This window comes from Brachybacterium atlanticum (genome assembly GCF_025669985.1).
In the GTDB taxonomy this organism is placed as follows: Bacteria; Actinomycetota; Actinomycetes; order Actinomycetales; family Dermabacteraceae; genus Brachybacterium; species Brachybacterium conglomeratum.
The window spans coordinates 57,363-111,206 of sequence record NZ_JAKJJW010000006.1 but is presented as its reverse complement, the minus strand read 5'-3'; the positions used below and the strand labels follow the sequence as shown (position 1 = coordinate 111,206).

Here is a 53,844-nt window from a genome sequence, read left to right as displayed (position 1 = left end):
GAGCGCGGCCACGCCGAGCACCACGGCCACCAGGCCCAGCACGCCGCGCACCCCGAGCCCGCGGGCGACGGCGGGCGGCTGCGGGCGCAGCGCCTGCAGCGGCGCGACCCGGGTGGCGGAGCGCATCGGGGCGAGGCTCGCGAGCACGGTGATCGCGACGCCCGCCAGCAGCGGAAGCAGCACCGACCACAGGCTCACCGGCACCGGGGCGACGCCGTTCAGCCAGCCGAGCCCGGCGGCGCCCGCGAGCGCGGCCTGGACCAGCAGGTGCCCGGCGACCACGCCGACCGCCGCGCCGAGCAGCCCGACCAGCAGCGACTCGCGCAGCACCACGGAGCGGACCTGGGCGCGGGTCGCGCCGAGGGTGCGCAGCAGTGCGAGGGAGCGGGTGCGCTGCGCGAGCGTGACCGCGAAGGTGTTCGCGATGACGACGGCACTGGTGAACAGCGCGATCACCACGAACACGCCGAGGATCATCCCGAGCGCTCCGAAGCCCTGCATGAAGTCGCCGGCGGCCTCCTCCTCGGCCTCCTCGACGCCGCGCACGGTGATGCCCTCGGCGGCGGAGGCCGAGGCGGCCTCGGCCACCGCGGCGGGGTCCTCGCCGTCGGGGACCGTGGCGAGCCAGGTGTCGGTGGTCGTCCCGGCGGTCGGTCCGAGCAGGGCGGCGGCGTTGACGTCCTGGAGCATCAGGCGCGGGGTGCCGCCGAAGACGGCGCCGGCGGGGTCGGCGGCGATGCCGGAGACGGTGAGCGTCCGCTCCGCCTCCTGCGCGGGGTCCTCGCCCGTGGCCGGGCCGGAGCCCTGCACGGTGATCGGGTCTCCGACCCCCGCCTCGAGGTCGTCGGCGGCGGAGCGGGAGAGCACGATCTCGGACTCGGTGCCGGCGGCGGAGCCCTCCTCGAGGGCGTCCTCCTGGTCGGGCGGGAGCATCGTGGCCTCGAAGAAGCCGCTGCCGGTGGTCGAGCTCGCCTCGAGATAGCTGCGGGGCGCGGGCCACACGGCCTCGGCGCCCTCGACCTCGGGGGCCGGAAGCGGCTCCTCGGAGGCCCAGTCCTCGTCGGACAGCTGGCGCTGGATCTCCAGGTCCGCGCCCTCGTACATCTGGGAGGCCTGGGAGCGCAGGGAGGCCTGCATCAGGTTCCCGGCCAGCACCATGATCGCGACGAAGGCGCAGGACAGGGCGATGGTGACGACCGCCGCGAGGGGGCGGCGCACCGGGGTCAGCTTCACGGTGGAGCGGGCCATCAGCGCTGCTCCTGCCCCTGAGGCGCGGTGCGCGCGGTCCGCGTCGCGCGCAGGTCCTCGTCGGAGGCGATCCGGCCGTCGGCGAGGGTGAGGATCCGGCCGGCGCGCGCGGCGGCGTCGCGCTCGTGGGTTACCATCACGACGGTCTGGCCGAACTCGTCCACCGAGAGGCGCAGGAAGTCCAGCACCTCCTCGGTGGTGCGGGAGTCGAGGTTGCCGGTCGGCTCGTCGGCGAAGACCACGGCCGGGGAGGTGACCAGCGCACGGGAGATCGCCACGCGCTGGATCTGTCCGCCGGAGAGCTGGGAGGGCAGGTGGTCGAGCCGGTCCGCGATGCCGAAGGCGGAGGTGAGGGTGTCCAGCCAGGCGCGGTCCACGCGGGTCCCGGCGAGCTCGAGGGGGAGCAGGATGTTCTGCTCCGCGGTCAGCATCGGCAGCAGGTTGAACGACTGGAACACGAAGCCGATCCGCTCGCGGCGCAGGCGGGTCAGGGCGTCGTCGCGCAGCGAGGTGATCTCGGTGCCCTCGAGCTCGATCGAGCCGGAGGTGACCTCGTCGAGGCCCGCGAGCACGTGCAGCAGCGTCGACTTGCCCGAGCCGGAGGGGCCCATGATCGCGGTGAAGGCGCCGCGGGCGATGTCGAGGTCCACGGCGTCCAGCGCCGTGACGGTCCCGGCGCCGCTGCCGTAGGTGCGGGTCACGGCGCGGGCGCGCAGCGCGACGGGGTCACCGGAGGTGTCGGCGGAGGGCGGGGGAGCGGCCTGGGCGGCGGTGGTCATCGGGAAGTCCTTCGCGACGGGGTCATGATGTCGATCCCGATGCTTCCCGAGCGCGGGCCCTGCGGTCGTCAGCCCCCGGTCGCGGCCTCGCGGACCGGGGGAGACCGAGGGAGGGGAGGCCGTCATACCCAGGGATGACGCGGCCGCGACCGCCGGCCGTGCGGCGCGCGAGGGAGGGCACCGCGAGCCGGGGCCCGGCGATGCCTGCGGCTCACTGCTCGCCGGGGGTGACCAGCCCGGTCTCGAAGGCGATGATCACGGCCTGGACCCGGTCGCGGGCGCCGAGCTTTGCGAGGACCCGCCCCACATGGGTCTTCACCGTCGCCTCGGCGACGAACAGCTGTGCGCCGATCTCGCGGTTCGAGCGGCCCCGTCCCATCAGGGTGAGCACCTCGCGCTCGCGCTCGGTGAGGTCCTCGAGCACGGAGGTGTCCTGCTCGGCGGGCTCGGGGGTGGAGACCACCCGCTCCAGGAGCCGGCGGGTGGCCGACGGGGCGATCACCGCATCGCCGCGGTGGACCGTGCGGATCGCGCCGAGGAGGTCCTCGGGCTGGGCGTCCTTGAGCAGGAAGCCGCTGGCCCCGGCGCGGATCGCGGCGACCACGTACTCGTCGAGGTCGAAGGTGGTCAGCACGATGATCTTCGGGGCCCGCTCGACGGGCAGCCGCTCCAGCAGCGTCGAGGTCGCCTCGATCCCGTCCATCCTCGGCATCCGCACGTCCATCAGCACCACGTCGACGCTGCGGGCGGACAGCTCGCGCACGGCCTCGGCGCCGTCCGTCGCCTGCAGCACGACCTCCATGTCGTCCTGGGAGTCGATGACCATGGCGAAGCCGGTGCGCACCAGCGGCTGGTCGTCCACCAGCGCGACGCGCAGGGGGCGGTCGGCGGTCTCGGTCATGGGGTCTCTCCTCGAAGGTCGTCGGCCGCGGGGCCGGGGGACGTGCCGGGGTCGGTGGTGGTGTAGGGGGAGGCGGGGCCGTCGGCCTCGGCGGGGCTGCCGTGGTCGGCGGGCAGCGGCACGGTCGCCCGCACACGGTAGCCCCGGGAGGGCAGCGGCCCGGCCTGCAGCGTCCCGCCGAGCACGCTCATCCGCTCCCGCATCCCGGTCAAGCCGTGGCCGAGGCCGTCGGACGTCGGATCGGTGCCCTGGCCGTCGTCGACGACCTCGATGACGAGGCCCTCGGCGCCTCGGACCAGGCGCACGGAGGCGCTCGCGCCGGGCCCGGCGTGCTTGAGCACGTTGGTCAGCGCCTCCTGCACCAGGCGGAACACGGACATGCCGACCGACGAGGGGAGCTGGTCGAGGGAGCCCTCGGACTCGAGGTCGACCTCGAGGCCCGCGGCGCGGACGCGCTCGAGCAGCTCGGGCAGCTGCTCGGGGCCTGGCTGCGGACCGAAGCTGGTCTCGTCCTGCTGGCGCAGCACGCCCAGCAGGGAGCGCATGTCCGCGAGCGCGGCGCGGCCGGTCTCACCGATCGTGCCGAGCACCTCCACGGCCTTCTCCGGCTTCTGGGAGGCGACGAAGCGACCGCCGTCGGCCTGCGCGATGATCACGGAGAGGGAGTGGGCGACGACGTCGTGCATCTCGCGGGCGATGCGGGCGCGCTCGTCGGCGACGGCGAGCGCGGTGCGCTGCTCCCGCTCGCGCACCGCCTGCTCGGCCCGGTCGCGGGTCAGGGCGAGCTGACGCACGCGGGCCCGCTGCAGGTTGGCGAGGGCCCAGATCGCGATGATCGTGATGGTGCCGATGATGCCCAGGCCCACGAAGGTGATCGCCGCCTGGCCGACGCCGCCGTACTCGCCGAACAGCGCGACGATCCCGAACCAGCTCGCCTGGACGAGCACCCCGAGCATCCCGGCGGCCACGCCGATCAGGTGCACGGCCGTGCTGCCGTAGGCGACGGCGCAGAACATCGCATAGAAGGTCATCGCGTCGCCCGCGACGACGGGGATGCCGACCAGCACGTGGGAGACGGCGAGCACGCCGATCACGATCACTCCCAGCAGGGGGCGGGTGCGGCAGACCGCCCCCGCGAGCACCATCGGGACCGAGAACAGCACCCACCAGCCGATGGCCCCGGCGCCGAGACCGAAGAGCAGCATGAGCGCAGCGGCCGTCCCGAAGCCGATCAGGTCGACGGTGCCGGGGTTCTCGATGATCCAGCGGAACGGGTCGCGGACGCCGCGGCCAGTCCGGCCGCGCTGCGAGGCCGAACCGGCGCTGTGCGGTCCCGCGGGAGCGTCGGGGGAGCGGCCGGTGGTCATGTCCACGAGAGTACGGGCGGGGCGGCGCCGCGGCGTCAGACCGCAGTCGGACGAAGGGGCCGTGTGCCTGCGGGACCCGTCACACGTGCGGCTCTCGCCTCCGGGCGATCCTGGCCCCGTGACGCTGCGGTCACAGCAGGCGCTGCGGCCCTTCGAGCAGCTCGGGGCCGTCGTTGCCCACCTTCCCGACGGCCGGGTCGACCTCGCGCACCGCGAGCGTTGCGTCGTCGAGCAGGTGCGTGTCGTCGAGGATCCATTCCTGGGCGGCGTGGCGGTCGTCCATCGCGGTGTCGAGCCAGGGGTCGACCTCCTCGCGGCGCAGCATCACCGGGGTGCGGTCGTGGATGCCTGCGAGATCGCCGGTGGCCGCGCGGGTGATGATCGTGGTCGAGAGCAGGAAGGCGCCGTCCTCGCTCGCGGCCGGGCCCTCGTGGCCGCCCGGCCCTTTCCACCAGGAGACCAGCGCCGCCATGTAGAGCGGCGAGCCGTCGGCCGGGGCGATGAAGTACGGCTGCTTGCGCTTGCCCTTCTCATCGCGCACCCATTCGTAGTAGCCGTCCATCGGGACGATCGCCCGGTACCGGCCGAGGCTGCCGCGGAAGCTGGGCTTCTCGCCGAGGGTCTCGCGGCGGGCGTTGAAGGTGCGCGAGGAGAAGGACTCGTCCTTCGCGAAGGGCGGCAGCAGACCCCAGCGGGCGACCCGCAGCGCGCGGAGCACCTCACCGGTCTCCTTGTCGATCGACTCGGTGACCACGTGGATCGGGGCGGTCGGCGGGATGTTCCAGCGCGAGCGCAGGCGTGGGTCCGCGAGATCGACGGCCCCCAGGTCGTCCAGCAGCGGATCGATCTCCTGGAAGAAGGCGAAGCGCCCGCACATCTCAGGAGTCCTTCCCGGAGGGCTTCCCCTCGGACTCCGTCTCGTCGTCGACGACGGGCACGCCGTGGCGCGGGGTGAGGCGGGCGTCCTCGCCGGTGTAGGCGTCGGAGTCGTGGTGGAGGTTGCGCAGGCGGATGTCGCGGCCCTCGTCGACGATCGCCTCCCGCTTCTCCTCGGCCTTCTCCGCCCCGGAGCTCTCCCGCATCGGCAGGGCCAGGGAGTCTTCGGCGGGCTTGCCGGCCTCGAGCTCGCGGGCCCGCTCGTACTCGGCGTCGACCTCGGCGCCGAGGATGATCACGATGTTGATGATCCACAGCGCGAAGAGCACGGCCATGATGCCGCCGATCGCGCCGTAGCTGGAGTAGCCGGCGACGGTGCCCATGTAGATCGACAGCGCCACCGCCGCGACCGCGATGCCGACGATCGCGAAGACGCCGCCGGGGGAGATGAAGCGGAAGGGCTTGTCGATGTTCGGCGCGCCCCAGTACAGCAGCGAGATCAGCGCGAAGGCGATCACGAGGATCACGGGCCACTTCGCGAACGCCCAGATCGGCAGGAAGGAGTCCAGCAGGAAGGTGAGCACGCCCTGGGCGCCGATGCTCGAGGCGATCGGGCCCAGCAGCCCCTCGACGAGGGACGCGTTCAGCAGTACCGAGACCATCACCAGCAGGATCCCGAGGATCATCGCGAGGGTCAGCAGCAGCATCGTGCCGTTCATGCGGATCGGGCCGCGGCCCTCGGGGACCTCGTAGATCTGGTTGGCGACCCGTCCGTAGGCCTTCACATAGGCCGACGCCGACCACAGGGCCGTGCCGATACCGATGATCAGGGCGATCGTGCCTCCGGTCGCGGAGCCGAGGAGGGAGTTCACGGTGTCGCGCACCGGGCCCTCGATCTCCATGTCACTGCCGCCGGCAGCCTGTCCGATGAGGTTCACCAGCAGGTCAGCGATCTCGTCCTTGATCCCGGCGAGCAGCAGGGTCGCGAGCGAGAACAGCGCCAGCAGCGTCGGCGCGATGGAGAGGACCATGAAGTAGGTGAGCTTCGCGGCCTGGTCGGTGCCGCCGTCGTGCGTGAACTCGGCGATCACGCGCTTGGCCATGTACTTCAGGGTGGGGCGGGACAGCTTCGGGGCATCCTCGCCCGTGCTGGTGGTCTCGGCCATGGGAAGCTCCTCGGTGAGAGTCTGCTCGCGGACTGCTGTCATCCTGCCATGGGAGCGGGCGGGGAGAGTTGTCCACATTCCCTGGAGGCAGGGGGCGGCGAGGGCGGATCCGCCCTAGAGTGGCTCGCGTGCCGCGATCTGCGTCACATCGCCGCCGGTCGGAGGGACCGGGCGGTAGGGGCAGGGCAGGGGAGCCTGTGGACGCCGCCACCATCATCGAGGCCGAGTCGCGGGAGCTGATCAGGCGCCGTGGCCTGGACGTGCACGCCGATCAGCTGGAGCCGCTGATCCGGGAGGTCGTCGCCGACTACGACCGTCGTTCGTCCTCGGGCGAGGTGCCCGTGCTGCACGACGACGACACCATGGTCGCGCAGGTCGCCGCGAGGATCGGCGGCTTCGGCCCGCTGCAGGAGATGCTGGATGACCCGGGCGTGGAGGAGATCTGGCTGAACTCGCCCTCCCAGGTGTTCGTCGCGAGGAACGGGCGCAGCGAGCTGACCACCATCGTGCTGACCGACGACGAGGTCCGCGGGATCGTCGAGCGGATGCTCGTCTCCAGCGGACGCCGCCTGGACATGTCCAGCCCCTTCGTCGACGCGCTGCTGCCGGACGGCTCACGCCTGCACGTCGTCATCCCCTCGGTCACCCGCACCCACTGGGCGATCAACATCCGCAAGTTCGTCGCCCGCGCGCACGACCTGCAGGGCATGGTCGCCCTCGGCTCCCTCAGCCAGCAGGCCGCGGATTTCCTCGACGCCGCGATCGCCTCCGGCCTGAACGTCATCACGAGCGGCGCGACCGGGGCGGGGAAGACGACCTTCCTGCGCTGCCTCGCCCAGTCGATGGGCGCCCGCGAACGGGTCGTGACGATCGAGGAGGTCTTCGAGCTGAACCTCGCCCTGCGGGACGTGGTCGCGATGCAGACCCGCCAGGCGAACCTCGAGGGGACCGGCGAGATCTCGATGCGCCGCCTCGTGAAGGAGGCTCTGCGCATGAGGCCCAGCCGCATCATCGTCGGCGAGGTGCGCGAGGCCGAGTCGCTCGACATGCTGATCGCTCTGAACAGCGGATTGCCCGGCCTCGCTTCGATCCATGCCAACTCTGCGCGGGACGCCGTCACCAAGCTGTGCACGCTGCCGCTCCTGGCGGGGGAGAACGTCTCCAGCCGCTTCGTCGTCCCCACCGTCGCCAGCGCCATCGACCTCGTCGTCCACCTCGACATCCTCCCCGACGGGCGACGGCGCGTGCGCGAGATCGTCGGCCTCAGCGGACGGGTCGAGGAGGAGGTCATCGAGGTGACCGACGTCTTCTCCCTGCGCGGGGACCGGCTGGTCCGCGGCGACGGTCATCCTCCGCACGCCGAGCGCTTCGCCCGGGCGGGCCACGACCTCGCCGAGCTGCTCGGGGGGAGGAGCGCGGCATGACCGACGGAGCGTTCCTCGGCCTCGTCGCCGGGCTCGGACTGCTGTCGATCTGGTGGTCGCTGTGGGAGCAGGAAGGGGCGGTGCCGCGACCCGGCCGCCTCTCGCGCTGGATGGAGCGCCTTCGCGACGACCTGATCAAGGTGGGGCTGGACTCGGTGCCTCCTGCTGCCGTGCCGGCTCTCAGCGCCGGGCTGGGGCTCGTGGTCGCCGCCGCGCTGTGGGCGATCTCCAGCGCGCTCGTCCCCGCGCTGACGATCGGACTGCTGTGCTCGGTCCTGCCGGTGCTCGTGCTGCGCTCGGCGGCGCGACGTCGCACCACCGCGATGCGCGAGGTGTGGCCCGAGGCGGTCGACCACATCAACTCCGCCATCCGCGCCGGACTCTCGCTGCCTGAGGCGCTCGTGCAGCTGAGCCGGAAGGGACCCGAGGAGCTGCGGCCCGCGTTCTCCGAGTTCGCCCTGGACTACCAGGCCAGCGGCGACTTCGCCGCCTGCCTCGACAGGCTCAAGGTGCGCCTCGCCGATCCCGTCGGCGACCGGATCGTGGAGGCGCTGCGGATCACCCGGGACGTCGGCGGCACGGACCTCGGCTCGCTCCTGCGCACCCTCTCGGCGTTCCTGCGGGAGGACTCCCGCACCCGCGCCGAGCTCGAGGCCCGCCAGTCCTGGACCGTGAACGCCGCCCGACTCGCGCTCGTCGCGCCCTGGATCGTGCTGGCGCTGATGTCGACCCGTCCCGAGGCGGCGCAGGCCTACGACTCCGCGGCCGGGATGATCCTGGTGGTCATCGGCGGCGTGGTCTCCCTGATCGCCTACCGGGTGATGCTGATGATCGCGCAGCTGCCGCAGGACGAGAGGGTGCTGCGATGAGCATGTCCCTGCTCGCCGGGATCCTGCTGGGCCTCATGCTCGGCACCGGCCTCTACCTGCTCGCCACGCAGCTTCCCTGGCTGCGCCCCCGGGACCTCGGCCGACGCATCGACCCGTACCTGCGCCGCTCGCGGACCTCCTCCCTGTTCGCGGCGCCGACCAGCAGGAGCCGTGCCCGCACCGTCGTGGAGAACCTCTTCGGCCCGGTCGCGACGCGCGGACTGGGACTGCTCGAACGGCTCACCGGCGGCGCCGAGCAGCTCGAGAGGCGACTGCGTCTGGCGGGCCGACGCACCTCCACCGACTCCTTCCGCATCGAGCAGGTCGTCTTCGGGGCCGTCGGCCTCGTGCTCGGGATCGTCCTCGCCGTCGCCGCGATCGTGCTGCGGGACGCGAGCGCGGTACTGGGGCTGTTCATCGTCGCTCTCGGCGCGCTGCTGGGCGTGCTCTTGCGCGACTACCTGCTGGGAGTCGAGATCAAGCGCCGCGCCTCCCGCATGGCGCGCGAGTTCCCGACGGTCGCTGACCTGCTCGCCCTCGCCGTCGCCGCGGGCGAGAGCCCGATCGCCGCGATGGAGCGCGTCGCCCGGACCTCCACGGGCGCGCTGCCCGAGGAGTTCGCCGCGACGATCGCCGACATCCGCTCCGGCTCGAGCGTCTCGCAGGCCCTCGCCTCGCTCGGGGCGCGCACCCCGCTGGAGTCCCTCAGCCGGTTCGGCGAGGGCGTCTCGATCGCGATCGAGCGGGGCACACCGCTCGCCGAGGTGCTCCGCGCCCAGGCGCAGGACGCCCGCGAGAACGCCAAGCGCGACCTCATGGAGATGGCCGGACAGCGGGAAATAGCAATGCTCGTCCCGGTGGTGTTCTTCGTGCTGCCGTTGGTGATCCTCTTCGCGATCTTCCCCGGCCTCTCAGTGCTGGAGATCTCCCTGTGAGCGCGCGCCCGACCCCGAACCCGATGCCGACATCGCCCGCGACGGCGACATCGTCGCGGTCCCCGCCCCCGTCCGTCATCGCCCAGCCCTCCGTCCCTCCGACCCCGACCGCTCCGATCCGCACCCGCCCGGGCCCTGCCCCGGACCCGCCCGCCGAGGAGGCCGACATGACCGTCCACCGCACCCGACTCCACACCCGCACGCGCCCGCGTCACCGCCCCGCCCGGCCCGGCCCGGCGGGACCCTCCCGGCAGCGCGCGGGGCTGCGCAGCCGCCTCCTGGCCCGTCTGGCCTCCGAACAGGGCGACGTCCCCGGCTGGGTGCTGATCACCCTCATGACCGCAGGAATCGTCGTCGCGCTCTGGGCTGTGGCCTCCGACCAGATCGTGCAGATCTTCGAGAACGCGATGGCGCCCTTCCTCGGCGGCAGCCTCTGACCACGTCCGTTCACCGCGAACCGTCCTGCTGATGCGCCGCCCGGCCCCGCCCCGTCCCGTCGCCCCCGCTCCCGCGGCGGTGAAGGCGATCGACCTGCCCTGCCGCGATCGGCCGAGGAGTCGGCGCGGAGGGGAACGGCATCTCGCGGCGCGGCTGCGGGAGGACGACGGGGCGGCCGTGGCCGAGTTCCCGATGGTCGCGGTGCTGATCGTGATGATCGCGCTGCTGATCATCCAGGCGGCGCTCATCGTCCACACCCGCAACACCCTCGTCGACGCCGCCGTGCAGGGAGCGCACCATGCCGCGCTCGCCGGATCGACCCCGCAGGACGGCGCCCAGCGGGCGCAGCAGCTCGTCGACGAGCGCTTCGGGCGAGGGCTCGAGGCCGAGGCCACCGGCGTGCAGGAGGACGACGGGACCATCCGCGTGCAGGTCGACGCGACGCTCCCGCTCGTCGGGCTGATCGGACCCGCCGGCGCGCTGAGCGTCGAGGGCAGGGCCGTGGACGAGGAGGCGTGGTGAGAGGGCTCCGTCGCCTCCTGCTCCCCGCCGCTCCGGGCGGGCTCCGACACCGGCTCGAAGACGAGCAGGGCAACGCCCTGGTCGAGTTCGTGGTGCTGGCCGCGGCGCTGCTGATCCCGACCCTCTACCTCGTGCTCACCCTCGGCAACGTGCAGGCCGCCGCCTTCGCCGCCGACACGATCGCCCGCGACGCCGCGCGCATCCACGCGACCGAGCCCGACCCCGACCGCGCCGCCGCCCGCGCCTCCCGCCACATGGAGCTGGTCCTCGAGGACCACGGCCTCCCGCCGGGCGACGTCGTCGAGCTCAGCTGCAGCGAGGACCCCTGCGCGACCGCGGGAGGAGTCGTCACCGCACGGGTGCGGATCCCCGTCCCCGTGCCGGGGCTGGGACCGATCCTCGGGGAGACCGGCCCCGTCGTGGTGGGCGCCTCCCATGCGGTGCCCGTCGACCAGTACCGGGCGGACCTGTGAGACCGGGCACTGCACAGGAGCGGCGGCGCCGCCCCTTCCTGCTCCGCGCGGTCGCCACCCCGCTCGCCGCGGGTGTCGGTCGGCCGGTCGCGACCCTGCGGGAGCGGTGGGCGGACGCGCGCGGCTCGATGACGATCCTGACCACCGGGGTGCTCGTCGTGATCCTCATGGTGATCGCCGTCGGCACCTCGATCACCGGGGTGCAGCTGGAGCGCAACGGCCTCCAGCACGCCGCCGACAGTGCCGCCCTCGCCGCCTCCCAGGCCGTGGATCCCGCCCGGATCTACTCAGACGGGGACGGCCCCGCGATCCACATCGGCTCCGCCCGCGACGCCGCCGAGGAACACCTGCGCTCCTATCCCTACGACACCACCAGCACCGAGGACATCCACATCCAGGAGGTCACGGTCGACGCCGATGGCACGGCCCACGTGGTCCTCGCCGCCCGCACGAATCCGCCGCTGGTCGGCTGGTTCACCCGCGGCACCGGCACCTCGATCCCGCTGACCGTGCTGGGTGAGGCCCGGGCGCGGTGAGCCGCCTCCGCCCGGTCCGCACCGGCCTCTCGACCGTGCCGCCGGTCCGGCCATGCCGTCGGCTCGCCCAGGTCATCGGGAGTCCGAGTCGCGGGCAGGGGAGCAGCAACCACTTCACGTCCGTAGGATCCGAGCCAGCGCCATGACGTCCGCCACCGCTGCACGAGCCTTCGCCATGTCCCACCCATCGCTCACTGTCGAGCAGATCGCGAGCACCGCATGACCCGCCTCCTCCTCGCCCCCGACAAGTTCAAGGGATCCCTCACCGCCGCCGAGGTCGTCGCCGCCCTCACCCGCGGAATCGTCGCCACCGCCCCGGACGCCGAGATCACCTCCTGCCCCATCGCCGACGGCGGCGACGGCACGGTCGACGCGGCCCTCGCCGCCGGAGCGACCGCGCAGCGCGCGACCATCACCGGCCCCACCGGAACACCGCGCGAGACGGTCTGGGCGCTCGAGGACACCACCGCCGTGCTCGAGCTCGCCGACGCCGTCGGCCTGAAGGCACTGCCCGGCGAGGAGCTCGCCCCGCGCGATGCCTCCTCCCGCGGGCTCGGCGAGCTGATCCTCGCCGCCGTCCGCGCCGGAGCCAGCGAGATCGTCGTCGGCCTCGGCGGCAGCGCCTCCACCGACGCCGGCGCCGGACTCCTGCAGGCCCTCGGCGCGCGCCTGCTCACCGCCGACGGCGACGACATCGCCCCCGGCCTCGCTGGCCTCGAGACTCTGACGAGCGCCGACCTCTCCCCGGCCCTCGCCGCCCTCGAGGGCGCCTCGCTGATCGCCGCGAACGACGTCGCCAACCCGCTGCTCGGCGCCGACGGGGCGGCCGCGGTCTACGGCCCGCAGAAGGGACTCGCACCGGAGGCCGTGACCGCCGCCGATCGCACCCTCGCCGCCGCCGCGACACTCCTCGACCCGAGTGGTGAGGCGGCCCGCGCCGAGGGAGCCGGGGCCGCCGGCGGCGTCGGCTTCGCCCTGCTGCTGCTCGGGGCGACACAGCGCTCCGGCGCCGATGTCGTGCTCGAGCTCGCCGACTTCGACGCACGCCTGGAGCACACGGACCTCGTGGTGACGGGGGAGGGGAAGCTCGACGCCCAGACCCTCCAGGGCAAGGGCCCCGCAGAGGTCGCCCGCCGCGCGGCCGCGGCCGGTCTGCCCGTCCTCGCCGTCGCCGGCGCCGTCACCCTCGACGCGGAGGAACTCGCCTCCGCCGGGATCGAGGAGGCCTTCGACCTCGTCTCCCGCGCCGCCGACGTGTCCGATGCGATCGCGCGCGTCGAGGCGCTGCTGGAGGAGGTGGGCCGTGAGATGGGACGCGCCCTGCCCGCTCTCCTCCGCGACTCCCGGGCCGCATCGAGCCCTCTGCCGTAGACTCCCCGATCGTGGCTTCCATCGACTTCTCCGAAGAGATCCCCCGGCTCCGTTCGACCCTGTCCTCGATCGAGCAGGTGACGGACGTCGACGCCCTCGATAAGAAGATCGCGGACCTGGAGAAGCAGGCCTCCGTCCAGGACCTTTGGGACGACGTCGAGAACGCCCAGAAGGTCTCCTCCGCGCTCTCCCACGCCCAGTCCGAGCGGCGCCGCATCTCCGAGCTCGCCTCCCGCATCGAGGACCTCGAGGTGATGGTCGAGCTCGCCGCCGAGGAGGACGACCCCGACACCCTCGCCGAGGCCGAGGCCGAGGTGACCAGCATCCACAAGACCCTCGACGAGCTCGAGGTGCGCACGCTGCTGTCGGGCGAGTACGACGAGCGCGACGCCGTGATCACCATCCGCGCGGGCGCCGGCGGCGTGGACGCGGCGGACTTCGCCGAGATGCTCATGCGCATGTACCTGCGCTGGGCCGAGAACAACGGCTACTCCACCAAGGTCATGGACACCTCCTACGCCGAGGAGGCGGGGCTGAAGTCGGTGACCTTCGAGGTCGCCGGCCCCTTCGCCTACGGCACTCTCTCCGTCGAGGGCGGCACCCACCGCCTGGTGCGCATCAGCCCCTTCGACAACCAGGGCCGCCGCCAGACCTCCTTCGCCGCGGTCGAAGTGATCCCGCTGATCGAGTCGACCGACCACATCGAGATCCCCGAGAACGACCTGAAGATCGACGTCTTCCGCTCCTCCGGTCCGGGCGGCCAGTCGGTGAACACCACCGACTCCGCAGTGCGCATGACCCACCTGCCCACCGGCACCGTCGTGTCGATGCAGGACGAGAAGTCCCAGATCCAGAACCGCGCCGCGGCGCTGCGCGTCATGCAGTCCCGCCTGCTGCTGCTGAAGAAGGCAGAGGAGGCCGCCGAGCGCAAGGAGCTCGCCGGCGACGTCAAGGCGTCCTGGGGCGACCAGATGCGCTCCTACGTGCTGAACCCGTACCAGATGGTGAAGGACCTGCGCACCGAGTATCAGGAGGGCAATCCCTCCTCGGTGTTCGACGGCGAGATCAGCGGCTTCATCGACGCCGGCATCCGCTGGCGCGCCGAGCAGGGCAAGAACCAGGACTGATCGACGTACTGGCGAGGGACGAGCCGGTAGGAGATCGGTCAGGACGGCGCAGGACTGAGTGACCGGTCCCACCCCGGGTTTGACCAGGTTTTGACCCGACCCCTGTCCACAGCGCCGTGGAAACACGACCGTGCGCCCCTACGCTGGGAGCGCCAGACTTTCCCCCTGATGTGACAGGCAGCAGTGATCCGTTTCGACGACGTCACCAAGACGTACATGCGTGGCCAGCACCCCGCGGTGGAGAACCTCGACATCGAGTTCACCCGCGGGGAGTTCGTGTTCCTGGTCGGCGCCTCCGGCTCGGGCAAGTCGACCCTGATGAGGATGGTGCTCAAGGAGGTCACCCCCACCCGCGGCACCGTCTACGTCGCCGGCAGGGACCTCTCCCGGATCCCGTCCTGGAAGGTGCCGGCGCTGCGCCGCGACATCGGCATGGTGTTCCAGGACTTCCGCCTGCTGCCCTCGAAGACCGCCTACCAGAACATCGAGTTCGCGCTCGCGGTGATCGGCACGCCCCGCAAGGTGGTGCGCCGTCTGGTCCCCGAGATGCTTGAGATGGTGGGCCTGGAGGACAAGGGCAAGCGGCTCCCGCACGAGCTCTCCGGCGGTGAGCAGCAGCGCGTCGCGATCGCCCGCGCCTACGTCAACCGCCCCTCGATCCTGCTGGCCGACGAGCCCACCGGCAACCTCGACCCGGCCACCGCCGAGGGCATCCTGGACCTGCTCGCCGAGATCAACGAGCGCGGCACCACCGTCGTGATGGCCACCCATGATCGCGCCGCCGTGGACCGGATGCGCCGCCGCGTCGTGGAGATGGTCGGCGGCAAGGTGGTGCGCGACGAGGAGCAGGGCGGCTACGAGACCCCCGCCCCGGTCAGCGTGATCTCCGGGAACCTGCCCGACGACTCCACCCACCGCGAGGAGCACCCCCTGGACGACGAGGAGCTCGTCGCCGACTGGGACGGGGCGCCCGAGCCGGCGGCCGACGAGCGCGAGACGGCCGAGGATCATGCCGGTGCCGCCGGGGCAGACCGCTCCGGCGAGGCCGACGGGCCCGTTCGGGCCGACGCCGGCACCGATCCGTCCGGCACCGACGCGTCGGACGCCGACCCGTCGGCCGAGGACCGCACGGTCCCGCGGGACGTGCTGGAGGAGGACCTGATCGACGAGCGCGAGGCCCGCCGGGTGCGCGAGGACGAGGACTTCACCGGCGACTTCGACCAGGACCAGGAGGAGCTGCGATGAGGGCCCGCTACATCCTCGGCGAGATCCTCACCGGCCTGTGGCGGAACATCGCCATGGTCATCTCCGTCGTGATCGTCACCGCCGTGTCGCTGACCTTCGTGGGCACCGGCGTGCTGATGCAGAAGCAGATCATCGACATGAAGTCGACCCTGGTCGAGCAGTCCCAGGTGACGATCTTCCTGTGCTCCCCGCACTCGACGGCATCCTCTTGCGCGGGCGGCGCCGCGACCGACGCGCAGATCGACTCGGTCCGCGAGGCGCTCGAGGGCGAGGTCCTCTCCCCGTACATCGCCTCCGTCGAGGAGCGCGACCAGGAGGAGGCGCTCGCGATCTACCAGGAGCAGTTCGCCGGCGAGTCCTTCGTCTCGAACTTCACCGCCGAGGACATGCCGGTCTCCTTCCACATCACCCTCAGCGACGCCGACGACTCCGCCGCCGTGGTCGAGTTCTTCCAGGGTCGCGACGGCGTGGACGAGGTCACGGACCTGCTGAGCACCTTCGCCCCCTTCATCGACGTGCTGAACCAGTCCACGCTCTTCGCGCTCGGGCTCGCGGTGCTGATGCTGGTGGCCGCGGTGCTGCTGGTCGCCACCACGATCCGCATGTCGGTCGCGGGCCGGCGCCGCGAGATCGCGATCATGCGCCTGGTGGGCGCCTCGAACCTCTTCATCCGCCTGCCCTTCCTGCTCGAGGGGGCGGTCGCCGCGATCATCGGCGGCCTGATCGCCTCGGGGATGCTGTGGCTGGGCCTGCACCATCTCGTCCAGGGCTGGCTCGCACCGACCCTCGGCGAGCAGCTGATCACGGTCTCCACCGCGGACCTCGTCTGGGCCGCACCCCTGCTGGTCGTGCTCGGCGCCGTGCTGTCGATCGCCTCGTCGGTGGTCTCCCTCAACCGCTACCTGAAGGTGTGAGCATGTCCTCCAGAAGTCTGCGCCGCCCCCTGAGCCTCCTCGCCGCCGCCGCGATCCTGGCCGCGGGCATGCTCACCGGTCCTCTCTCCCCGGCCTCCGCCGAGGGCAGCAAGGACGACAAGATCGCGGAGCGCGCGGAGGTCGACCAGCAGCTCGAGGACCTCCGCATCGAGCTGAACGACGTCAACGACGATCTCGCCGACACCTATCTCGCGCTCGCGGAGACCGAGCTGCTGATCCCGCAGGCCCAGCAGGACCTCGAGGACGCGCGGGTCGCGCTCGGCGAGGCGCAGGAGGAGGACCGGAAGGTCGGCGAGCGCCTCACCGAGGCTGAGGAGGAGGAGCGTCGCCTCTCGAGCGAGGTCGAGACCGGCCAGGAGGAGGTCGACCGCAGCGACGACGAGCTCGCCACGGTCGCGCTGTCGGCCTACAAGGGCGGCGGGATGCCCAACCCCTCGTCCGTGTACGTCGGCAACAGCTCCCCGCAGGACGCGGTGGACCGCTCGATGAACTACCGCCTCACGATGGCTTCCCAGGGCACCCGCCTGGACACGCTGCGCACGGACCAGTCCATCACCGAGAACTCCGCCGAGCGCCTGTCGGCCGTGCGCGAGGAGATCAAGCAGCTCAAGATCGATGCGGAGGAGGCGCTCGAGCGCACCCGTGTCGCCGAGGAGGAGGCGACCGAGGCGAAGAACGAGCTCGACGCGCTGTACGAGACGCAGAAGACCCAGCGCGACGACCTCGAGGCGAAGAAGACGAAGTACGAGGGCGACCAGAAGTCCCTCGAGACCCGCAGCAGCACCCTCGACGACGAGATCGAGGAGCTCGCCGAGCAGGAGCGCGAGCGCGAGGAGAAGCTGAAGGCCCAGCAGCAGCAGAAGAGCAGCGGCGGAAGCGCCCCGGTGGCTGGCTCCGCGAACACCGGCGGCGGCTGGGTCTACCCCGTCAACGCACGGCTGAACTCGAACTTCGGCTGGCGCGTGCACCCCATCTACGGCACGAAGAAGCTGCACGCCGGGGTGGACTTCCCCGTCGCCTGCGGCGTGCCCGTCGGCGCCGCGCACTCCGGCCGGGTCATCGCCCGCACCTACAACAGCGGCGCGGGCAATAAGCTCATCGTCAGCCACGGCATCATGAACGGTCGCCTGGTCACGACCTCCTACCACCACCTGCAGGGCTTCGCGAAGCCGGTCGGGGCGCAGGTCTCGGCGGGGGAGACCGTCGGCTACGTGGGCACCACCGGGTCCTCGACCGGCTGCCACCTCCACTTCGAGACCCATGAGGACGGCAACGCGGTCAACCCCGCGAAGTTCCTCTGACCGCCGCCCTGCCGGGCCGTCCGGGTGTGCGCCCGCGGAGAAACCGGTCGCGATCCTGCGCGGCCACGTCGTAGGCTGGGACGTCCGATCGCGGCCGCGATCACCAGTGCAGCATCCGGAGACGGAGAGAAGGAGGACCCATGTCCGCGAAGAAGGCCGACAAGAAGCAGGCCGCCGCGAACGAGGGACCCCAGAAGAAGCTCATCGCCTCGAACAAGCGGGCGCTGCACGACTACTTCATCGACCAGACCTGGGAGGCAGGCATCGTCCTGACCGGCACCGAGGTGAAGTCGCTGCGCGACCGGGGTGCGTCCCTGATCGACGGCTACTGCTACGTCGACGCCGGCGAGGTGTGGATGGACAACGCCCACATCGCCCCGTACGTCAAGGGCACATGGACCAATCACGCCGCCCGCCGCAAGCGCAAGCTGCTCATGCACAAGCAGGAGATCGAGAAGCTCGCCAGCAAGTCCCGCGAGAAGGGCTTCACGATCGTGCCGCTGGAGATGTACTTCCTCGGCTCCCACGCGAAGGTCAAGATCGGCCTGGCTCGCGGCAAGAAGGAATGGGACAAGCGCCAGACCCTGCGCGAGAAGCAGGATCTGCGCGAGGCGCAGCGCGCCATGCGCCACCGCGAGCTCGCCTGAGCCCCGCCCTCACCGCCTGAGCGGCCATCGTCCCCGCGAGGGGGACGACCCGATCGGTCGGTCCGTCAGTCGGTGGCCGGTCAGCCGGCTACATCACGCCGTTCCAGGCGGCGCACCGTCTGCCGACTGGACTCGATGACGTCCTCGGCGGCGACGCCGAGCCGCTCCCGCATGTACAGCGCCCGCTGCGCATCCTCGAGCGCCGCCTCCCACAGCCTCCCCGCCGCCCGGGGCCGTTGGTCGCGCTGCTCGGCGAGGGCGTGCTCGAACCTGCACTTCGCCCGGTGCTGGAACACGGAGGCGAGCGCTGAGAGGGACGAGGGGGAGGTGGGATCCTCCAGGCCCGTCTCCTCGGCGGCGAGGTCCAGCTGCTCCTCCGCCGCGACGAAGGCGCCCTGCCACTGCAGCACGTGCGCGTACCGAGTGCGACGGACGGCCCGCATCACGGGGGAGAGCCCCGGCGCCTCGAGCGCCTGCCTGCCCGCGATCGCCGCCTCGTCCAGCCTCCCCAGCATCCGCAGGAACGCCACGGCTCGAGGATCGGTGGGGTGCGCCGCGCACCACTCGGACAGCGCCGCGGGGTCAAGCACGATCTCGCGCAGGGTCTCGGGATCGATGATGATGCGCGTGCCGGCGGCCTCGAAGCTGCTCATCGTCCCATCCTCCCCGCCGGTGCGGCCCGTGGTCCAGCTCCGTGGCGCACGCGCCAGGAAGAGGCAGGAGCGGTCCTGGCGGGGAGCGGACTTCGCCGTGAGCTGAGAGATATCCGCTTCAGATCGTCGAACGCTCGCGGTAGACTCGATCCACAGCGTTCCTCCCGAGGGGCGCACGTGGGTGTTTGACAACCGAAGAGTGAGTGCGACGACGGCCAGAGCGCCGTCACGATAGTCATGCCTTCCCACGCCAGGGGCCGATCGGTTTCGACGGTAGTTGTCCAGCAAGGGGAAGCGGGCCGAGAATCCAGAGTCATCTCGTTAACGTCCTCTGGAAACCAATAAGTGCCGAACCCAAGCGCACTGACTTCGCTCTCGCTGCCTGATCAGCGTTAGCAGTCTGGAACCCCGGGGGTGCTCCTGACCCGGATCGTTCCATCATCTAAGGAGCCACTGCTGCCGACCCTGGTCACCGGGGAAGGATGAACATCTCAGAGTGACTGAGTCCGTCGACGACGTGTCCGTGGGATCGTCGGGACTGAGAAAACGCCAACACGGACTGCGCCCGGAGAAGCCCTGGCTCCGCACTATCGGACGCGGGTTCGATTCCCGCCGGCTCCACCATCGCACTCACCGACGAAGGCCCCCTCACCTGCGCAGACGCGCGGGGGAGGGGGACTTCGTCATGCCCGGGGTCCTCGCTCGGCGGCGCCCCGCCCACCGCGGACCCGCAACGGACCGCAGGCGAGGCGCCGGGCGAGGCATCAGCGCACCGACGGGGCGGCGGCGCGGCTCTCCCGCGCCGCCCCGCTCGGCTCACCAGCTCAGGCCGTGCCCCAGCTGGCAGCGGTTCCCGTCGGTGTCGACGTGCACGTACGCCCGGCCGTCCATGTGCTGCTCCTTCGCGTAGCCGTGCACGTCGTTCCGGGAGGCGCAGCGCCAGTCCTCGTCCACGGCGGTCGCGCCCGCGTCGTCCGGGAAGGTGATCGGCAGCTTTCCCGTCGGCGCGAACTCGCCGAGCGCCGCGTCGACCAGCGCGCCGCGGTCGGTGTCGACGCCGACCAGGAGCGCGTCGGCCAGCGGCTCCACGTCGTCCAGCAGCCAGGGGCACTTCGCATCCGCCGCCACGGGCGACGTCGGAGAACGCCCGTCCCGGCGAGGCCTTGCCCGGTACGGTGGGCGGATGACCGGCACGCCGGATATCGCCCCCGTCCTCCCTCCTGCCGACCTGCCCGTGGACCTGCGCCGCGTGGAGCTGCTCTGCGCGTGGCTGCGGCCCGAGGAGGGCGTCGAGCTCGAGCGGATCAGCTGGGCGATCGGGAAGCGTCCCCGCGGTGAGGGCTGGGACAACGTGCTGTGGCCGATCGGGACCTTCGACGGCGCGCCTCTCGTGCTGCGGATCGCGCGACGCCGCATCTCCCGGGAGCTGCTCGGTCGGGAGGTGACGGTGCTGCGCCGCCTGCGGGGGCTCGGCACCACCCTCCCGATGGACCTGCCGCGCGTGATCGCGACGGCCGAGGACGCCGTCGCGGTCGAGTGGATCGACGGGGTGACGGCCGCGGAGTCCGACGTCGCGAGGCAGGAGGAGGTCGCCGAGGACCTGGCCCGGATGCTGGCGACGATCCATTCCGGACCCGCCCCCGAGGTGGGAAGGAACCCGGTGCGCGGCGTGCCGCTCGCGACCCGGGCCGAGCACTTCGCGGCCGATCTCGAGCGGGCAGGTCTCGACGAGGACGCCGCGAGCCGCGCCGCTCGGACATGGCAGGCGGGCATCGACGCCGAGGGATGGCGGGGCCGCGAGCTGCTGCTGCACGGTGACCCGCATCCGGGCAACGTCGTGGTCCCGTCGCCGACCTCCCCGGGCGCGGTGACCCTCATCGACTGGGGCGACACCACCCGCGGCGACCCGGCGAGCGATCTGGGCGGCCTGTTGCTCCACCCCTCCCGGTCAGCGACCGAGCTGCTCGGTGCATATCGGACCTCCGCGGCCTGGACCGGCATCGAGGACGACGCGATCTGGGAGGCGCTGCAGGCACGTGCTCGGGCCTGGGCCGTGCGCATGGCGCTCGCACTCGTGCTCGTCTACCCCGAGGGGCACCCGCTCGGACGCATCGGGCGGCGGCTGCTCGCGAGCTGACCGGGGCCGCGCGCACCTGCTGGACCGATCGGAGCCTCCGAGCGCCGTTCGATGCCGTTCAGGGGCTGTCCTCTCCCGTGCCGGCCAGCACATGGGCTGAAGGAGCGAGGCCCAGCCTCTCCCGGGCGATCTCCGGCCCGCGACAGGCGAAGGCCTCGGGCTCGTCCCAGCTGCCGCCGAGAGGGCCCGTGATCCAGGGCCCGTCCTCCCATTCCACGACGTCCTCGAGGCGCAGCAGGCGATGGGCGGCGAGGTCGAAGGCCTGCAGTCCGTGCTCGTGCGCGAGCTGGGTCAGCCGCCCGATCACCTTCCTGTCCGGCCCGAACAGGACCGGGGCGAAGGTCTGACCGTGCGCGGCCTCCGCGGTGTCCTCGTCCCTCCACGGGGACCGGGGGTCCGCGAGGTCTGCCGGGAACTCCTCGAGGACAGCCGCGGTGAAGCGCGCGATCCGCGGGGTGGGCGGCAGCGGAGGCGTGGGCGAGCCGACGAACTGCCCGGCGGTGTGCAGGTGCATGTGCAGGTCCGCGCACGCCGACTCGTCGTCGACGGGGGCGGCCCCGATCCAGAAGCCGATCCGATATCTCATGCCCCGGATCCTGCCCGGTGGGCGACGACGCGCCCCTGGGTTGTGCACAACGCCCAGGTCAGCACTCCGCGCGGCGCCCCCTCCTCAGGCGGGCGCCGTGGCCGACGGCATCGCGATCGCCGCCTTCGAGCACAGGGACACCACTGGTGCCACCCGGTCGCACATGCAGGAGATCACGGTCGACAGGCTCCCCGTCCGCGCGCAGGGCGGGCGGCGACGGCCGCGGCTGGTACCGCTGTGCGGCGCTGCCGGAGGTCCGTTCGTCGGCGATGATCCCGGGGCTGCCCGTCGTCCCGCTGTGGGCCCCGTCGCCGCGGCCCGGAATCGGCACGACGGCGGCGGGGCCGCCCACGTAGAGTGGCCCCGCCATGACCACGACCTCCTCGAACCCCGATCCGTCCGCCCCGCACCCTGCCGAGCAGGCCCCTGCCCCCGGGCCGCGGATCACCTACCCGGGAGACCTGCCCGTCTCGCAGCGCCGCGAGGACATCCAGAAGGCGATCTCCGAGAACCAGGTCGTGGTCATCGCCGGTGCCACCGGCTCGGGCAAGACCACCCAGATCCCGAAGATGCTGCTCGAGCTCGGCTACGGGCAGGACGGCCGGATCATCGGCCACACCCAGCCGCGACGCATCGCCGCCCGCTCCGTCGCCCAGCGCATCGCGAGCGAGCTGGGGGAGAAGCTCGGCGAGGGGACCGTCGGCTACCAGGTCCGCTTCACGAAGGAGACCTCCCGCGGCACCCGCCTGAAGCTGATGACCGACGGCATCCTGCTGGCGGAGATCGGCCGGGACCGCCTCCTGAAGCGCTACGACGCGATCATCATCGACGAGGCCCACGAGCGCTCGCTGAACATCGACGTGATCCTCGGCTACCTCCGCCAGATCCTCCCGCAGCGCCCCGACCTCAAGGTCATCATCACCTCCGCGACGATCGACCCCGAGCGCTTCGCCGAGCATTTCGCGCACACGCTGCCCTCGGGGGAGAAGGAGTCCGCCCCGATCATCGAGGTCTCGGGCCGCACCTATCCCGTGGAGATCCGCTACCGCCCCCTCGTGCTCGAGGCCGACGTCGACGAGGACGACGAGCTCGAGGACATCCACTCCATCGAGCGGGACCTCACCGAGGCCATCACCGACGCGGTCGACGAGCTCGCCGCCGAGGGCCCCGGCGACATGCTCGTCTTCCTCCCCGGCGAGCGCGAGATCCGCGAGATCTCCGACTCCCTCGAGAAGCACCTCGCGCGCGGAACCCGCGGCCGCTCCGCCCTGCCCGTCGAGGTGCTGCCCCTGTTCGGCCGGCTCTCCGCCCAGGACCAGCAGAAGATCTTCTCCCCGCCGAAGGCCGGCACCTACCGCCGCATCATCCTGTCGACCAACGTCGCCGAGACCTCCCTGACCGTCCCCGGCATCACCTACGTCATCGACTCCGGGCTCGCGCGCATCTCCCGCTACTCCCAGCGCACCAAGGTGCAGCGCCTCCCGATCGAGCCGATCTCCCAGGCCAGCGCGAACCAGCGCTCCGGCCGCTCGGGCCGCACCGCCCCCGGCATCGCGATCCGCCTCTTCTCCGAGGAGGACTTCGAGGGCCGGCCCGAGTTCACCGAGCCGGAGATCCTGCGCACCTCCCTCGCCTCCGTCGTGCTGCTCATGACGAGCCTCGGCCTCGGCGACGTGGAGTCCTTCCCCTTCGTCGAGCCGCCGGCCTCCCGCGCGATCACCGACGGCGTGCGCCTGCTCGAGGAGCTCGGCGCGATCGAGCCCGACGAGCGCGCACCGGGCGGTCGCCGGCTCACCCGCGTCGGCCGCACCCTGGCCCGCTTCCCGCTGGACCCGCGCATGGCGCGGATGCTCATCGAGGCCGGCCGGCTCGGCGCGCTGCGCGAGGTGCTGATCATCGTCGCGGCCCTGTCGATCCAGGACCCGCGAGAGCGGCCGCTCGGGCAGGAGCAGCAGGCCAGGGAGAAGCACAAGCGCTTCGAGGACGAGACCAGCGACTTCCTCTCCTTCCTGAACCTGTGGAACCACCTGCAGGAGCGGCGCGACGCGCTCTCCTCCAGCGCCTTCCGCCGCGAGGTGCGCGCCGAGCACCTCCACTACCTCCGCATCCGCGAGTGGTGGGACCTGCACGCCCAGCTGCGGGACATGGCCAAGGACGCCGGGCTCTCCCGCAACGACAACGACGCGAGCCCGCAGGCGATCCACCAGGCGCTGCTGGCGGGGCTGCTCAGCCATGTCGGCCTGCTGGACGACCGCACCCGGGAGTACTCCGGTGCCCGCGGCGCACGCTTCGCGCTGTGGCCCGGCTCGACGCTGGCGAAGAAGCGACCCGACTACGTCATGGTCGCCGAGCTCGTGGAGACCAGCCGGTTGTGGGGCCGCACCGCCGCCCGCATCGACCCCGCCTGGGCGGAGGAGACCGGTGCGCACGTCGTCAAGCGCTCCCACTCCGCCCCGCACTGGTCCTCCAAGCGCGCCTCCGCCATGGCGCACGAGAAGGTGACGCTGTACGGCGTGCCGCTGGTCGCCGACCGCGTCGTCGGCTACGGCCGCATCGACCCCGAGGCCGCACGCGACATCTTCCTGCAGAACGCCCTGATCGAGGGGGACTGGCGCACCCGCCACCACTTCTTCCGCGACAACCGCGCCCTGATCGCTCGACTCGAGGAGCTCGAGGCGAAGACCCGACGCCGCGACCTGCTGATCTCCGACGAGCAGCTCTTCTCCTTCTACGACGCGCGGATCCCGAAGGACGTCGTCTCCGGCCGACACTTCGACACCTGGTGGAAGAAGGCCCGCCACGAGACCCCGGACCTGCTCACCCTCACCGAGCAGGACCTGCTGGCCGCCGATGAGGAGGTCACCGAGGCGATCCGCTCCGACTTCCCCGACACCTGGGTGCAGGGCGACATCACGCTCCCGCTGAGCTACTCCTTCGGCGAGGTCGGGGCGAAGGGCGCCGACGGCGTGACCGCCACGATCCCCCTCGCGGTGCTGAACCGCCTCGCACCGCGCGGCTTCGACTGGCTCGTGCCCGGCATGCGCGAGGAGCTGGTCACCGAGCTGATCCGCTCCCTCCCGAAGCCGATCCGCCGCCACCTGGTCCCCGCCCCCGAACGGGCCAAGGCCGTCGCCGGGACCCTGCACGACGACGAGCCCGACGGCGGCGAGGCGTTCGTCGAGGCGGTCGCCGACGAGCTCGTGGCCCTGCCCGGCGTGCCCGAGGACCTCCCGCTGTACGGCCCCGAGTTCGACCTGGCGAAGCTGCCTGCGCACCTGCGGATGCACTTCCGGGTCGTGGACGACAAGGGACGACAGATCGGCACCGGCGATGACCTCGAGGCGCTGAAGCAGCGGCTGAAGAAGCGCGTGGACACCGCCGTCTCCGACCGGTCCACCGAGATCGCGCGCACCGACCTGCCCACCTTCCCGGCCGAGGGCGTGCCCGCGACGCACGAGTCCACCGTCGGCGGGCTGAAGGTCACCGGCTATCCCTCCCTCGTCGCCCGGCGCGGCAAGGACGGCCGGCTCGAGCGCGTCGACCTCGCCGTCCTCGCCACCGCCGACGAGCAGGCCCTCGCCCACCGCGAGGGCGTCATCGCGATGATCGACCGGGAGATCGGCACCGACCTCTCCCGCGTGCTGAACGCCCTGCCCAATCCCACCAAGCTCGCCGTCTCCGGCTCCGACTACGCCTCCACCGCCGCGCTCCTGGCCGACGCCTCCCGCGCCGCGACCGTGCACCTGGCGGGGCAGGCCCAGGTGCGCACCCGCGAAGAGTACGAGCAGCTGCTGGAGACCGTGCGGCAGAGGCACGACGAGCTCGCCGCCGGTGCCGTGAAGGACGCCGCCGCCGCGCTCGCCGTCAACGCGAAGCTGCAGCGCGAGCTGGGCCGGGCCACCTCCCTCGCGGTCCTCTCGCATCTCACGCAGATCCGCGAGCACGCCGCCTCCCTGCTCGGCGACGGGTTCATCTCCCGCACCGGGATCGCGCACCTCGGGGACCTCTCCCGCTACCTGCAGGCCGATCTGCACCGCCTGGAGAAGCTGCCGGAGAACCCGCGCAGGGACGAGCAGCTCGCCTGGCAGATCGGGGACCTCGAGCAGTACTGGGCCGCGCAGAAGCAGAAGCTCTCCGCCCGTCGCCGCGCCGAGCCCGATGTGCAGGAGATCGACTGGCTGCTCGAGGAGCTGCGGGTGAGCCTGTTCGCGCAGACCCTCGGCACGGCGCAGACCGTCTCGGACAAGCGGATCCGCAAGGCGATCGCCGAGCTCACCGCCTGAGCGCGTCGACCGTCCCCGCCGCTGCGCCCCGAGTGGTGACGGGCGCCTCCGCGCCGTGACCTCCGCGTGACCTGAGTCCCTCCCTGGGTGTCAGCGGGACGTTCTACGAAAGCTTTACCGAACGATCCTCACGGGCCGACGAGCCCGCTCCTCGCTCCGCGGTGAGTCGCGGTGACAGGCGTCCAGGAGAGGGCACGACCGGGGCCGACGCCGCGACGAGCTCCGTGCCACGGACTTCCATGGCGAGGTCATGCGCAGATCAAACCGCAGGCCGCAGCGCTGTCCGGGAGCTTCTGGTGCCCTTCACAGGATCCGGGATGCCTCGTTAGCTTGTCAGCGCCCCGCCCCGAGAGCTCGACGAGCCCGGAGCCCTCCGCACCGAAGGAACCCCGATGCCCGTCTCCGCGTCCGCCGCGCTCTCCCGCCGTCACCTGCTCCTCGCCGGCGTCGTCGGCCTCTCCTCCCTCGCCGCGCTCGGCTCCATCGCCCCCGCCCGCGCCGAGGACGTCTGGACAGAGGAGTTCCTGACCCGTCCCGAGACCCGCGAGGGCTTCCTCCTGGACGCCATGGACGAGTGGCAGGTCGAGAACGCGAAGTTCATCATCGCGGTGATCAAGGGGCACGATCTCGACGAGCAGGCCGCGACGATCACCCTCGCGACCGCGATCGTGGAGTCCTGGCTGCGCAACTACGAGCCCGCCGTCGACCTCGACTCCGGCGGCCTGTTCCAGCAGCGGCCCTCGATGGGCTGGGGCACCTACGACGAGGTGCGCCACAAGAAGCGCGCGATCGACGCGTTCCTGGGCCTGGGCGACCACTCCGAGGCCCCCGGCCTGCTGGACCTCGCCCCCGACTACCACGAGTGGGCGCCGGGCGAGGCCGCGCAGGCCGTGCAGATCTCCGCCCACCCCGAGCGCTACGCCGAGCAGATCCCCGCCGCACAGACCCTCTGGGCCCGGTACGCCGGGGACGTCGCCGCGTACACCGACTGAGGCCCGTTCCAGCCGGCGGTCCTGGACCAGGAGCCGCCGGGTCGTGATGGTCAGAGCCCGAGGGCGGAGTCCTCGCACGCCTCGGCGTCCACGCGGATGTCCGTGATCCGCAGCTCGCCCTGGGCGGTCAGCCGCACCCGTGCGCCGTGCTCCCCGTCGGCCTCCAGCCAGGAGACGGCGCCGCTGTGTCGTTCGCGGCCCAGCGACGAGAAGCCGTGCTCCTCGAGGACGGGGCCGAGCGCCTCCCGCCAGGGATCCCAGTCCATGCCCTGTCCAGGCACGGGGTAGAGATTGGCGTCGGCCTGCCAGATCCCCGCCTGGTAGCGGCAGTCCTCGGCGCCGGGCTCGAGGATCTCCTGCCCGCGCCGCTCCCAGCTCATCGCGCGCACCGAGGTCGTGGCGGCGAGGAGGTCCTCGGCCACCGCCTCGTAGGTCGCGACCGCCTCCGACGGGGGAAGGGGAGCGTCGCCGCCGCAGCCGGCCAGCAGGACGGTCGCGAGAGCGAGGGTCGCCGCCCGTCGGGGAGCCGTGACGACGCCGAGCCGTGAGCGGCGCCTGTGCTGTTCACTCACCAGAGTCCTCTTCCGCCTGCGGTTCCCGGTTCGTCCGCGTGACCTCGAGCAGGACCGCCCCTCGATGCTCCGCAGCAGAGGGAACGACCTCCAGCACCTCGATCCGTCCGATGCCCTCCTCCTCGAGGACGGTCCCCGCTCGCATCTCGACCTCGAGCACCTCTGCGGAACGCTCCCGTCGCAGGCGGAGCACTGTGAAGGCGCCGTCGTCGTCGGCGAGGGTGCGGAACACGCCCAGACGGAGTCCCGGCTCGATGACCTGCCCGGCCTGCTGGACGAGATGGCGGCGCGGGGGAGTCCCGGCGGTCGCCGATCGGTGATCCGAGTGCGACATCACCGCTCACCGATCCCCGTCATCGTGATGGAGAAGGCGTATCCGGGGTGGTCCGGATCGATCCTCACCTCGTACGGGTTCTGCGACTGCGGGCCGTGCGGGTCGGTCAGGATGATCTCGCCGGTCGCCTCGTCGTAGCCGGAGACCTCGTCCACGTGCGCCGCGACGAGATCGTCCGCCGCCGGACCGATGGGCTTGAGCGGATCGGTCATGACCGTCACCGGGCGTCCCTCGTCGATCGCCTGCTTGTACTCCTCGAAGGAGGGCTGAGCGACGGTGTCGTACTCGCTCGCCCGCTCGCCGGTGATCATCTCGATCCCTGCGGCGGGCGTGTCCGCGGAGACGGCGGAGGGGCGTCCGTCGTGGGCGTTGATCATCGCCATCTCGTAGATCGACGCCCAGCTGGGCTCACCGCTGGCGGCGTCGACCGTCTCCTGGGCTCCGAGGTCGGAGGGATCGACCGCCACGTCGGTCCACTCGCCGTCGACGTGCAGCCGCACCTCCCAGCCCTCGGAGCCGGGAGGGTCGCCTCGGTATCCGCCCCCAGGAATTCCATGTGCTCACGCTCTCCTCGTCGCCCCACGGGTCCCCCGCCCGTCCGCGCACACTCAAGCAGGGTTTCCGACATCGCGCCATCGGCAGAACTCCCCATCCTCGGAACGGCCGCCGCCGCTCCCTCCGGGCAGACGTCCTGACCTGCAGGTAGCGCGGTCGATCCGAGCAGGTCGAGCGCGTTAGGCTGTGCTCCATGTCACCGATGCCATCCGTCAGCTATTCCATCACCGTCCGTCTGGAGTTCGCGGCACGCTCCGCAGCGGTCAGCGACATCACCGGCCGCATCGAGCAGCACGGGGCGACGGTCACCGCGCTCGATGTCTCCGCCTCCGGGCCCGAGCGCATGCGGGCGGACGTCACGGTGCTGACCAGCGGCCACGACCACGCGATGGAGGTCGTCGAGTCGCTCAAGGAGCTCGAGGGCGTCGAGCTCGGCAAGGTCTCGGACCGCACCTTCCTCGCCCACCTGGGCGGCAAGCTGACGGTCGAGTCGAAGCTCCCGATCCGCCACCGCGACGACCTCTCGATGATCTACACCCCGGGCGTGGCACGCGTGGTCAAGGCGATCGCCGAGAACCCCGAGGACGCGCGCCGCCTGACCATCAAGCGCAACACCGTCGCCGTCGTCTCCGACGGCTCCGCGATCCTGGGGCTGGGCGACCTCGGGCCGCTCGCCGCGATGCCGGTGATGGAGGGCAAGGCCGCCCTGTTCAAGCGCTTCGCGAACATCGACGCGTTCCCGATCTGCCTGGACGCCCACTCGGTCGACGACATCGTCGCCCACGTCAAGGCGATCGCGCCCGTCTTCGCCGGCATCAACCTCGAGGACATCTCCGCTCCGCGCTGCTTCGAGATCGAGGACCGTCTGCGCGCCGAGCTCGACATCCCCGTCTTCCATGACGACCAGCACGGCACCGCGATCGTGGTCGTCGCCGCGCTGCGCAACGCCCTGCGCGTGGTGGAGAAGGACATCTCCACCGCGCGGATCGTGCTCTCCGGCGCCGGCGCCGCGGGCACCGCGATCCTGCGCCTGCTGCGCGCGGCCGGTGCGCGCGACATCATCGTCACCGACATCGACGGCATCATCCACGAGAATCGCGAGAAGCTCGAGGGGCGTCTGCCCTGGATCGCCGAGGTCACCAACCCGCGCCAGCTCACCGGCACCCTGCAGGACGCGGTCGCGGGCGCCGACGTGTTCATCGGCGTCAGCGCAGGGAACATCCTCTCCGCCGAGGACGTCGCGACGATGGCGGACCGCGCCGTCGTCTTCGCGATGGCGAACCCCACCCCGGAGATCGACCCGGCCGAGGCGGTCAAGCACGCCGAGGTCGTCGCCACCGGGCGCAGCGACTTCGCCAACCAGATCAACAACGTCCTCGCCTTCCCCGGCGTGTTCCGCGGGCTGCTGGACGCCCACGCCACCCGGGTCAGCGACCGGATGCTGCTGGCCGCGGCGAACGCCCTGGCCGACGTGGTCAGCGCCGAGGAGCTCAACCCCACCTACATCGTCCCCAGCGTCTTCCACGACGGGGTGACCAAGGCGGTCGCGAGCGCGGTCGAGCATGTCGCCCGCGAGGAGGCCGGCACCATCGACACGATCACCGGGACGATGACGGCGGTCTACGCCGACGAGATCACGCTGAACGGCTGATCCCGCCGCGCCGCCGGGGTCGTCGCGGCCTCGGCGGCGTCGGATCCGTGCGCTCAGGGGCCGGGCGCGACCCGTCGACCGACCGCTCGGCGCTGCGGCCGCTCGGATCCATGGCCGCTGGGATCCAGGGCCGCTCAGCGCTGCGGATGCTCGAGCGGCGGGGCCGACGGCTCCACCTCCCGCTCGGCGGCGGCGCGGCGCAGCATCCGCTCGCCGGCCCACAGTCCGAGGCCGAGCGCGATGCCGACCACGTCGAAGAGGACGTCCACCGGGTCGCCGGAGCGGCCCGGGATCGCGGCGTGCTGGACGAGCTCGACCACCAGGGCGTGGACCAGTGCGGCCAGCACGACCCAGCCGATCGGGAAGCGCCGCGCGGGGGCGAGGACCCGTCCGGCGGTGAACACGGTGGCCGCGAAGAGGAGCAGGTGCACGGCCTTGTCCAGCCCCGGCAGGCCGATCCCGCCCGGGGACAGCGGCAGGAAGAAGCCGATGTTGAGCACCAGGGCGAGACCGAGCAGGCCGGTCCGCCACGGCACGGAGCCGCCGACCCGCACGATCTCGACGGGGATCCTCCGGAAGAACTCGGCCACGGCATCCATGGACGCAGTCTCCCAGGCTCGTGTCCTGTCCCTGCGGAGGCGGGGCCGCTAGGCTTCGAGGAGCACGCCCGCGACCGAGGCAGAAAGCGAGGGAGGCTGTCATGACCTCCATGTCCTCCACGTCCGATCCGTCCCGCATGGACCCCTACTCCGATGACCCGGGGGCCGCGCCCACCGCCGTCCTGGACCGTCAGGTGCAGGAGCAGGAGCAGACCACCGACGACGGCGACCACGACCGGTTCGCGCACTACGTGCGCAAGGACAAGATCACCCAGGCCGCGCTCGGCGGCACGCCCGTGATCGCGCTGTGCGGCAAGGTGTGGGTGCCCGGCCGCGACCCCGAGAAGTACCCGGTGTGCCCGGCGTGCAAGGAGATCTACGAGGGGATCCGCGAGCCGAACGACGGCGGCGACGGCACAGGAGGCAAGGGAGGCTCCGGCCGCGGGGGAGGTGGCTTCCGCGGCTTCTTCGGCGGTCGCCGCTGAGCCCCTGCCCTGCAGGAAGCCGCCGCGAGGGCGGTGCCGCCGAGAGGCGGCGCCGCCCTCGCGTCGCCCCCGCGGACTTCCTCACATCGGGCAGGTGGGCGGGTCGTCGGTCCCCGGCGGTACGGTGGTCCACGCCGTGAACACCACTCCCTCCCTCTTCTCCCAGAGCGACCCCCGCCAGCCCTCCGAGGCGGCGGCGAGGACGCTCCCCGTCGCCTACCCCGAGCGCGCCGCCTGGGGCACCGTCCCCAAGCTGCGCGCCTGGCAGGCCGAGGCCCTCGAGATGTACCGCACCCGGGCGCCGAAGGACTTCCTGGCCGTCGCGACCCCGGGCGCCGGCAAGACGACCTTCGCGCTGCAGATCGCGGCGGGTCTGCTCTCCGAGGGGACCGTCCGACGGGTCACCGTCGTCGCCCCGACGGAGCACCTGAAGACCCAGTGGGCCGACGCCGCCGCGCGCGTGGGCATCTCCCTGGACCCGAACTTCTCCAACTCCCAGGGCGCGCACGGCAGCCACTACCAGGGCGTCGCGGTGACCTACGCCCAGATCGGCATGCACCCGGCGCTGCACCGCGCCCGCACCGAGGCGGACCGCACCCTGGTGATCCTCGACGAGATCCACCACGCCGGCGACTCCCGGACCTGGGGCGACGGGGTGCGCGAGGCCTTCGACCCCGCCACGCGGCGCCTGGCCCTGACCGGCACGCCGTTCCGCTCGGACGACTCCGAGATCCCCTTCGTCACCTACGAGGAGGACGCGGAGGGCTTCGCGCGCTCGAAGGCGGACTACACCTACGGCTACGGCGAGGCGCTGCGCGATCACGTCGTGCGCCCCGTGCTGTTCATGACCTACTCCGGGCGCATGCACTGGCGCACGAAGACGGGCGACGAGGTCTCCGCCCAGCTCGGCGCGCTGGAGACCAAGGACATCACCCAGCAGGCCTGGCGCACCGCCCTGGACCCCAATGGGGAGTGGATCCAGTCCGTGCTCTCAGCCGCGGACCGGCGCCTGACCGAGGTGCGCCGCCATGTGCCCGACGCGGGCGGGCTCGTCATCGCCACCGACCAGAAGGCCGCCCGCGCCTACGCCGCGACCCTCCACGACCTCACCGAGCAGGCGCCCACCGTGGTGCTCTCGGACGACGAGGGCGCCGGCAAGCGCATCGAGGACTTCTCCGCCTCCGACGACCGCTGGATGGTCGCGGTGCGCATGGTGTCCGAGGGCGTGGACGTGCCGCGCCTGTCCGTCGGCGTCTACGCCACCTCGACCTCCACTCCGATGTTCTTCGCCCAGGCCGTGGGCCGCTTCGTGCGCTCGCGGACCCGCGGCGAGACCGCGAGCGTCTTCCTGCCCACCGTCCCGATCCTGATGGCGCACGCCGCCGCGATGGAGGAGGAGCGCGACCACGTCCTGGACCGTCGGCCGAGGACCGGCGATGAGGAGACCGGGCTCGACGAGTCGCTGATCGAGCAGGCCAACCGGCCCGAGCAGGCCAGCGACCAGCTCGAGATGAGCTTCGAGGCGCTCGAGTCGGAGGCCTCCTTCGACCGGGTCCTGTTCGACGGCGGCGAGTACGGCGCCGGCGGCATGATCGGCTCGGAGGACGAGCAGGAGTTCCTCGGCATCCCCGGGCTGCTGGACGCCGACCAGATGCGGGTCGTGCTCCAGCAGCAGCAGGCCCAGCAGCAGGCCCGACGCCAGAAGAGCGGTGCGGACCAGCAGCCGACGACCCCCGGGGTGGTCGACCACCGCCGCCTCATGGACCTGCGCAAGGAGCTCAGCTCCCTGGTCTCGGCGTGGGCGAAGAAGTCCGGCACCCCGCACGGCTCGGTCCACAACACGCTGCGCTCGCGCAGCGGCGGGCCCGCCGTCGCGCAGGCCAGCGCCGAGCAGATCGAGGAGCGGATCTCGATCGTGCGCGGCTGGTTCGTCGGCCGCCGCTGACCCCCGCCGACTCCCGACCCTGCCCGCGCGCTCAGCGCAGGACGCGGGCGGCCTCCGCGCCGTCGGTGAGGGTCGGGATCGCGATCTCGCCGTCGGGCCCGTCGTCGGCCGAGAGGCCTAGCTCCGCGAGGGAGGCGGCGTGGCGCTCGCGGGCGGCCTCGAGCCGTGCGGGGGCGCGCTTCGGGGCGACGTCCTCGCCGGCCTCGATCAGCGGCACCTGCAGCGGACGCAGCGAGGTGCGGGCCCAGTCAGGGTTGGACGTGCCGGAGATCAGCTCCGCCGTCAGCTCCCGCTCGAACTCCGCGACCTCCGCCTCGCCCGGGAGCACCAGCTCCGCCCGGGCCTGCCCGCCGACGACCATCCGGTACGCGGCCTTGCCCGCCCCGAGGGTCGCCTTGTCCGTCGACCGCTTGCCGACCGGATGCATCTGCCCGTCGGCGCCCTCGCGCTCGACGAGCTTGTACACGAAGCCGGGGGCGGGGTGCCCGCCGCCGGTCACCAGGCGGGTGCCGATCCCGTAGCCGTCCAGCGGCTCATCCTTCAGCTCCTCGACCCGGTGCTCGTCGAGGTCGCCGGTGGCGGTGATGCGCGTGGAGGTCGCGCCGAGCGAGTCCAGCAGCTCCCGCACGCGTCCGGCCTGCTCGGCCAGGTCGCCGGAGTCCAGCCGCACCGCCCCGAGCCCGGGGCCGGCGATCTCCACCGCGGTGCGCACCGCGGACTCCACGTCATAGGTGTCCACCAGCACGGTGGTGCCGGCGCCCTGGGTGGTGAGCTGGGCGCGGAAGGCGTCCTCCTCGCTGTCGAACAGCAGCGTGAAGGCGTGCGCGGAGGTGCCCGCGGCGGGGATGCGGTAGTGCGCGCCCGCGGCGAGGTTCGAGGTGGAGGCGAAGCCGACCAGGTACGCGGCGCGGGCTGCGGCGATCGCGGCGTCCTCGTGCACGCGCCGCCCGCCCATCTCGATCAGGGGACGGCCCCGCGCGGCGGTGACCATGCGCGAGCCGACGGAGGCGACGCCGCTGTCGTGGTTGAGGATCGAGAGCACGACCGTCTCCAGAATCACCGCGCTCTCGAAGGTCCCCTCGATCCGCAGCACGGGCGAGTTCGGGAAGAACAGCTCGCCCTCCTGGTACCCGAAGACGTCGCCCGTGAACTCGTACTGCGCGAGATGGTCGAGGGTGTCCTCCCGCAGCGCGCCGGTGGAGGCGAGGTAGCGCAGGTCCGCGTCGTCGAAGCGGAAGTCCGCGATCGCGTCGAGCACGCGGCCGGTGCCGGCGAGCACGCCGTAGCGGCGCCCGACGGGCAGGGAGCGGGTGAACACCTCGAAGACGCAGCGGCGGGAGGCGGTCCCCGCATCACGGGCCGCCTCCAGCATCGTCAGCTCGTAGAGGTCGGTGAGCAGGGCGGAAGTCACGGTGTCCACCGTAGTGCGTGGCGGGCGGGCAGGGGAGGCGGCGCGCCCCGTAGACTCGGTGCGCCGCCCTCCCGGCGCCCCGGGCAGCGGCGAGACTCAGGAGGGATGTGCATGCCGGTCGATCTGCCGCGGGCGGAGCCGCGGACGCGGACCCGCACCGATGCCGCGACGGAGGAGCGCACGACGCTCGAGACCGAGGGGCCCTGGTGCACCGTGGTCTGGAACGACCCGGTGAACCTCATGAGCTACGTCGTGTTCGTCTTCCGCCGCTACTTCGGGTACTCCCGCGTGGTCGCCGAGCAGCTGATGATGCAGGTCCACGAGGAGGGCCGCGCGATCGTCTCCCGCGGCTCGCGCGAGAAGGCGGAGACCGACGTGCAGGCCATGCACTCCTTCGGACTGCAGTCCACGATCGAGAAGGCGGGGGAGGGCTGATGGCGCATGCGTTCCGACGTCGACCCGACGGCTCCCTCGCCTGCCGCCTCGACGGCGAGGAGAAGGCGATCATCGCCCAGGTCGCCCAGGAGACCGCGGACCTGATCTGCGGGGACCTCGGCATCGACCAGGGCGGGGACGCGCTGCGCCGCGCCGCCGAGAGCGAGGACCCGCTGCGCCGGCTCGAGGCCGAGTTCGCCGGCCGCGAGGCCCGCACCCCCTCGGACTCCGCCGTGCGGCGCCTGTTCCCCGCCGCGTCGGAGGACCCGGCGCTCGCCGAGGAGTACCGGCGCCTGGGCCAGCGCGATCTGGCCGACGCGAAGCTCGCCGACCTCCGCCGGGTGATGAGGATCCTCGACGCGGCCGGGGGAGGACACAGCGAGGTGGTCCTGGACGAGGACGAGGCGATGTCGATGCTGCGCGCACTGAACGACGTGCGGATCGTGCTCGCCGACCGGCTCGGCCTGCAGCGCGACGGCGACTTCGACACCGTCCGGATGCTCCAGCAGATCGGCGAGCGGGTCGAGGGCGCGGGCTCCACCGGCGACGAGGAGCACGTCGGCTCCGACATCGTCATCGCCGTGTACGAGCTGCTGAGCTGGCTCCAGGAGAGCCTGCTGCGAGCCCTGGACTGACGGGTCGTCCGGTCGCGTGCCGGGTGTGGACGATCTGTGAAACGGCACGCAGTGAGCGCGCCGTCACTGCCCTGGACACCTGTCCGCACTAGCCTTGCCGGGATGAACAACGCGCCGATCGGGATCTTCGACTCCGGGGTGGGCGGCCTGACGGTCGCCCGCGCCGTGCTGGATCAGCTGCCGCAGGAGGAGCTGCTCTACATCGGCGACACCGAGCACGGGCCCTACGGCCCCCGCCCGATCGCCGAGGTGCGCTCGCTGGCGCTGGAGATCATGGACCGTCTCGTCGAGCACGGCGTGAAGATGCTCGTGATCGCCTGCAACACCGCGTCGGCCGCCGTGCTGCGCGATGCGCGCGAACGCTACGACGTGCCGGTAATCGAGGTGATCCAGCCGGCCGTGCGCCGCGCCGTCGCCGCGACCCGCAACGGGAGGGTCGGCGTGATCGCCACCCAGGGCACCGTCACCTCCCGCGCCTACGAGGACGCTTTCGCCGCGGCCCCCCAGCTCGACCTGATCACCCAGGCCTGCCCCCGCTTCGTCGAGTTCGTCGAGAACGGCGTGGTGAGCGGGCGCGAGGTGCTCGAGGTGGCCGAGGAGTACCTCGCTCCGGTGCGCGAGGCGGGCGTGGACACGCTCGTGCTCGGCTGCACCCACTACCCGATGCTCGCCGGTCCCATCAGCTACCTGATGGGCCCGGACGTCATCCTCGTCTCCTCCGCGGAGGAGACGGCGCTGGACGTGTTCCGCCAGCTGCACGCCGCGGACGCCCTGCGCGAGACCGACCGCTCTCCGCGCCACGTCTTCTCCCAGACCGCCGAGGGCCGCGGCAGCGAGCAGTTCGCGCTGCTCTCGCGGCGCTTCCTCGGCCCCACCCTGGACATGACCGGGTCGCTGCCGGTGGTGAGCGCATGAGGGTCCACGTCATCGGCTGCTCCGGCAGCTTCGCCGGCCCCGAGGGCGCCGCCTCCAGCTACCTCCTCGAGCACGAGGACGAGGCGGGGCGCACCTGGCGGGTGCTGATGGACCTCGGCTCCGGCGCCTTCGGGCCGCTGCAGAGCGTGATCGACCCCGCCGATCTCGACGCGGTGATCATCTCCCACCTCCACCCCGACCACTACCTCGACCTCACCGGTCTCGAGGTGTTCTGGGCCTACCACTCCCGCACGGACCTCGGCCAGCTGCCGATCCACGCCCCGGCCCCGCTGCCGGACCGGCTCTCCGCGGTGCTCAGCCGCGAGGGGAACGTGCCCGACGGCGTGACCTGCTCCCCGTTCGAGCACCACCCACTCTCCGACGGACACCGCTTCATGATCGGGCCCTTCTCGATCGAGACCCGCGCCGTGCTGCACCCGGTGGAGGCCTACGGCTTCCGCATCACCGCGGGTGACGCCGTCCTCGCCTACTCCGGCGACACCGACGAGTGCGAGGCGCTGGACGACCTGGCACGCGGCGCGGACCTGTTCCTGTGCGAGGCCGGCTACATCGAGGGCCGCGACGACCGCTTCACCGGCGTGCACCTGACCGGGCGCCGCGCCGGGGAGGCCGCCGCCCGGGCCGGGGTGGGCCATCTCGCGCTCACCCACATCCCGGCCTGGACCGATCCGGCGTTCCCGCTCGCGGAGGCGCAGGAGGTCCACTCGGGCCCGATCACGATGGTCCGCTCGGCCGATATCCTCGAGGTGACCGCCTGACCCACCCCTGAGGAGGCAGCTCCCGTGAGCCCCCAGACCGAGACCTTCGTCGGCGACCGCGTCGACGGCCGCACCCCCGACCAGCTGCGGGAGGTGCGCATCACCCGGGGCTGGCAGGACCAGGCCGAGGGCAGCGCGCTGATCGAGTTCGGCCGCACCCGTGTGCTGTGCACCGCGTCCTTCAGCGAGGGCGTGCCGCGGTGGAAGAAGGGCTCCGGCTCCGGCTGGGTCACCGCCGAGTACGCGATGCTGCCGCGGGCCACGAACACCCGCTCGCCGCGCGAGAGCGTGAAGGGGAAGATCGGCGGGCGCACCCACGAGATCTCCCGCCTGATCGGCCGCTCCCTGCGTGCCGTGATCGACCTCGACGCGCTCGGCGAGAACACCATTCAGCTGGACTGCGACGTGCTCCAGGCCGACGGCGGCACCCGGACCGCCGCGATCACCGGCGCCTACGTGGCGCTGGCCGACGCGGTCTCCTGGGCGAAGCGCCACACCGATCTGCCGGCCGCGTCCGAGGTGCTCACCGACACGGTCAGCGCCATCAGCGTCGGCATCGTCGAGGGCCGGCCGCTGCTGGACCTCGAGTACCGCGAGGACGTCACCGCCGACACCGACATGAACGTCGTGGTCACCGGCACCGGAGGCTTCGTCGAGGTGCAGGGCACCGCCGAGGGCACCCCCTTCGACCGCGCCGAGCTCGGCACCCTGCTGGACCTCGCGACCACCGGTTGCGCACGCCTGGCCGAGATCCAGCGCGACGTCCTGGCTGCGCAGGCATGAGCGCCGCCTCCGGCGTCGTCCCCGCCGGGGCGCGGGTCATCCTCGCCTCCCACAACGCGAAGAAGCTCCGCGAGCTGCAGCGGATCCTCGCCGCGGCCGTGCCCGGCCTCGCCCCTGAGCAGGTGATCTCCTCCGCCGGGATCGCGCTGCCCGATGTGGTCGAGGACGAGGTGAGCTTCGAGGGGAACGCCCTGCTGAAGGCCCGCTCCGCCGCGTCGGCGACCGGGCTGCTCGCCGTCGCCGACGACTCGGGCCTGGCCGTCGACGTGCTCGGCGGCGCCCCGGGCATCTTCTCGGCCCGCTGGTCGGGCCGTCACGGCGACGACGAGGCGAACAACGACCTGCTGCTCGCCCAGCTCTCCGACGTGCCCGACGCGCATCGCGGCGCCCGCTTCGTCTGCGCGGCGGCGCTCGTCGGCCCGGACGGCGCCGAGCACGTCGAGCGCGGCGAGATGACCGGCACGCTGCTGCGGGAGCGACGCGGCGAGGGCGGCTTCGGCTACGACCCGCTGTTCCTGCCCGACGGCGAGGAGCTCACCTCCGCCGAGCTCACCGCCGAGGCGAAGGACGCGATCTCCCACCGCGGAAAGGCGTTCCGCGCGATCGCCCCGCACGTCGCCCGCCTGCTGGGCTGAGCCCCGGGCCCCGGGCCGGGCGGCACCGGCCCCACCCTGGCCGGCCCACCCGGACCCGACGCAGCCTGGCCGGCCCACCCGGCCCCGACCCGCCCTGGCCGACACCGAGCGCTGCATCTGGACCGCCACGACTGCCTGATGGCGGTACAGATGCAGCCCTCGGCGGATTCAAGGCGATGCCGCGGCGGCGCCACGGCTTTCCGCTGCGGCGGCTGCGATCATCTCGCGCATCGAGTGGCAGATCTCGACCGGATCCATCGAGCTGATCCAGTCGAGATCTGCCACTCGATCACGTCGAGGGGGCCGCGGGTCCAGTGAGGCCGGGCAGGGGCCAGCGGGGCCGAGCCGGGTCCCAGGACGGGCGCCGCTCGGACGATGCCGTTCAGGCGGCGCCCATGTACGCCAGCGCCCGGCGCACCAGCAGGTCGCGGCCGCCGTCCATCTCGTGGAGCGGGGAGGAGTCACCCAGCAGCTCGTCCACCCCGAACCAGGACAGCTCCAGGGCGTCCTCCTGCGGGGCGGTCTCCCCGTCGATCGGGACCACGTAGGCCAGCGAGATCGCGTGCTGGCGCGGGTCGTGGAAGGGGGAGACGCCGGGCGTGGGAAAGTACTCCGCGACCGTGAACGGGACGGGGGAGACGGGGACGCGCGGCATCGCCATCGTCCCGAGGTCCTTCTCGACGTGGCGGGCGATCGCCTCGCGCAGCGTCTCGTGGATCAGCACCCGGCCGGAGACGATCGAACGCACGATCTGGCCGGCGCCCGAGGCGCGCAGCAGCAGCCCCACTTCGGCCACGGCCCCGTCCACGTCAGTGCGCACCGGCACCACGTCGACGTAGGTGATCGGCAGGTGACGGCGCAGGTCGGAGATGCGCTCCGGATCGAACCAGGAGCCCTCGGAGTCCACGGCGGTGCGGCTGCTCATGCGTTCCCTCCCGGGATCGGTGCGGTGGTGGCGGCGCCCGTGGCGCCGGCGGTGGTGTGCGGCGCGAGCTGCGCCTTGTCGACGATGAAGCGGGGGTTCTGCGCCCGGGTGGGCACCTCGACGGCGTGGTCGACCTGTTCGCCGGCGATCATCCGCACCCGCCAGGTGGTGTCCTCGAGCTCGATCAGCGACAGCGTCGCGTTCGGGATCGAGGGCAGCGGGCGCTCGATGATGCCCGAGAGCAGGAAGCGGATCAGGGTGCCGTGCGCGACCAGCAGCACCTTCTGGCCGGGGTAGCGGGTCTCGAGGTCCTCGAGCGCGTCGTAGCCGCGGTCGGCGACGGCCTGATGGTCCTCGCGGCCCGGGAACGAACGACCCGGATAGCGGGCCTCCATCTCCTCGACGGGCTGTCCCTCGGCCGCGCCCCAGTCGATCTCGACCAGCCGCGGCTCCGTGCCGCCGAAGGGGATGCCGTGGTCCTCGCCGATGATGCGCCCGGTCTGCTCGGCGCGCTGCAGCGGCGAGGTGATGACCACGTCCCAGTCCACGGCGGGCAGCCGGTCGAAGGCGGCGTGGGCCTGCGCGATCCCGGTGTCGTTCAGCGGGATGTCCGAGGACCCCTGGAAGAGGTTCTGCAGGTTGAAGTCCGTCTGTCCGTGGCGGACGAGCCCGAACAGGGTCATGGGGCGCTCTCCTCGATCTCGAGCCGTGTGCGGTCGCAGGCCGAGGCTATCGCGTGGGGCTCCGAGGACGTGCATGGTCGACCCTGACGAGACTGGACCAGCCGGCCGACGATCCGGGCGGCCCGTTGGTCAGAGGGCGGCGAGCGCCTCCGCAACGGTCTCGTACCGGGCCCCGGTGCGGTGCACGCCGTCGTCGGCGAGCTGCCCGTCGAGAGCGGGGGTGAGGTCGAGCATAGTCGCTCCGGCCCTCTCGGTGACGGCCTCGAGCGCGGTGTTCGTCGCGGTGACGTCGCCCCACTCCAGCGGCGGCAGGGAGAACGACCAGCTCGGCGCCCGGGGCGGCGACCGCGACGGCCGCGAGGAGCTCGCCTATGTCCTGCCCGGCGTCGTCCGTGGTCCGCTCGTGCAGGGCGTCGTTCGATCCCGCCCAGACAATCACCCGCTCCGCATCGTCGTGGACAGTGTCGGGCACCGTGGCGGTGACCTCGTCGAGGAGCATGCCGCCCTGGCCCCGCACGGCGACTGGGGCATCGAGCACCTCTTACCAGGGCCCCCGTTCGATCTGGGAATCACCGATCAGCACCGTGGCCTCGCCCCGAGTCCGGTGAACCGCTCGGGAGCGTAGACCTCGAAGGCCGGTCGCCGTTCGTCGACGATTCCCAGGTCTTCCACGACTGGACGGGCTCCGCGTTCGGTGAGGTACCAGCCACCGGCCGCGAGCAGGGCGAGGTTCAGCAGCAGGGGGGACTGATGCGCGGGTAGGTGTCACATGATCTGTGGCGCTGAGAAGCGTTGCAGGGAAGGATGTGCATCATGCTCGCTCCCTACCCCCAGGAGTTCCGTGACGACGTCGTCCGCGTCGCGAGTAACCGCGAACCTGGCCAGAAGCTCTCACGGATTGCTACTGGGCAAGCGTTCGCACGAGAGCGACGCCACCCATGACGCACCATCACTGCGCCCGATCACCCACCGGTGGGGCCTCTTGACGTGCTCGTGCCTGTTGCGCCCGCCCGTCTCCCGTACCCGTTCCACACCTCGACGCGCCAGCCTCCTACGGCTGAGCTCAGCTGAGCGCGGCGGCGACGAGCACCCCGCCAAGCGGCTCGGTGATGGTCATGCGTTCTTCTTGTGCTTCTGGATCGTGGCCCAGAAGACGGGTGCCTCGACCTTCTCGCCCGTGCTAGGCCCAGCTTGCTGCTCGAGCTCGTCCGCGATCGCTTCGACGTCGTAGTCCAGCGCGGACGTCTGTGCGTCGCCGCTCGCGATGGTGGCGTTGATGTACTTGATCAGGCTGTCTCGGTCCATGCTCACTCCTGGTCGGCAGTGCAGTGGGGCGATCGTACTCACCGCCGGGCGGGGTCCGCCTCCCTCCACCATCCACGCCTCGTCGTAGCGGCGCGCTGCAGGCCGGGGCCGGGCGGCGCGGAGGTCGACGTGCTCGAGCAGCCACACGAGGTCGTGCGCGTCGAGCTCGGCGCGGCGTCCGACCCAGTCGGCGGAGTCAATCAGCAGCTCGTTGTCGCCGGCACGGACCCGGATCGAATGCTCAGGAAGGGCCGGATCGAGCTCGGAGTGGGCGACATTGATCCGCGGGCCGATGAGTGCGAGCCGGTACCGGATCGCGATGCCGTGGATCGTCTGCACGGCGCGCTGGTGCGCGAGGTAGAGCTCGTGGCTCACGCGGGTTCCATCCAGCCCGGGTCCTGCGACCCGTCGCCCTCCTCGAGGATCCCGCGGATCGAGAAGTGGACGAGCTCGCCGTTCGGTGCGACTCGGGTCTCGAGCAGCTCGTCGACAGTGACGAGGTGTCCTCGCCGAGCCGCGGCGGTGACGCGTCGGTCGATCTCCCGCTCGAGGTCTCGGAGCCAGTCCTTCATGTTCATGCCGCCATGGTGGGGGAGGGGTAGGACAGACCTACCCGGAGGGGCGATGTGCCCAATTCGTGCCCACCTCACCCCCGAGGGGCCCAACGGTGACCCTTCGATGCTGGTCAAAGCCAGAAGCATGCGTGCGCGAGAAGGGACTCGAACCCTCACGCCCTCGGGCACTGGAACCTAAATCCAGCGCGTCTGCCAATTCCGCCACTCGCGCGCCGGGCCAGCCTAGCTGGCGCGTCGCGGTGCGCCCGAACCGGCTCGTCGACGTGCTCCGGTAGGCTCGGACGGTCGGAGGCGCACGCCCGGACCGGTCCCGGTCGGCACAGCGCGCCCCACCTTTCACGGACACCGATCCCCGACCTCTCAGGAGTTCCCCATGAGCGCCCTCGCAGGCAAGACCGCCGTCGTCACCGGATCCTCGCGCGGGGTCGGTGCGGCCACCGCGAAGCTGCTCGCCGCTGAGGGCGCGAACGTCGTCATCAACTACCGCCAGAAGGCGCCGAGGGCGAACAAGGTCGTCGCAGAGATCGAGGCCGCGGGCGGCAAGGCCGTCGCCGTGGGCGCGGACCTCACCACGGCCGAGGGCCTCGAGGCGCTCATGTCTGCCGCGGTCGAGAGCTTCGGCGGGCTCGACCTGCTGGTGCTGAACGCGTCCGGCGGCATGGAGAAGGACCTCGGCGAGGACTACGCCATGCGCCTGAACCGCGATGCGCAGGTCGCCGCGCTCGAGGCCGGCCTCGCGCATCTGCCCGCGGGCGGTCGCGTCGTGTTCGTGACCAGCCACCAGGCCCACTTCATCGACGACGTCGAGACCATGCCCGAGTACGAGCAGGTCGCCCGCTCCAAGCGCGCCGGCGAGACCGCCCTGACCGAGCGCCTCCCGGAGATGCGCGACAAGGGCGTCACCTTCGTCGTCGTCTCGGGCGACATGATCGAGGGCACCGTCACGGCGACGCTGCTGGACCGCGCGCGTCCGGGCGCCCTCGAGCAGCGCCGCGAGGCGGCCGGGAGGCTGTACTCGGTCGAGGAGTTCGCGGCCGAGGTCGCGAAGATGGCGACGGCCGACGTGGAGACCGGGCACGTGGAGCTCGTCGGCGGCGCCGACGACTTCCTGGCCCGCACCAAGGGCTGATCGTCCGACCCGTACTCTCGATCACGATACGATCTGCACAGCAGACCCTGATCAACCCGGAGGCAGTGGTGGCAGACAAGAAGAGCCTGGACGACATGCGTGACGAGGCCTATCGGCGTCAGGACAACCTCGCGTCCGACATCGATGAGCTGATCGACCGCGTGAGCCCGAAGAACGCCGTGACCCGCTGGAAGAACGAGCTCGTCGGCTCGGTCAAGGGTTTTTCGGCCGCCGGTGACGGGAAGTCCGACTCGACCCTTCCTGTGGTCGTGGGCGGCGTCATCGGCGTGGTCGTGCTCGGCGCGGGCATCGCGGTGCTGGTCGCCCGCTCGCGGCGCGAGCCGAGGCGGGGCGAGAAGGTCGCCGCGGCCATGAAGGAAGCGCGTCGCAGCACCGAGCGCTCCGCGAAGAAGGCCGCGAAGTCCGTGAAGAAGTCCTCGCTGCCCCGCTCCAAGGGGGCGGAGAAGCAGGCCGCCGAGCTCGGCGCGATCCTGCAGGAGGCCGCGAAGCGGGCCGAGAAGAAGGTCGCCGCCGCCGGCAGTTGACGTCCGCGGCCCCAGCACGGCCGCTCCACGTCGCGACGCCCTGGACCCCGAGCGGGTCCGGGGCGTCCTCGCGTCCGTGCGCGCGCGGACCGGCCGGTCGGGACTCAGTCCACCTGACCGTCTAGGTAGAGCCACGTCCCGTCCTCGCGCACGAAGCGGGAGATCTCGTGCTGGACAGCGCGGCCGCCCGACCCCTTCGAGATCGTGGTGAACTCCACCGTCCCCGCGTCGTCGAAGGGACCGCCCGCCGAGCTCGCGTGGATCTCCAGCCGGAGCCAGCGCACCTCCTCGGCGAGCGAGGCGGCGAGATCCTCCCGCGAGGGGGCGGTGGTGGGGTGCCAGCTGCGCAGCAGGTGCTCCAGGTCCCGCACGGCGAAGGCGGTGTACCGTGAGCGCATCAGCGCCTCGGCGGTCGGTGCACGACGCTCGCGGCGCAGCACGGGCCCGCAGCAGGCGCCGAGCACGTCACCGCTCCCGCAGGGGCAGCGGGCGTCGTCGGGCAGGGGAGCAGGGGAATCGGCCATGGTCCCAGTATCGCCGTCGGACCTGGCAGGATCGCCCCATGACCGACCGTGACCCCGACAGCCCCGCCCTCGGCGCCGACGACGGGCCCGGCGCCGCCGGCCCGGCCGCACTCCCCGACGGCTACCGCCTGGAGCACGCCGCACCGGGGAGCGGGGAGTACGTCCGTCTGCGCGAGATCGCGGGGCTCAGCCCCCGCACCCCGGAGCAGGCGGTCGGCGCGCTCGAGAACAGCTGGGCCTGGACCACGATCCGCACCGCCGACGGCGGCCTCGCCGCCATGGGCCGCACCCTCGGCGACGGCACCTGGTACTTCCACCTCGCCGACATCGCCACCGACCCCGACCATCAGCGCCGCGGCCTCGGACGCGCCGTGATGGAGGACCTCATCGACCGGATCGAGCGGGCCGCGCCCCCGCACCCGTACATCACCCTGCTCGCCGATCCGCCGGGACAGCGCCTCTACCGCTCCCTCGGCTTCATCGACTCGGACCCCAGCCTCGGCATGCGCCTGCCCCGCTGAGCGCCGCGCAGGTTCCCTATCCTGGGACGATGAAGCGCTTCGAGATCGACGAGAACGACCCCCGCACCCCGCTCGAGCGCATGCTCGCGGGGGACTGGTACCGCGCCGACGACCCCGAGATCCAGGCCGCGTTCCGCCACGCGCTGGAGGAGTCCGACCGCTTCGGCCGCGAGTACCCCGCCGATCCCGACGGGGCGCAGGAGATCCTCCGCGAGCTGCTGGGGACCTTCGGCGAGGGCGCGCACGTGCGCGCGCCGCTGCAGGTGGACTACGGCAGCCGTCTCCACATCGGGGCGGGCACCTTCGTGAACTTCGGGCTGACGGCCCTGGACGTCGTGGACATCCGCATCGGCCGCAGCTGCCAGCTCGGCCCGAACATCCAGCTGCTCACCCCGATCCACCCGCTGGAGCCCGGGCCGCGCCGGGACGGCTGGGAGGCGGCGGAGCCGATCACCATCGGCGACAACGTCTGGATCGGCGGGGGAGCGATCATCATGCCGGGCGTGACCATCGGCGAGGACTCCGTGATCGGGGCGGGGTCCGTGGTCACCCGCGATATCCCAGCGCGGAGCCTCGCCGTCGGCAGCCCCGCGAAGGTGATCCGCGAGCTCTGAGCTGTCCTGCCGGCCTCGGCGGCGCCCGTCGGGCGCGTCCGCGCTCCTGCCGACGGCCGCGCCCGCGCGCTCAGCGGCGCGACCAGCCCTTCGTCGACGGGCCCACCGTCGGCCGCCATCCGGTCTCGGACATGAACCGCACCGAGGAGACGCGCAGCGAGCGCCGCTGCACCTCGAGCCGGGTGCCGACGATCGCCTGCGTGATCTCGGGATAGAACTTCGCCGGCGTCTCGACCCCGGCCTCCATCGCGAGGTCCTTCGCCCAGCGGCCGCGGGTGATCGGCTCCCCGCCGACGTTGTAGAAGCCGCTGTCGGCCCGCAGCGCGGCGACGAAGGCGAGACCGGCATCGGTGTGGTGGAGCAGGGTGATGTAGTTCTCCGGCTTGCCCAGCAGGATCGGGTCGCCCTCGCGGGTTGCCTTCAGCGCATGGGTGGTCTGCGGGTCGCGGCCGAACAGCTGGCCGAGGCGCAGGACCACGGCGCTGCGGCCGGAGGTCGCGAAGTCCACCGCCGCCCGCATCTCCCGCACGCGGGGGCGGAACGCCTGGTTGCGCACGGACAGCGGCTGGTCCTCGGTGATCCAGTCGGTGCCGTTGTCCGGGTAGAGGAAGACAGAGGACTCCTGGATCAGCTTGCGCACGCCCGCGTCGGCGGCGGCCTTCGCGATCGCGACGGAGGCCTCGAGGTGGAGGCGGTCGTCTTCGCGCCAGGCGAGCGGGCGCAGGCCCGCCATGCCGACGGGCACGTGGGCGAGGGTGTTGATCACGACGTCATGGCCGCGGAAGGCGCGGGCGAGGTCGGTCGCGTCGAAGACGTCGGCGACCACGGCGGCACCGCCGCGGCCCTCGACGATCGGGACCCCGGAATCGCGGCGGGTGATGCCCGTGACCTCGTGCCCGGCGGCGACGAGCGCCTCGACGGCCTCCTGGCCGAGCACTCCGGTGGCACCGGTGACCGCGATCCTCACGCTGACCTCCTTCGCTGAGGGCCGTTCCCCGGCCCTCGCGCTGACTTCCCTTGGGAGGTACGAGTCTAGGGGATCGGCGCTGGTCCCCGCGCCGCCGACGGTCTCTGTGGCTCGGGCGGCACCATCGGTCCGACGGTCTCACCTTTCACCGCATGATCGACCTCGAGCTGTTCCCGTTCCGTGCGGAAAGAGGGCTGTGCGTGGACGGTGCTGGCACCCGAGAGGCCGTCGACGCATGAAGGCGTGCGAAGGGCGTGCGACGCGGTATGGAGGAGGCCCTCTTCCGTTCGCCCTTCCGTTCGGTTCACGGCCTGTGCATCGTCCGCCGGTCGGCCTACGGTCGAAGGCGAGCAGATGGCTCAGCTGGCCTCAGGGTCGGCTCACCGGAAGAGGAGATCACGATGGCTGATCAGAACAACCCCGGACAGGTCGGCAACCGCAGCGATACAGAACAGCAGGCTCAGAAGGGCGGCCAGGAGAGCTCCGGCAGCTTCGGCGAGAAGAACGCTGCTGATCCCAGCGAGGTCGGTCAGGAGGGCGGCCGGGCCAGCTCCGGCAGCTTCGGCGAGCAGAACGCCGCCGATCCCAGCGAGGCCGGGCGAAGTGGCGCAGAGGCGCAGCCGGCCGAGGCGAAGCGCGAGGGCGGCCGCAACAGCGGCCAGGGTTCCTGACAGCTCGCGCGCCTGGTGCGCCCGGGCGAGGACTCCGGGATCGGAGAGTCGTCGGCGTACCTGCAGCGAGAGCCCTCGCGAGCGCGCCGGGGTGCCCGAGCCCGTTGACGACCGCTGGTCGACCGACCATTGAACCGACTGTTCGAGGAGCCACCGATGACGAAGAGTTTGGAAGCAATCGCCCTGGTCTGCACGCTCAAGGCGTCGCCGGCGGTATCGAGCAGCGATGTCATGGCCCGGCAGGTCCTCGACGAGCTCGGCACGCACGGTGTGCATGGCGACGTAGTGCGTGTGGTCGACTTCGACGTGCGGCCCGGGGTCGAGGAGGACATGGGCGGCGGGGACGAGTGGCCGGCGATCGCGGATCGAGTGCGCTCCGCCGATATCCTCGTGTTCGCGACCCCGACCTGGCTCGGCCACATGTCCAGCGTCGCCCAACGGGTTCTCGAACGGTTGGACGCCGAACTGTATCGGACGGATGCGCACGGCCGCCCGGCGATGTACGGCAAGACGGCAGTGGTGGCCGTCGTGGGCAACGAGGACGGCGCCCACAAGATCATCGCCGACTCGTTCCAGGCGCTCAACGACATCGGCTTCACGATCCCCGCGCAGGGTGGCACCTATTGGAACAGCGAGGCGATGAATCCTCGGGACTACAAGGACCTCGCGAAGACGCCGGAGGCCGTGGCGTCGACGACGAACGCTCTTGCTGCCAACGCGGTGCACCTCGCGACGCTGCTCTCGGACAGTGCCTATCCGGGACGTTAGCCCGTCCCACGTCCGGCGGGTCCGCGCCTCCTCCTCCGACGTGGCCACCGCGTGAAGGCCGTCGTCCGGGGGCAGTTCGATCACGTCGGAGAGAGCCGACAGAACGGAGAGTTCGACGATGCCGCAGAAACGCCGCCCCTTCGACGCCACATGGCTGCCCTTCGGAATGATCATCGGCTTCGCGCTGTCCATCGGCATCCTGCTGCCCCTCACCGGCAGTGTGCTGATCACCGCCGGAGCAGGCCTCCTGCTCGGTGCTGCCCTCGGCATCGTGCTGGGCCTTCGGCCCTGACGTCGCCCGATCTCCGGCTCACAGGGTTGCACGTCCCGGCCGTTGAGGGACGGCCGACCAGATCAGCGGCGCCTGATCACGACGTGTCCGTAGGGGACCTCGTCGATGGCCTCGGACTGTTCCGGGACACGAAGAAGCCCCACCGGGTGACCGGTGGGGCTTCTTCCTCGGGTGCGCCATCAGGGACTCGAACCCCGGACCCGCTGATTAAGAGTCAGCTGCTCTAACCAACTGAGCTAATGGCGCCGACAGAGAAGAACTCTACCCTCGCGACGCCCGCTGTCCAACTCGGGAGGCCGTGCTGTGAGCGAGGGAACAGCGAGGGGCGTCGAGGAGGGCCAGCGAGCAGGGGCATGGGGCCGGCGACGCCGCGCTCAGGCGAAGCGCTGCACGGCCACGGGATGGGCCGCGACGAGCTCGCGGATCTCCTCGTCCTCGGGATCGGCGAGCACCTCGGCCAGCGGGCCGCGGGCGAGGATCCGGCCCCGGCCGAGCACCGCGATCTCGGGGCACAGCCGCTGCAGGAGCTCGAGGTCGTGGGAGGCGATGAGCGCGCCGATGCCGAGGCGCTCGATGGTCGCGCCGAGGGAGCGGGCGAGGCGGGCGCGGGTGTTGGGGTCCACGGCGGTCAGCGGCTCGTCCAGGACGAGCAGCTCGGGCCGGGTCGACAGCGCGGTCGCGAGGGCGACGCGCTGGATCTCGCCGCCGGAGAGGGTGCGCATGGTGCGGGGCAGGAAGCGCTCCTCGAGCCCGACGCTCTCCAGCGTCTCGGCGGGGGAGACGGAGTGGGTGCGGCCGCCCTTGCGGGCCTCCTTCGCGGCGAGCTGGAGGCGGGAGCCGACGGTCTCGCGAGGGTCCGTGATCGTCATCGCGTACTGGGAGACGAAGCGGACGGCGGCGCGGAAGCGGCGCCTGTCCTTCCCCCGCAGCTTCGCGACGTCCCGCCCTTCCCACTGGACGCGGCCGGAGCTGGGGCGGTGCTCCCCGGCGAGGGCCGCCAGCAGCGTGGTCTTGCCCGCGCCCGAGGCTCCGAGCAGGCCCAGCGGCCCCTGCCCGGCGCGCAGCTCGAGGTCGACCCCCTTGAGCACGGCCTCGCCGGGATGTCCGGCGTGCAGGGCGGTGGCGGTGAGGGCGGTCGGTGCAGGCATCGGTGACTTTCTCGCGGAGTGAGCGGCCTCGGTCACTCTAGCCAGCCCGGCTGGGCCGCGCCGGGGAACACCCTCGGAGTGGACCACCCGGGCGGGCGACCAGACGGCTCCCGACGAGGCCCGACGCGGCCCGACGCGGCCCGACGCGGCACCTCCGGGTCAGCCCACGGCGTCCTTCGAGAGGAACGAGCGCATCATCCGGGCGAGCTCCTGGACGGGACCGTCGTCATGGGTCGGACCCTGCATCGCCCGCACCGTCTTCTCGCGGACGGCCAGGTTCAGCACGAGTCCGAGCAGCGCCCTGCCGGCGAAGCCGGGATCGACGCCCCTGCGCAGCATCCCCTGCTCGCCGTAGGCGGTGAAGCACTGCTCGAAGATGTTCTCGTGCACGCGTCGCAGCCGCGCCATGCGGAAGCGTCCCGGGTGATCGCCGCTGACCGCTTCGGCGGCGAGCGTGGCCAGCAGCCGCACGTGCAGGGCCCCCGGGTGCCAGGTTGCCGCGAGCTCCTGCATGAGCGCCTCAGGCTCGACGCTCAGCCGCTCGACCTCCTCGAGGGTCCGCTGCGTGCGGTCCTCGAGGGAGTCGATGACCGTGTGGAGCAGGCTGTCCTTCGAGGGGAAGTGGTGCATGAGCCCCGGATGGGAGATCCCGATGTGGCCGGCGATGTCGCGCAGGCTCGCCCCGTGATAGCCGTGCTCGGCGAACATCTCGGCGGCCCCGGCGAGGATCTCCTCCCGCCTGCTGCGCGGTGCGATGCCCCGACGGGCGCGCTCGGTGAGGATCGTCGGGCTCGCCGCGGCGGACGGGAGCCGTCGGGGATCGTCGGATCCAGCGGTCGCCGGGGCATCGGTCCGCCGGTGGAGCTGCAGCGGCGGCGAGTCCGAGCCGTCGGCCCTCGGGGCGGCGGGGCTGAGCGGGCACGACGGGAGCGTCTCGGGTGCCTTGATGCTCATGGGCACCGCCTGCTCGGGATCGGCGAGGTCGATCGCCTGACGCAGGGGGAGGAGCCCATCGACGTCGATGTGCTGCATGTCCAGGAGGTCCAGGGTGAGGCGCGGAGCGGGTTCGAGACCCCGGGCCTGGGCCACGATGGGGAGCACGGAATCGTAGGTCCGGACGGTGAGGCATCCGGCGATGGAGAGGACGACCTCGTGGAGGTCCAGATCGACATGGACCGTCACGGAGAGGGAGTGGGGCATGAGAGGAGGCCGTTTCGTGCACGCTGGCGGAGAGGCCTCCTGCTAGACCTCACCCGGAGCCTAGCCCACCCGGGGACGAACCGCGCTCCTGCGTCTCGAACGACGTGGTCGAGGGCGCGGAACTCATCGAGGCGACGAGCTGGGCCGCCAGCTCGCTCCACGTGACGTTGCGGTGTTCGAGGCCGTCTTGGGAGCTCGACGGCCTCCTCCCGGCTGCATCGGTGGCGGCCCGTGAGGATCCCTACCGCATGGTCGGTCTCCGTGCGGGACGCCGACGCGGCCCGGCCCCGGCATCGCTCGTCCGGGAGCGCTGCCGGGGCCGGCCCGGTCGGCGCGCGAGGACAGGGGCCGGGCGTGCCGACGCGGGTGGGTGGGTCAGCGGGCGTCGAGACGCCGTGCGAGCAGGTCCTTGGCGAGTTCCGCACCCTTCGTGCTGTCGCTCTGCGCCTTGCCGAACAGGTCGGCGAGCTCGGTGTCGCCGGCCTCCTCCGCGTCGGTGCGGTAGGTCTCCAGACGCAGGGCGTTGGACAGGCACTGCTCCGCGAACCAGATCAGGTCGTAGTTCTTGTCCTTCGTCCCGGTGATCCGTCCACCGTCGTCGGCGTGGTTCATCATCGTCCCTCTCTCCGGTCGTTCGTCGATGGTCGTGCGGCACCGTCGTCAGGACGGCGTCGGCACGTCCCATCCCATGCCCCGTCGTCACGACGGTCAACCGGGCGCGGCGCCCCTGCAGGCAGGAGGCCTGGACCGATCGGACGGCCCGGCGCGGCCCGCGCTGAGTAGGGTCGAGCTCATTAGGGTCGCGCCCATGAGGCAGGTGAGACAGGACAGCGGTGCGGAGACGAGCGGTGCGCGGCGACGCGCACGGAGGGCACGAGGAGACGGAGACGCGGGCATGACCATTCCCCGACGGCCCACGGCGCTGCTGCTCGTCGCGGCGGCGACGGTCCTCCTGGGCGGCTGCCAGGGCGATTTCCCCGCGGATCCCCAGCGCACCCTCGACCGGGCCCGGGACGGTGTGCTCCGGGTGGGTGTCAGCGAGAACCGGCCCTGGACCGACGTGGCCCCGGACGGCACCGTCGGCGGCTCCGAGGTCGAGCTGCTCACCGACTACGCCGAGACTATCGACGCCGAGGTCGAGTGGGTGCCGGCAGGGGAGAACACCCTGGCGGCGATGATGCGGGAGGGACAGCTCGACGTGGTCGTCGGCGGGCTCGCCTCCGACGTCCCCTGGACCTCCGAGATCGCCACGACGCGCCCCTACACCACGACCACGGGGCCCGACGGCGCCGAGGTGAAGATCGTCGTCGGCGTGCAGCCGGGGGAGAACGCGCTGATGATCGACATCGAGCGATTCCTCGCCGAGCGCGAGGGCGAGCTGTGAACGGCTCCGAGGGCGAGGGCGGCGAGGAGGCGACGGGGTCGGGCCACGACGCCTTCGGCGAGGAGCAGCGCGAGACGCTGCGCCGGGCCCGACGCCTCGAGTGGATCACTCTGGCCTGGATGGCGGCGACCGTCGCGCTGGTCGCGCTCGTCGCGGGGCAGTCCCAGGCGATGCGGGCCGCCTGGGCGGAGGACATGCTCTCGCTGCTGCCCCCGATCGCCTTCCTCGTCGCGGCGCGACGGATCCGCAAGAGGCCCGACCGCCACCACCCCTATGGCTTCCACCGTTCGATCGGGGTCGCCCACCTGGTCGCCGCGATCGCGCTGCTCACGATGGGCGGCTATCTCGCGATCGACTCGGTGATGACCCTGGTGACCGTCGAAAGGCCGCCGATCGGACTGACCGTCCTCTTCGGCCACGCGATCTGGTCCGGCTGGCTGATGGTCGCCGTGATGGTGGTGACCAGCATCGGCCCGGTGTTCCTGGGGTACAAGAAGCTCGCGCTCTCCGAGACGCTGCACGACAAGGTGCTGTTCGCCGATGCCGACATGAGCAAGGCAGACTGGTCCACCGCGGTCGCCACCATCGCCGGTGTGATCGGGGTGGGGCTCGGGCTCTGGTGGGCGGATGCGACCGCCGCGCTGCTGGTGTCCCTCTCGATCCTGCATGACGGGGTGAAGAACCTTCGCAGCTCTATCGGCGGGCTCACCGACGCCGAGGCGCGGACCTTCGACGACTCCGCACCGCATCCGCTGACGCGCCGGATCGAGGAGCGGGCGGAGGAGGAGTCCTGGGTGGGGGAGGCCTCGGCCCGGGTCCGCGACGAGGGGCACGTCTTCCATGCCGAGGTGTTCGTGGTCCCCGCCGCGGGGACCGAGCCGAGCCTCGACCGGATCGCCGCGCTGCGCGACCGGATCGAGGAGCTCGACTGGAAGGTGCACGACGTCGTCATCGCCCCCGTTCCCGAGCTGCCGCCGACGCAGACCTTTCGGTCGACACTGCGGACGGGGACCGACGGCGCCCCTAGCGTGGAACCACACCCCCGAGATCACCACCGGAAGGCGGGACCATGAGAGCAGTGACCTGGCAGGGCACCGAGCACGTGAGCGTCGAGACCGTGCCCGACCCGATCCTCCAGCAGCCCACCGACGCGATCGTCCGCATCACCTCCACCGCGATCTGCGGCTCCGACCTCCACCTGTACTCGGTCCTCGGACCGTTCATGACACCCGGCGACGTGATCGGGCACGAGCCGATGGGGATCGTCGAGGAGGTCGGCTCCGAGGTGACCGGGGTGCGCCCCGGGGACCGGGTCGTCGTCCCCTTCACGATCTCCTGCGGGCACTGCGCCATGTGCGGGCAGGGGCTCCCCTCCCAGTGCGAGACCACCCAGGTGACCGAGCGCGGCACGGGAGCCGCGCTGCTGGGCTACTCGAAGCTCTACGGCCAGGTCCCCGGCGGTCAGGCCGAGCACCTCCGGGTGCCGCACGCCGACTACGGTCTGATGAAGGTCGGCACCGAGCTGCCCGACGACAACTACCTCTTCCTCAGCGACATCCTCCCCACCGCGTGGCAGGCCGTGCAGTACGCCGGTGTCCCGGCGCACCGCACCCTCGCGGTGATCGGCCTGGGACCTGTCGGCCAGCTGTCGGCCCGGATCGGGCGCCACCTGGGGGCGCGCGTGTTCGGCATCGATCCCGTCCCCGAGCGCCGGGCCATGGCCGAGCGTCACGGCATCGAGGTGCTGGACCTGAACGAGGACGCCGTGGGCGAGATCCGCGAGCGCACCCAGGGGCGCGGGCCCGACGCCGTCGTCGACGCCGTGGGCATGGAGGCCGAGGGCAGCCCGGTCGCCGGTCTCGCCCAGACCCTCGCCGGCAAGCTTCCCGACGCGGTCGCGCAGCCGCTCATGGAGCGCGCCGGGGTGGACCGGCTCGCCGCCCTGCACACCGCCATCGACCTCGTGCGCCGCGGAGGGACCGTCTCCCTCTCGGGCGTCTACGGCGGCGCGGCCAGCCCCATGCCGCTGCTGACGATGTTCGACAAGC

Annotated in this window: 59 protein-coding genes, 2 tRNA genes and 1 other RNA gene (2 of these 62 running past the window's edge); 37 read left to right on the top strand and 25 right to left on the bottom strand. The window is 72.0% G+C overall.

Features of this window, described 5'->3' with window-relative positions:
* The 6 genes from L3K22_RS04770 to L3K22_RS04745 all read right to left on the bottom strand — a co-directional run.
* Window positions 1–1,248 carry the 5' end (the start) of an ABC transporter permease gene (locus L3K22_RS04770; RefSeq protein WP_263310390.1) on the bottom strand. The gene continues 1,281 nt to the left of window position 1, outside the view, so the window shows 1,248 of its 2,529 coding nt (coding positions 1–1,248); it begins with the start codon at window positions 1,246–1,248; the stop codon falls past the left edge of the window.
* Window positions 1,248–2,027, bottom strand: a complete 780-nt coding sequence (locus L3K22_RS04765) for an ABC transporter ATP-binding protein (protein WP_263310389.1) — start codon at window positions 2,025–2,027, stop codon at window positions 1,248–1,250. The genes L3K22_RS04770 and L3K22_RS04765 overlap by 1 nt, the downstream gene beginning before the upstream one ends.
* Window positions 2,028–2,238: 211 nt before the next feature.
* Window positions 2,239–2,928, bottom strand: a complete 690-nt coding sequence (locus tag L3K22_RS04760) for a response regulator (protein WP_263310388.1) — start codon at window positions 2,926–2,928, stop codon at window positions 2,239–2,241.
* Entirely contained in the window at window positions 2,925–4,295 is a 1,371-nt protein-coding gene (locus L3K22_RS04755) for a sensor histidine kinase (protein ID WP_263310387.1), read from the bottom strand. Before L3K22_RS04755 ends, L3K22_RS04760 begins: the two co-directional genes overlap by 4 nt.
* Before the next feature lie 130 nt (window positions 4,296–4,425).
* Window positions 4,426–5,172: an SOS response-associated peptidase gene (locus L3K22_RS04750; protein ID WP_263310386.1), complete on the bottom strand. Its 747-nt coding sequence runs from the start codon at window positions 5,170–5,172 to the stop codon at window positions 4,426–4,428.
* 1 nt (window position 5,173) lies between these two features.
* Window positions 5,174–6,379: a YihY/virulence factor BrkB family protein gene (locus tag L3K22_RS04745; protein WP_263310385.1), complete on the bottom strand. Its 1,206-nt coding sequence runs from the start codon at window positions 6,377–6,379 to the stop codon at window positions 5,174–5,176.
* A 155-nt stretch (window positions 6,380–6,534) separates the two neighbouring features.
* Between L3K22_RS04745 and L3K22_RS04740 the strand changes: the two genes are divergently transcribed.
* The 13 genes from L3K22_RS04740 (at window position 6,535) to smpB (ending at window position 18,160) form a co-directional block, all read left to right on the top strand.
* Window positions 6,535–7,761 (top strand): TadA family conjugal transfer-associated ATPase, encoded by a 1,227-nt coding sequence (locus tag L3K22_RS04740; RefSeq protein WP_263310384.1) that lies wholly within the window; start codon window positions 6,535–6,537, stop codon window positions 7,759–7,761.
* Window positions 7,758–8,630 (top strand): type II secretion system F family protein, encoded by an 873-nt coding sequence (locus L3K22_RS04735; protein ID WP_263310383.1) that lies wholly within the window; start codon window positions 7,758–7,760, stop codon window positions 8,628–8,630. Before L3K22_RS04740 ends, L3K22_RS04735 begins: the two co-directional genes overlap by 4 nt.
* The gene (locus tag L3K22_RS04730; protein ID WP_263310382.1) at window positions 8,627–9,565 is read left to right on the top strand and encodes a type II secretion system F family protein; all 939 of its coding nucleotides are present in this window, start codon (window positions 8,627–8,629) and stop codon (window positions 9,563–9,565) included. The genes L3K22_RS04735 and L3K22_RS04730 overlap by 4 nt, the downstream gene beginning before the upstream one ends.
* Window positions 9,566–9,732: 167 nt before the next feature.
* Complete coding sequence (locus L3K22_RS04725) at window positions 9,733–10,002, top strand: hypothetical protein (protein WP_263310381.1); 270 nt, start codon at window positions 9,733–9,735, stop codon at window positions 10,000–10,002.
* 31 nt (window positions 10,003–10,033) lie between these two features.
* Window positions 10,034–10,525, top strand: coding sequence for a TadE/TadG family type IV pilus assembly protein (locus L3K22_RS04720; protein WP_263310380.1), 492 nt, complete (start codon window positions 10,034–10,036; stop codon window positions 10,523–10,525).
* Window positions 10,522–10,998, top strand: coding sequence for a TadE/TadG family type IV pilus assembly protein (locus L3K22_RS04715; protein WP_263310379.1), 477 nt, complete (start codon window positions 10,522–10,524; stop codon window positions 10,996–10,998). Before L3K22_RS04720 ends, L3K22_RS04715 begins: the two co-directional genes overlap by 4 nt.
* Window positions 10,995–11,534 carry a pilus assembly protein TadG-related protein gene (locus tag L3K22_RS04710; RefSeq protein WP_263310378.1) on the top strand — a complete coding sequence of 180 codons (540 nt, stop codon included), beginning with the start codon at window positions 10,995–10,997 and terminating at the stop codon, window positions 11,532–11,534. The genes L3K22_RS04715 and L3K22_RS04710 overlap by 4 nt, the downstream gene beginning before the upstream one ends.
* Window positions 11,535–11,753: 219 nt before the next feature.
* On the top strand, window positions 11,754–12,905 hold the full coding sequence (locus L3K22_RS04705) for a glycerate kinase (RefSeq protein WP_263310377.1): 1,152 nt from the start codon (window positions 11,754–11,756) through the stop codon (window positions 12,903–12,905).
* Between the two features lie 11 nt (window positions 12,906–12,916).
* A complete protein-coding gene (gene prfB, locus L3K22_RS04700) occupies window positions 12,917–14,032 on the top strand; it encodes a peptide chain release factor 2 (protein ID WP_263310376.1) in 1,116 nt (371 codons plus the stop codon).
* 183 nt (window positions 14,033–14,215) lie between these two features.
* Window positions 14,216–15,277 carry a cell division ATP-binding protein FtsE gene (ftsE, locus tag L3K22_RS04695; protein ID WP_263310375.1) on the top strand — a complete coding sequence of 354 codons (1,062 nt, stop codon included), beginning with the start codon at window positions 14,216–14,218 and terminating at the stop codon, window positions 15,275–15,277.
* Window positions 15,274–16,191 (top strand): permease-like cell division protein FtsX, encoded by a 918-nt coding sequence (gene ftsX, locus L3K22_RS04690; RefSeq protein WP_263310374.1) that lies wholly within the window; start codon window positions 15,274–15,276, stop codon window positions 16,189–16,191. Before ftsE ends, ftsX begins: the two co-directional genes overlap by 4 nt.
* A 2-nt stretch (window positions 16,192–16,193) precedes the next feature.
* Window positions 16,194–17,513, top strand: a complete 1,320-nt coding sequence (locus tag L3K22_RS04685) for a peptidoglycan DD-metalloendopeptidase family protein (protein ID WP_263310373.1) — start codon at window positions 16,194–16,196, stop codon at window positions 17,511–17,513.
* Window positions 17,514–17,653: 140 nt separating this feature from the next.
* Window positions 17,654–18,160 carry an SsrA-binding protein SmpB gene (smpB, locus tag L3K22_RS04680; protein ID WP_259881292.1) on the top strand — a complete coding sequence of 169 codons (507 nt, stop codon included), beginning with the start codon at window positions 17,654–17,656 and terminating at the stop codon, window positions 18,158–18,160.
* Between the two features lie 80 nt (window positions 18,161–18,240).
* On the opposite strand, the gene L3K22_RS04675 is transcribed toward smpB, so the two are convergent.
* Window positions 18,241–18,813: a hypothetical protein gene (locus tag L3K22_RS04675; protein WP_263310372.1), complete on the bottom strand. Its 573-nt coding sequence runs from the start codon at window positions 18,811–18,813 to the stop codon at window positions 18,241–18,243.
* A 253-nt stretch (window positions 18,814–19,066) separates the two neighbouring features.
* On the opposite strand from L3K22_RS04675, the gene ssrA reads away from it, so the two are divergent.
* Window positions 19,067–19,437, top strand: a transfer-messenger RNA (tmRNA) gene (ssrA, locus tag L3K22_RS04670).
* A 192-nt stretch (window positions 19,438–19,629) separates the two neighbouring features.
* Here ssrA and L3K22_RS04665 read toward each other — a convergent pair.
* Entirely contained in the window at window positions 19,630–19,941 is a 312-nt protein-coding gene (locus tag L3K22_RS04665) for a hypothetical protein (protein WP_263310371.1), read from the bottom strand.
* A 55-nt stretch (window positions 19,942–19,996) separates the two neighbouring features.
* Here L3K22_RS04665 and L3K22_RS04660 point away from each other — a divergent pair, with 55 nt between their 5' ends.
* Window positions 19,997–20,950 (top strand): phosphotransferase, encoded by a 954-nt coding sequence (locus L3K22_RS04660; RefSeq protein ID WP_263310370.1) that lies wholly within the window; start codon window positions 19,997–19,999, stop codon window positions 20,948–20,950.
* A 58-nt stretch (window positions 20,951–21,008) separates the two neighbouring features.
* Here the strand turns inward: L3K22_RS04660 and L3K22_RS04655 are convergent, their stop codons facing one another.
* Window positions 21,009–21,536, bottom strand: coding sequence for a hypothetical protein (locus L3K22_RS04655; RefSeq protein ID WP_263310369.1), 528 nt, complete (start codon window positions 21,534–21,536; stop codon window positions 21,009–21,011).
* A gap of 368 nt (window positions 21,537–21,904) precedes the next feature.
* Here L3K22_RS04655 and hrpA point away from each other — a divergent pair, with 368 nt between their 5' ends.
* Both hrpA and L3K22_RS04645 read left to right on the top strand, forming a co-directional pair.
* Window positions 21,905–25,819, top strand: coding sequence for an ATP-dependent RNA helicase HrpA (hrpA, locus tag L3K22_RS04650; protein ID WP_263310368.1), 3,915 nt, complete (start codon window positions 21,905–21,907; stop codon window positions 25,817–25,819).
* Between the two features lie 392 nt (window positions 25,820–26,211).
* A complete protein-coding gene (locus L3K22_RS04645) occupies window positions 26,212–26,811 on the top strand; it encodes a hypothetical protein (RefSeq protein ID WP_263310367.1) in 600 nt (199 codons plus the stop codon).
* A 50-nt stretch (window positions 26,812–26,861) separates the two neighbouring features.
* Here L3K22_RS04645 and L3K22_RS04640 read toward each other — a convergent pair whose 3' ends face one another.
* The 3 genes from L3K22_RS04640 to L3K22_RS04630 are packed head-to-tail and all read right to left on the bottom strand — an operon-like array spanning window position 26,862 to window position 28,217.
* Complete coding sequence (locus tag L3K22_RS04640) at window positions 26,862–27,383, bottom strand: hypothetical protein (RefSeq protein ID WP_263310366.1); 522 nt, start codon at window positions 27,381–27,383, stop codon at window positions 26,862–26,864.
* Window positions 27,376–27,717, bottom strand: a complete 342-nt coding sequence (locus L3K22_RS04635) for a hypothetical protein (protein ID WP_263310365.1) — start codon at window positions 27,715–27,717, stop codon at window positions 27,376–27,378. Before L3K22_RS04635 ends, L3K22_RS04640 begins: the two co-directional genes overlap by 8 nt.
* Entirely contained in the window at window positions 27,717–28,217 is a 501-nt protein-coding gene (locus tag L3K22_RS04630; RefSeq protein ID WP_263310364.1) for a C39 family peptidase, read from the bottom strand. Before L3K22_RS04630 ends, L3K22_RS04635 begins: the two co-directional genes overlap by 1 nt.
* A gap of 248 nt (window positions 28,218–28,465) precedes the next feature.
* Here L3K22_RS04630 and L3K22_RS04625 point away from each other — a divergent pair, with 248 nt between their 5' ends.
* Window positions 28,466–29,923, top strand: a complete 1,458-nt coding sequence (locus L3K22_RS04625; protein ID WP_263310363.1) for an NAD-dependent malic enzyme — start codon at window positions 28,466–28,468, stop codon at window positions 29,921–29,923.
* A gap of 134 nt (window positions 29,924–30,057) precedes the next feature.
* On the opposite strand, the gene L3K22_RS04620 is transcribed toward L3K22_RS04625, so the two are convergent.
* Window positions 30,058–30,522 (bottom strand): VanZ family protein, encoded by a 465-nt coding sequence (locus L3K22_RS04620; protein ID WP_263310362.1) that lies wholly within the window; start codon window positions 30,520–30,522, stop codon window positions 30,058–30,060.
* A gap of 110 nt (window positions 30,523–30,632) precedes the next feature.
* On the opposite strand from L3K22_RS04620, the gene L3K22_RS04615 reads away from it, so the two are divergent.
* Complete coding sequence (locus L3K22_RS04615; RefSeq protein WP_263310417.1) at window positions 30,633–31,007, top strand: DUF3039 domain-containing protein; 375 nt, start codon at window positions 30,633–30,635, stop codon at window positions 31,005–31,007.
* A gap of 136 nt (window positions 31,008–31,143) precedes the next feature.
* Entirely contained in the window at window positions 31,144–32,952 is a 1,809-nt protein-coding gene (locus L3K22_RS04610) for a DEAD/DEAH box helicase (RefSeq protein WP_263310361.1), read from the top strand.
* A gap of 31 nt (window positions 32,953–32,983) precedes the next feature.
* On the opposite strand, the gene L3K22_RS04605 is transcribed toward L3K22_RS04610, so the two are convergent.
* On the bottom strand, window positions 32,984–34,363 hold the full coding sequence (locus L3K22_RS04605; RefSeq protein WP_263310360.1) for a nicotinate phosphoribosyltransferase: 1,380 nt from the start codon (window positions 34,361–34,363) through the stop codon (window positions 32,984–32,986).
* A gap of 111 nt (window positions 34,364–34,474) precedes the next feature.
* On the opposite strand from L3K22_RS04605, the gene clpS reads away from it, so the two are divergent.
* The 6 genes from clpS to rdgB all read left to right on the top strand — a co-directional run bounded on the left by clpS (window position 34,475) and on the right by rdgB (window position 38,545).
* Entirely contained in the window at window positions 34,475–34,798 is a 324-nt protein-coding gene (gene clpS / locus L3K22_RS04600) for an ATP-dependent Clp protease adapter ClpS (RefSeq protein WP_010549741.1), read from the top strand.
* A complete protein-coding gene (locus L3K22_RS04595; protein ID WP_263310359.1) occupies window positions 34,798–35,433 on the top strand; it encodes a DUF2017 domain-containing protein in 636 nt (211 codons plus the stop codon). Before clpS ends, L3K22_RS04595 begins: the two co-directional genes overlap by 1 nt.
* Window positions 35,434–35,535: 102 nt before the next feature.
* The gene (gene murI / locus L3K22_RS04590; RefSeq protein WP_263310358.1) at window positions 35,536–36,348 is read left to right on the top strand and encodes a glutamate racemase; all 813 of its coding nucleotides are present in this window, start codon (window positions 35,536–35,538) and stop codon (window positions 36,346–36,348) included.
* On the top strand, window positions 36,345–37,127 hold the full coding sequence (locus tag L3K22_RS04585; protein WP_263310357.1) for an MBL fold metallo-hydrolase: 783 nt from the start codon (window positions 36,345–36,347) through the stop codon (window positions 37,125–37,127). The genes murI and L3K22_RS04585 overlap by 4 nt, the downstream gene beginning before the upstream one ends.
* Before the next feature lie 24 nt (window positions 37,128–37,151).
* On the top strand, window positions 37,152–37,910 hold the full coding sequence (gene rph, locus L3K22_RS04580) for a ribonuclease PH (protein ID WP_263310356.1): 759 nt from the start codon (window positions 37,152–37,154) through the stop codon (window positions 37,908–37,910).
* The gene (gene rdgB, locus L3K22_RS04575; RefSeq protein WP_263310355.1) at window positions 37,907–38,545 is read left to right on the top strand and encodes an RdgB/HAM1 family non-canonical purine NTP pyrophosphatase; all 639 of its coding nucleotides are present in this window, start codon (window positions 37,907–37,909) and stop codon (window positions 38,543–38,545) included. Before rph ends, rdgB begins: the two co-directional genes overlap by 4 nt.
* Before the next feature lie 382 nt (window positions 38,546–38,927).
* Here the strand turns inward: rdgB and L3K22_RS04570 are convergent, their stop codons facing one another.
* Window positions 38,928–39,470, bottom strand: a complete 543-nt coding sequence (locus L3K22_RS04570) for a DUF4916 domain-containing protein (protein WP_263310354.1) — start codon at window positions 39,468–39,470, stop codon at window positions 38,928–38,930.
* Entirely contained in the window at window positions 39,467–40,153 is a 687-nt protein-coding gene (locus L3K22_RS04565) for a histidine phosphatase family protein (protein ID WP_263310353.1), read from the bottom strand. The genes L3K22_RS04570 and L3K22_RS04565 overlap by 4 nt, the downstream gene beginning before the upstream one ends.
* A gap of 253 nt (window positions 40,154–40,406) precedes the next feature.
* Here L3K22_RS04565 and L3K22_RS04560 point away from each other — a divergent pair, with 253 nt between their 5' ends.
* The gene (locus L3K22_RS04560; protein WP_263310352.1) at window positions 40,407–40,778 is read left to right on the top strand and encodes a hypothetical protein; all 372 of its coding nucleotides are present in this window, start codon (window positions 40,407–40,409) and stop codon (window positions 40,776–40,778) included.
* 488 nt (window positions 40,779–41,266) lie between these two features.
* Here L3K22_RS04560 and L3K22_RS04555 read toward each other — a convergent pair whose 3' ends face one another.
* The 3 genes from L3K22_RS04555 to L3K22_RS04545 all read right to left on the bottom strand — a co-directional run bounded on the left by L3K22_RS04555 (window position 41,267) and on the right by L3K22_RS04545 (window position 42,244).
* On the bottom strand, window positions 41,267–41,833 hold the full coding sequence (locus L3K22_RS04555) for a hypothetical protein (RefSeq protein WP_263310351.1): 567 nt from the start codon (window positions 41,831–41,833) through the stop codon (window positions 41,267–41,269).
* Window positions 41,830–42,036, bottom strand: a complete 207-nt coding sequence (locus L3K22_RS04550; protein WP_263310350.1) for a hypothetical protein — start codon at window positions 42,034–42,036, stop codon at window positions 41,830–41,832. The genes L3K22_RS04555 and L3K22_RS04550 overlap by 4 nt, the downstream gene beginning before the upstream one ends.
* 126 nt (window positions 42,037–42,162) lie before the next feature.
* Window positions 42,163–42,244, bottom strand: a tRNA-Leu gene (locus L3K22_RS04545).
* Window positions 42,245–42,406: 162 nt separating this feature from the next.
* Here L3K22_RS04545 and L3K22_RS04540 point away from each other — a divergent pair.
* Together L3K22_RS04540 and L3K22_RS04535 are read left to right on the top strand one after the other, a co-directional pair.
* The gene (locus L3K22_RS04540) at window positions 42,407–43,162 is read left to right on the top strand and encodes an SDR family oxidoreductase (protein WP_263310349.1); all 756 of its coding nucleotides are present in this window, start codon (window positions 42,407–42,409) and stop codon (window positions 43,160–43,162) included.
* A 68-nt stretch (window positions 43,163–43,230) separates the two neighbouring features.
* On the top strand, window positions 43,231–43,707 hold the full coding sequence (locus L3K22_RS04535) for a hypothetical protein (RefSeq protein WP_263310348.1): 477 nt from the start codon (window positions 43,231–43,233) through the stop codon (window positions 43,705–43,707).
* Between the two features lie 104 nt (window positions 43,708–43,811).
* Here L3K22_RS04535 and L3K22_RS04530 read toward each other — a convergent pair whose 3' ends face one another.
* Window positions 43,812–44,231 carry a YchJ family protein gene (locus tag L3K22_RS04530; RefSeq protein WP_263310347.1) on the bottom strand — a complete coding sequence of 140 codons (420 nt, stop codon included), beginning with the start codon at window positions 44,229–44,231 and terminating at the stop codon, window positions 43,812–43,814.
* 38 nt (window positions 44,232–44,269) lie between these two features.
* Here L3K22_RS04530 and L3K22_RS04525 point away from each other — a divergent pair, with 38 nt between their 5' ends.
* Both L3K22_RS04525 and L3K22_RS04520 read left to right on the top strand, forming a co-directional pair.
* The gene (locus L3K22_RS04525) at window positions 44,270–44,752 is read left to right on the top strand and encodes a GNAT family N-acetyltransferase (RefSeq protein ID WP_263310346.1); all 483 of its coding nucleotides are present in this window, start codon (window positions 44,270–44,272) and stop codon (window positions 44,750–44,752) included.
* Between the two features lie 29 nt (window positions 44,753–44,781).
* Entirely contained in the window at window positions 44,782–45,366 is a 585-nt protein-coding gene (locus L3K22_RS04520) for a sugar O-acetyltransferase (protein ID WP_263310345.1), read from the top strand.
* 70 nt (window positions 45,367–45,436) lie between these two features.
* On the opposite strand, the gene L3K22_RS04515 is transcribed toward L3K22_RS04520, so the two are convergent.
* Window positions 45,437–46,333: an NAD-dependent epimerase/dehydratase family protein gene (locus L3K22_RS04515; protein WP_263310344.1), complete on the bottom strand. Its 897-nt coding sequence runs from the start codon at window positions 46,331–46,333 to the stop codon at window positions 45,437–45,439.
* A gap of 401 nt (window positions 46,334–46,734) precedes the next feature.
* Between L3K22_RS04515 and L3K22_RS04510 the strand changes: the two genes are divergently transcribed.
* The 3 genes from L3K22_RS04510 (at window position 46,735) to L3K22_RS04500 (ending at window position 48,064) form a co-directional block, all read left to right on the top strand.
* Window positions 46,735–47,004: a stress protein gene (locus L3K22_RS04510; protein WP_263310343.1), complete on the top strand. Its 270-nt coding sequence runs from the start codon at window positions 46,735–46,737 to the stop codon at window positions 47,002–47,004.
* Window positions 47,005–47,160: 156 nt separating this feature from the next.
* On the top strand, window positions 47,161–47,772 hold the full coding sequence (locus tag L3K22_RS04505; RefSeq protein WP_263310342.1) for a flavodoxin family protein: 612 nt from the start codon (window positions 47,161–47,163) through the stop codon (window positions 47,770–47,772).
* 118 nt (window positions 47,773–47,890) lie between these two features.
* Window positions 47,891–48,064, top strand: a complete 174-nt coding sequence (locus L3K22_RS04500) for a hypothetical protein (RefSeq protein ID WP_010549725.1) — start codon at window positions 47,891–47,893, stop codon at window positions 48,062–48,064.
* A gap of 172 nt (window positions 48,065–48,236) precedes the next feature.
* On the opposite strand, the gene L3K22_RS04495 is transcribed toward L3K22_RS04500, so the two are convergent.
* The 4 genes from L3K22_RS04495 to L3K22_RS04480 all read right to left on the bottom strand — a co-directional run bounded on the left by L3K22_RS04495 (window position 48,237) and on the right by L3K22_RS04480 (window position 51,027).
* A tRNA-Lys gene (locus tag L3K22_RS04495) sits at window positions 48,237–48,310 on the bottom strand.
* Between the two features lie 128 nt (window positions 48,311–48,438).
* Window positions 48,439–49,212 (bottom strand): ABC transporter ATP-binding protein, encoded by a 774-nt coding sequence (locus L3K22_RS04490; RefSeq protein ID WP_263310341.1) that lies wholly within the window; start codon window positions 49,210–49,212, stop codon window positions 48,439–48,441.
* Window positions 49,213–49,371: 159 nt separating this feature from the next.
* Complete coding sequence (locus L3K22_RS04485; protein WP_263310340.1) at window positions 49,372–50,412, bottom strand: TetR/AcrR family transcriptional regulator; 1,041 nt, start codon at window positions 50,410–50,412, stop codon at window positions 49,372–49,374.
* A 375-nt stretch (window positions 50,413–50,787) separates the two neighbouring features.
* On the bottom strand, window positions 50,788–51,027 hold the full coding sequence (locus L3K22_RS04480; RefSeq protein ID WP_263310339.1) for a hypothetical protein: 240 nt from the start codon (window positions 51,025–51,027) through the stop codon (window positions 50,788–50,790).
* Window positions 51,028–51,307: 280 nt separating this feature from the next.
* On the opposite strand from L3K22_RS04480, the gene L3K22_RS04475 reads away from it, so the two are divergent.
* The 3 genes in view from L3K22_RS04475 to L3K22_RS04465 are tightly spaced (each overlapping or abutting the next) and all read left to right on the top strand, a layout consistent with a single transcriptional unit that may run on beyond the window.
* A complete protein-coding gene (locus tag L3K22_RS04475) occupies window positions 51,308–51,796 on the top strand; it encodes a transporter substrate-binding domain-containing protein (protein WP_263310338.1) in 489 nt (162 codons plus the stop codon).
* Window positions 51,793–52,869: a cation diffusion facilitator family transporter gene (locus L3K22_RS04470; RefSeq protein ID WP_263310337.1), complete on the top strand. Its 1,077-nt coding sequence runs from the start codon at window positions 51,793–51,795 to the stop codon at window positions 52,867–52,869. The genes L3K22_RS04475 and L3K22_RS04470 overlap by 4 nt, the downstream gene beginning before the upstream one ends.
* A protein-coding gene (locus tag L3K22_RS04465; RefSeq protein ID WP_263310336.1) for an alcohol dehydrogenase catalytic domain-containing protein crosses the window boundary here: on the top strand, window positions 52,866–53,844 show its 5' portion. The gene runs 224 nt beyond the window's last position; the window shows 979 of its 1,203 coding nt (coding positions 1–979); its start codon is at window positions 52,866–52,868; its stop codon lies off the right edge, out of view. Before L3K22_RS04470 ends, L3K22_RS04465 begins: the two co-directional genes overlap by 4 nt.

What these genes read in the sequence shown, in the direction of transcription:
- L3K22_RS04645 (WP_263310367.1), top strand. Translation starts at nt 26,212, where the DNA reads ATGCCCGTCTCCGCGTCCGCCGCGCTCTCCCGCCGTCACCTGCTCCTC.
- smpB (WP_259881292.1), top strand. Translation starts at nt 17,654, where the DNA reads ATGTCCGCGAAGAAGGCCGACAAGAAGCAGGCCGCCGCGAACGAGGGA.
- L3K22_RS04485 (WP_263310340.1), bottom strand. Translation starts at nt 50,412, where the DNA reads ATGCCCCACTCCCTCTCCGTGACGGTCCATGTCGATCTGGACCTCCAC.
- L3K22_RS04755 (WP_263310387.1), bottom strand. Translation starts at nt 4,295, where the DNA reads ATGACCACCGGCCGCTCCCCCGACGCTCCCGCGGGACCGCACAGCGCC.
- L3K22_RS04530 (WP_263310347.1), bottom strand. Translation starts at nt 44,231, where the DNA reads ATGGCCGATTCCCCTGCTCCCCTGCCCGACGACGCCCGCTGCCCCTGC.
- L3K22_RS04750 (WP_263310386.1), bottom strand. Translation starts at nt 5,172, where the DNA reads ATGTGCGGGCGCTTCGCCTTCTTCCAGGAGATCGATCCGCTGCTGGAC.
- L3K22_RS04550 (WP_263310350.1), bottom strand. Translation starts at nt 42,036, where the DNA reads ATGAACATGAAGGACTGGCTCCGAGACCTCGAGCGGGAGATCGACCGA.
- clpS (WP_010549741.1), top strand. Translation starts at nt 34,475, where the DNA reads ATGCCGGTCGATCTGCCGCGGGCGGAGCCGCGGACGCGGACCCGCACC.
- L3K22_RS04745 (WP_263310385.1), bottom strand. Translation starts at nt 6,379, where the DNA reads ATGACAGCAGTCCGCGAGCAGACTCTCACCGAGGAGCTTCCCATGGCC.
- L3K22_RS04760 (WP_263310388.1), bottom strand. Translation starts at nt 2,928, where the DNA reads ATGACCGAGACCGCCGACCGCCCCCTGCGCGTCGCGCTGGTGGACGAC.
- L3K22_RS04735 (WP_263310383.1), top strand. Translation starts at nt 7,758, where the DNA reads ATGACCGACGGAGCGTTCCTCGGCCTCGTCGCCGGGCTCGGACTGCTG.
- L3K22_RS04565 (WP_263310353.1), bottom strand. Translation starts at nt 40,153, where the DNA reads ATGACCCTGTTCGGGCTCGTCCGCCACGGACAGACGGACTTCAACCTG.
- L3K22_RS04520 (WP_263310345.1), top strand. Translation starts at nt 44,782, where the DNA reads ATGAAGCGCTTCGAGATCGACGAGAACGACCCCCGCACCCCGCTCGAG.
- L3K22_RS04660 (WP_263310370.1), top strand. Translation starts at nt 19,997, where the DNA reads ATGACCGGCACGCCGGATATCGCCCCCGTCCTCCCTCCTGCCGACCTG.
- L3K22_RS04705 (WP_263310377.1), top strand. Translation starts at nt 11,754, where the DNA reads ATGACCCGCCTCCTCCTCGCCCCCGACAAGTTCAAGGGATCCCTCACC.
- L3K22_RS04625 (WP_263310363.1), top strand. Translation starts at nt 28,466, where the DNA reads ATGTCACCGATGCCATCCGTCAGCTATTCCATCACCGTCCGTCTGGAG.
- L3K22_RS04525 (WP_263310346.1), top strand. Translation starts at nt 44,270, where the DNA reads ATGACCGACCGTGACCCCGACAGCCCCGCCCTCGGCGCCGACGACGGG.
- ftsX (WP_263310374.1), top strand. Translation starts at nt 15,274, where the DNA reads ATGAGGGCCCGCTACATCCTCGGCGAGATCCTCACCGGCCTGTGGCGG.
- L3K22_RS04730 (WP_263310382.1), top strand. Translation starts at nt 8,627, where the DNA reads ATGAGCATGTCCCTGCTCGCCGGGATCCTGCTGGGCCTCATGCTCGGC.
- hrpA (WP_263310368.1), top strand. Translation starts at nt 21,905, where the DNA reads ATGACCACGACCTCCTCGAACCCCGATCCGTCCGCCCCGCACCCTGCC.
- L3K22_RS04685 (WP_263310373.1), top strand. Translation starts at nt 16,194, where the DNA reads ATGTCCTCCAGAAGTCTGCGCCGCCCCCTGAGCCTCCTCGCCGCCGCC.
- L3K22_RS04505 (WP_263310342.1), top strand. Translation starts at nt 47,161, where the DNA reads ATGACGAAGAGTTTGGAAGCAATCGCCCTGGTCTGCACGCTCAAGGCG.
- L3K22_RS04635 (WP_263310365.1), bottom strand. Translation starts at nt 27,717, where the DNA reads ATGTCGCACTCGGATCACCGATCGGCGACCGCCGGGACTCCCCCGCGC.
- murI (WP_263310358.1), top strand. Translation starts at nt 35,536, where the DNA reads ATGAACAACGCGCCGATCGGGATCTTCGACTCCGGGGTGGGCGGCCTG.
- L3K22_RS04655 (WP_263310369.1), bottom strand. Translation starts at nt 21,536, where the DNA reads ATGAGATATCGGATCGGCTTCTGGATCGGGGCCGCCCCCGTCGACGAC.
- L3K22_RS04615 (WP_263310417.1), top strand. Translation starts at nt 30,633, where the DNA reads ATGTCCTCCACGTCCGATCCGTCCCGCATGGACCCCTACTCCGATGAC.
- L3K22_RS04720 (WP_263310380.1), top strand. Translation starts at nt 10,034, where the DNA reads ATGCGCCGCCCGGCCCCGCCCCGTCCCGTCGCCCCCGCTCCCGCGGCG.
- L3K22_RS04595 (WP_263310359.1), top strand. Translation starts at nt 34,798, where the DNA reads ATGGCGCATGCGTTCCGACGTCGACCCGACGGCTCCCTCGCCTGCCGC.
- rdgB (WP_263310355.1), top strand. Translation starts at nt 37,907, where the DNA reads ATGAGCGCCGCCTCCGGCGTCGTCCCCGCCGGGGCGCGGGTCATCCTC.
- L3K22_RS04500 (WP_010549725.1), top strand. Translation starts at nt 47,891, where the DNA reads ATGCCGCAGAAACGCCGCCCCTTCGACGCCACATGGCTGCCCTTCGGA.
- L3K22_RS04475 (WP_263310338.1), top strand. Translation starts at nt 51,308, where the DNA reads ATGACCATTCCCCGACGGCCCACGGCGCTGCTGCTCGTCGCGGCGGCG.
- L3K22_RS04620 (WP_263310362.1), bottom strand. Translation starts at nt 30,522, where the DNA reads ATGGATGCCGTGGCCGAGTTCTTCCGGAGGATCCCCGTCGAGATCGTG.
- L3K22_RS04480 (WP_263310339.1), bottom strand. Translation starts at nt 51,027, where the DNA reads ATGATGAACCACGCCGACGACGGTGGACGGATCACCGGGACGAAGGAC.
- L3K22_RS04585 (WP_263310357.1), top strand. Translation starts at nt 36,345, where the DNA reads ATGAGGGTCCACGTCATCGGCTGCTCCGGCAGCTTCGCCGGCCCCGAG.
- L3K22_RS04510 (WP_263310343.1), top strand. Translation starts at nt 46,735, where the DNA reads ATGGCTGATCAGAACAACCCCGGACAGGTCGGCAACCGCAGCGATACA.
- L3K22_RS04725 (WP_263310381.1), top strand. Translation starts at nt 9,733, where the DNA reads ATGACCGTCCACCGCACCCGACTCCACACCCGCACGCGCCCGCGTCAC.
- L3K22_RS04540 (WP_263310349.1), top strand. Translation starts at nt 42,407, where the DNA reads ATGAGCGCCCTCGCAGGCAAGACCGCCGTCGTCACCGGATCCTCGCGC.
- L3K22_RS04570 (WP_263310354.1), bottom strand. Translation starts at nt 39,470, where the DNA reads ATGAGCAGCCGCACCGCCGTGGACTCCGAGGGCTCCTGGTTCGATCCG.
- L3K22_RS04675 (WP_263310372.1), bottom strand. Translation starts at nt 18,813, where the DNA reads ATGAGCAGCTTCGAGGCCGCCGGCACGCGCATCATCATCGATCCCGAG.
- L3K22_RS04765 (WP_263310389.1), bottom strand. Translation starts at nt 2,027, where the DNA reads ATGACCACCGCCGCCCAGGCCGCTCCCCCGCCCTCCGCCGACACCTCC.
- L3K22_RS04490 (WP_263310341.1), bottom strand. Translation starts at nt 49,212, where the DNA reads ATGCCTGCACCGACCGCCCTCACCGCCACCGCCCTGCACGCCGGACAT.